This is a genomic window from Arthrobacter sp. NA-172, assembly GCF_043952055.1.
Taxonomy (GTDB): Bacteria; Actinomycetota; Actinomycetes; order Actinomycetales; family Micrococcaceae; genus Arthrobacter.
The window spans coordinates 228207-271872 of record NZ_JBINOT010000002.1 but is presented as its reverse complement, the minus strand read 5'-3'; the positions used below and the strand labels follow the sequence as shown (position 1 = coordinate 271872).

30 protein-coding genes and 7 pseudogenes (1 of these 37 running past the window's edge) are annotated in these 43666 nt (G+C 64.1%); 26 read left to right on the top strand and 11 right to left on the bottom strand.

Translation table 11 applies throughout. From position 1 onward, the window contains the following. From ACF0H6_RS13660 to ACF0H6_RS13640, 5 genes and pseudogenes are all read left to right on the top strand, one after another. Positions 1 to 473: pseudogene (locus tag ACF0H6_RS13660) on the top strand (PAC2 family protein); the annotation flags it as partial. A gap of 36 nt (positions 474 to 509) precedes the next feature. Continuing rightward, positions 510 to 1875 (top strand): annotated as a pseudogene (locus ACF0H6_RS13655) (nitrate/nitrite transporter). A 133-nt stretch (positions 1876 to 2008) separates the two neighbouring features. Next, entirely contained in the window at positions 2009 to 2317 is a 309-nt protein-coding gene (locus tag ACF0H6_RS13650; protein ID WP_395250163.1) for a DUF4192 family protein, read from the top strand. Continuing rightward, positions 2205 to 3323: a DUF4192 family protein gene (locus ACF0H6_RS13645; RefSeq protein WP_395250162.1), complete on the top strand. Its 1119-nt coding sequence runs from the start codon at positions 2205 to 2207 to the stop codon at positions 3321 to 3323. Before ACF0H6_RS13650 ends, ACF0H6_RS13645 begins: the two co-directional genes overlap by 113 nt. Positions 3324 to 3555: 232 nt before the next feature. Then, positions 3556 to 4852 (top strand): annotated as a pseudogene (locus tag ACF0H6_RS13640) (RNA polymerase sigma factor). An 87-nt stretch (positions 4853 to 4939) separates the two neighbouring features. Here the strand turns inward: ACF0H6_RS13640 and ACF0H6_RS13635 are convergent. Next, positions 4940 to 6353: pseudogene (locus ACF0H6_RS13635) on the bottom strand (PLP-dependent aminotransferase family protein). On the opposite strand from ACF0H6_RS13635, the gene ACF0H6_RS13630 reads away from it, so the two are divergent. Together ACF0H6_RS13630 and ACF0H6_RS13625 are read left to right on the top strand one after the other, a co-directional pair. Then, positions 6352 to 7293, top strand: a complete 942-nt coding sequence (locus tag ACF0H6_RS13630; RefSeq protein ID WP_395250161.1) for a DMT family transporter — start codon at positions 6352 to 6354, stop codon at positions 7291 to 7293. The pseudogene ACF0H6_RS13635 and the gene ACF0H6_RS13630 sit on opposite strands and share 2 nt — an antisense overlap. Positions 7294 to 7334: 41 nt before the next feature. After that, positions 7335 to 7979: an FMN-binding negative transcriptional regulator gene (locus tag ACF0H6_RS13625; RefSeq protein WP_395250160.1), complete on the top strand. Its 645-nt coding sequence runs from the start codon at positions 7335 to 7337 to the stop codon at positions 7977 to 7979. Positions 7980 to 8074: 95 nt separating this feature from the next. Here the strand turns inward: ACF0H6_RS13625 and ACF0H6_RS13620 are convergent, their stop codons facing one another. Beyond that, positions 8075 to 8296 carry a hypothetical protein gene (locus tag ACF0H6_RS13620; RefSeq protein ID WP_284752004.1) on the bottom strand — a complete coding sequence of 74 codons (222 nt, stop codon included), beginning with the start codon at positions 8294 to 8296 and terminating at the stop codon, positions 8075 to 8077. 221 nt (positions 8297 to 8517) lie between these two features. Between ACF0H6_RS13620 and ACF0H6_RS13615 the strand changes: the two genes are divergently transcribed. Next, on the top strand, positions 8518 to 10626 hold the full coding sequence (locus ACF0H6_RS13615; protein WP_395250159.1) for a type IIA DNA topoisomerase subunit B: 2109 nt from the start codon (positions 8518 to 8520) through the stop codon (positions 10624 to 10626). Between the two features lies 1 nt (position 10627). On the opposite strand, the gene ACF0H6_RS13610 is transcribed toward ACF0H6_RS13615, so the two are convergent. Continuing rightward, complete coding sequence (locus ACF0H6_RS13610; RefSeq protein WP_395250158.1) at positions 10628 to 11620, bottom strand: M56 family metallopeptidase; 993 nt, start codon at positions 11618 to 11620, stop codon at positions 10628 to 10630. Positions 11621 to 11626: 6 nt separating this feature from the next. Further along, positions 11627 to 12013 carry a BlaI/MecI/CopY family transcriptional regulator gene (locus tag ACF0H6_RS13605; protein ID WP_395250157.1) on the bottom strand — a complete coding sequence of 129 codons (387 nt, stop codon included), beginning with the start codon at positions 12011 to 12013 and terminating at the stop codon, positions 11627 to 11629. A gap of 272 nt (positions 12014 to 12285) precedes the next feature. On the opposite strand from ACF0H6_RS13605, the pseudogene ACF0H6_RS13600 reads away from it, so the two are divergent. The 4 genes and pseudogenes from ACF0H6_RS13600 to cydC all read left to right on the top strand — a co-directional run bounded on the left by ACF0H6_RS13600 (position 12286) and on the right by cydC (position 18514). Continuing rightward, positions 12286 to 13891: pseudogene (locus tag ACF0H6_RS13600) on the top strand (cytochrome ubiquinol oxidase subunit I). 19 nt (positions 13892 to 13910) lie between these two features. Then, positions 13911 to 15038 carry a cytochrome d ubiquinol oxidase subunit II gene (gene cydB / locus ACF0H6_RS13595; protein ID WP_395250156.1) on the top strand — a complete coding sequence of 376 codons (1128 nt, stop codon included), beginning with the start codon at positions 13911 to 13913 and terminating at the stop codon, positions 15036 to 15038. A gap of 3 nt (positions 15039 to 15041) precedes the next feature. Further along, a complete protein-coding gene (locus tag ACF0H6_RS13590) occupies positions 15042 to 16595 on the top strand; it encodes an ABC transporter transmembrane domain-containing protein (protein ID WP_395250155.1) in 1554 nt (517 codons plus the stop codon). Positions 16596 to 16762: 167 nt separating this feature from the next. Next, a complete protein-coding gene (gene cydC, locus ACF0H6_RS13585) occupies positions 16763 to 18514 on the top strand; it encodes a thiol reductant ABC exporter subunit CydC (RefSeq protein ID WP_395250178.1) in 1752 nt (583 codons plus the stop codon). A 10-nt stretch (positions 18515 to 18524) separates the two neighbouring features. Here cydC and ACF0H6_RS13580 read toward each other — a convergent pair whose 3' ends face one another. Both ACF0H6_RS13580 and ACF0H6_RS13575 read right to left on the bottom strand, forming a co-directional pair. Beyond that, positions 18525 to 19532: an NAD(P)H-dependent flavin oxidoreductase gene (locus ACF0H6_RS13580; RefSeq protein WP_395250154.1), complete on the bottom strand. Its 1008-nt coding sequence runs from the start codon at positions 19530 to 19532 to the stop codon at positions 18525 to 18527. 84 nt (positions 19533 to 19616) lie between these two features. Continuing rightward, entirely contained in the window at positions 19617 to 20135 is a 519-nt protein-coding gene (locus ACF0H6_RS13575; protein WP_395250153.1) for a DinB family protein, read from the bottom strand. 115 nt (positions 20136 to 20250) lie between these two features. On the opposite strand from ACF0H6_RS13575, the gene ACF0H6_RS13570 reads away from it, so the two are divergent. Next, the gene (locus ACF0H6_RS13570) at positions 20251 to 20631 is read left to right on the top strand and encodes a VOC family protein (protein ID WP_395250177.1); all 381 of its coding nucleotides are present in this window, start codon (positions 20251 to 20253) and stop codon (positions 20629 to 20631) included. 40 nt (positions 20632 to 20671) lie between these two features. Here the strand turns inward: ACF0H6_RS13570 and ACF0H6_RS13565 are convergent, their stop codons facing one another. Further along, on the bottom strand, positions 20672 to 23209 hold the full coding sequence (locus tag ACF0H6_RS13565) for a DNA topoisomerase (ATP-hydrolyzing) subunit A (RefSeq protein ID WP_395250152.1): 2538 nt from the start codon (positions 23207 to 23209) through the stop codon (positions 20672 to 20674). A gap of 55 nt (positions 23210 to 23264) precedes the next feature. On the opposite strand from ACF0H6_RS13565, the gene ACF0H6_RS13560 reads away from it, so the two are divergent. From ACF0H6_RS13560 to ACF0H6_RS13545, 4 genes are all read left to right on the top strand, one after another. Further along, positions 23265 to 25958 (top strand): GNAT family N-acetyltransferase, encoded by a 2694-nt coding sequence (locus tag ACF0H6_RS13560; protein ID WP_395250151.1) that lies wholly within the window; start codon positions 23265 to 23267, stop codon positions 25956 to 25958. Between the two features lie 69 nt (positions 25959 to 26027). Beyond that, a complete protein-coding gene (locus ACF0H6_RS13555; RefSeq protein ID WP_395250150.1) occupies positions 26028 to 26756 on the top strand; it encodes a DUF5998 family protein in 729 nt (242 codons plus the stop codon). Next, positions 26756 to 27982, top strand: a complete 1227-nt coding sequence (locus ACF0H6_RS13550; protein WP_395250149.1) for an alkaline phosphatase family protein — start codon at positions 26756 to 26758, stop codon at positions 27980 to 27982. The genes ACF0H6_RS13555 and ACF0H6_RS13550 overlap by 1 nt, the downstream gene beginning before the upstream one ends. Further along, a complete protein-coding gene (locus tag ACF0H6_RS13545; protein ID WP_395250148.1) occupies positions 27975 to 28703 on the top strand; it encodes a thymidine kinase in 729 nt (242 codons plus the stop codon). Before ACF0H6_RS13550 ends, ACF0H6_RS13545 begins: the two co-directional genes overlap by 8 nt. Positions 28704 to 28711: 8 nt before the next feature. On the opposite strand, the pseudogene sepH reads toward ACF0H6_RS13545, so the two are convergent. Then, positions 28712 to 30224: pseudogene (sepH, locus tag ACF0H6_RS13540) on the bottom strand (septation protein SepH). A gap of 283 nt (positions 30225 to 30507) precedes the next feature. Here sepH and ACF0H6_RS13535 point away from each other — a divergent pair. Then, positions 30508 to 30807: a DUF4193 domain-containing protein gene (locus ACF0H6_RS13535; protein ID WP_395250147.1), complete on the top strand. Its 300-nt coding sequence runs from the start codon at positions 30508 to 30510 to the stop codon at positions 30805 to 30807. A 56-nt stretch (positions 30808 to 30863) separates the two neighbouring features. On the opposite strand, the gene ACF0H6_RS13530 is transcribed toward ACF0H6_RS13535, so the two are convergent. Continuing rightward, the gene (locus ACF0H6_RS13530) at positions 30864 to 31349 is read right to left on the bottom strand and encodes a DUF3093 domain-containing protein (protein ID WP_395250146.1); all 486 of its coding nucleotides are present in this window, start codon (positions 31347 to 31349) and stop codon (positions 30864 to 30866) included. A 97-nt stretch (positions 31350 to 31446) separates the two neighbouring features. Here ACF0H6_RS13530 and dut point away from each other — a divergent pair, with 97 nt between their 5' ends. The 4 genes from dut (at position 31447) to ACF0H6_RS13510 (ending at position 33962) form a co-directional block, all read left to right on the top strand. Beyond that, on the top strand, positions 31447 to 31959 hold the full coding sequence (gene dut / locus ACF0H6_RS13525; protein WP_395250145.1) for a dUTP diphosphatase: 513 nt from the start codon (positions 31447 to 31449) through the stop codon (positions 31957 to 31959). Positions 31960 to 32078: 119 nt separating this feature from the next. Next, a complete protein-coding gene (locus ACF0H6_RS13520; protein WP_395250144.1) occupies positions 32079 to 32828 on the top strand; it encodes a DUF3710 domain-containing protein in 750 nt (249 codons plus the stop codon). Next, positions 32821 to 33174 (top strand): hypothetical protein, encoded by a 354-nt coding sequence (locus ACF0H6_RS13515; protein WP_395250143.1) that lies wholly within the window; start codon positions 32821 to 32823, stop codon positions 33172 to 33174. The genes ACF0H6_RS13520 and ACF0H6_RS13515 overlap by 8 nt, the downstream gene beginning before the upstream one ends. Beyond that, positions 33171 to 33962 carry a DUF3159 domain-containing protein gene (locus tag ACF0H6_RS13510; RefSeq protein WP_395250142.1) on the top strand — a complete coding sequence of 264 codons (792 nt, stop codon included), beginning with the start codon at positions 33171 to 33173 and terminating at the stop codon, positions 33960 to 33962. The genes ACF0H6_RS13515 and ACF0H6_RS13510 overlap by 4 nt, the downstream gene beginning before the upstream one ends. On the opposite strand, the gene ACF0H6_RS13505 is transcribed toward ACF0H6_RS13510, so the two are convergent. Together ACF0H6_RS13505 and ACF0H6_RS13500 are read right to left on the bottom strand one after the other, a co-directional pair. Further along, positions 33932 to 34663, bottom strand: a complete 732-nt coding sequence (locus tag ACF0H6_RS13505) for a potassium channel family protein (protein ID WP_395250141.1) — start codon at positions 34661 to 34663, stop codon at positions 33932 to 33934. The two genes, ACF0H6_RS13510 and ACF0H6_RS13505, sit on opposite strands and share 31 nt — an antisense overlap. Continuing rightward, positions 34660 to 35334, bottom strand: coding sequence for a potassium channel family protein (locus ACF0H6_RS13500; RefSeq protein ID WP_395250140.1), 675 nt, complete (start codon positions 35332 to 35334; stop codon positions 34660 to 34662). Before ACF0H6_RS13500 ends, ACF0H6_RS13505 begins: the two co-directional genes overlap by 4 nt. Positions 35335 to 35444: 110 nt before the next feature. Between ACF0H6_RS13500 and ACF0H6_RS13495 the strand changes: the two genes are divergently transcribed. From ACF0H6_RS13495 to dxs, 4 genes and pseudogenes are all read left to right on the top strand, one after another. Beyond that, positions 35445 to 37421 (top strand): APC family permease, encoded by a 1977-nt coding sequence (locus ACF0H6_RS13495; protein ID WP_395250139.1) that lies wholly within the window; start codon positions 35445 to 35447, stop codon positions 37419 to 37421. Then, positions 37418 to 38794, top strand: a complete 1377-nt coding sequence (locus tag ACF0H6_RS13490; protein WP_395250138.1) for a class I SAM-dependent RNA methyltransferase — start codon at positions 37418 to 37420, stop codon at positions 38792 to 38794. Before ACF0H6_RS13495 ends, ACF0H6_RS13490 begins: the two co-directional genes overlap by 4 nt. Positions 38795 to 38937: 143 nt before the next feature. Next, positions 38938 to 41768, top strand: a pseudogene (locus ACF0H6_RS13485) (aconitate hydratase). Between the two features lie 122 nt (positions 41769 to 41890). Continuing rightward, positions 41891 to 43666: the 5' portion of a 1-deoxy-D-xylulose-5-phosphate synthase gene (dxs, locus tag ACF0H6_RS13480; protein WP_395250137.1), read on the top strand. Its footprint extends 198 nt past the window's final position; 1776 of the gene's 1974 nt are visible here — the first part of the coding sequence; the start codon lies at positions 41891 to 41893; its stop codon lies beyond the right edge, outside the window.

Genomic DNA, 43666 nt, shown 5'->3' with positions numbered 1-43666 from the left:
CGGCGTCACAGTGCACGGCAATCGGCCGGAGCTCATCGAGGGGATCTCAACGTGGAAACCGGTGGTCGATGTTCCGTCCGCCATCGGCCACATCCTTGAGCTGCGGTTGATTGAGGCCGGGCGCAAAGTGGCCGGATACGTCATCCACGTGCCCCATTACCTCGCGGACGCCGAGTACCCGCCGGCGGCCGGTGGCAGGCCTTGAATATCTTGGTGCCGCCACGTCCCTCATGTCCCCCACGGACCGCCTCCGTGAGGCCGGCAGGGAAGTTGGCCGGCAGATCGCCGAACAGGTGGAGGCCTCCGAGGACGTCCAGCAGGTGGTTTCAACGCTGGAATCCCGCTATGACGACAAAGCCGAGGGAACCGTTCGCCGGTCCCTGCTCGCCGACGAGAACGACGAACTGCCCAATGCCGAGGACTTGGGCGCGGCAGTTGAGGCGTATCTCGCACGTAAAGATGCGCGCCCATAAGGGCAGCTTTAATGCGGCCCCGGGCATAATGGAAGGGTGAACGCACCCCGCGCCTGGCTCATTTGGACCATAGGGGTGCTTGCCTACCTGTGGGGCGGTGGCCCAGCGCACCTCTTTCAGTGTGTGTCCGGACTGGAAGCGACCGAACGGTTCCACGCCAGTGCGTCCGCCATCTCTTTCTTCACCGTGCTTCAGCTGCTCGGTCTACGCCGGCCTCCAGATACCCGTCGGCCTTCTTGTGGACCGCTTCGGCTCCCGCGCCATGATAGCCAGTGGTGCAGTCCTTATGGGGCTCGGCCAACTCCAGTTGGCGTATGCCGACACCGTTCCCGGCGGTGTGCTCGGCCGGGTACTGGTCGGCGCGGGCGATGCCATGACTTTCGTTTCCGTGATCCGGCTCGTACCGATCTGGTTCGCACCTGCCCGGGTTCCCCTTGTCACCCAAATGACGGGAATGTCGGGACAGCTTGGCCAACTCATCAGCGTGATTCCATTCGCGTTGATCCTTCATTCCGCGGGATGGAATACAGCATTCGCTGGCATTGAGTTCCCTGTCCGCGCTCGCGGTGGTGCTGGTCCTCGCGCTGCTCAGGGACGCTCCGCATGGCCATCCGCCCCGGGAAAGCGGCCAGGGACTGCGCGCCACAGGGGTCACGTTGGCGAGGGCCTGGCAGCAGCCGGGAACGCGCTTGGGGCTCTGGAGCCACTTCACCGTCCAGTTCAGCGGAAACGTGTTTGCCATGTCCTGGGGTTATCCGTTTCTGGTGTCGGCGCAAGGTCTCGATGCCGCCACCGTGTCCGCCCTGATGGGTCTTTTCGTGGTCACCAGCATTCTTGTGGGGCCGCTGTTCGGAACCTTTGTCGCCAGGCACCCCATGCGCCGTTCAGCCATGGTCCTGCTGATTACGGCTGCGACGGCGCTCGCCTGGGCCGCGGTTTTGCTGCTCCCAACCAGGGCGCCTTTGTGGTTGCTTGCCCTCCTGGTGGTTGCCCTGGCGGTCGGTGGTCCATGGAATCCATGATTGGCTTTGACTTCGCGCGGACGTTCAACCCATCCCACAGGATCGGCACGGCCACGGGCATCGTCAACGTGGGCGGCTTCCTTGCCGCGCTCATGACGATCTACTTAGTGGGGCTTATCCTCGATATTCTCCACACCAGCGGCTTCTCGGGCGGGGAACTGTATGGCCTGGCGCCGTTCCGCATCGCTTTGAGCGTGCAGTTCGTGTTTCTGCTGGTGGGTACGGTATTGATCCTCATGACCCGTCGCAAAGTGCGCCGCCAGATGGCGGCGCAGGGCGTTCACGTTCCGCCGCTCCTTGTATCGCTGGCAAATCAGCGCCGGGTCCGCGTGGAATTGCGTCGCGAACGGCTCGCGAAGCAGCGAAGCTCCACTCAGTAGCTCGCTTTAGCCGACGCTTCCAGCTACAAGTCTCCTTGCAGCGGTCTTCCTCCACAGGCAAGGAGCGCCACCTTTGTCCACATAGGGGAATTGGGGTCTGCCATGGCCGGTTATTGCTGCCGATGCTGGATTCATGACACCAGAGAACTCCGTGACCATTTCCCGCCCCGAGGACATCCTTGGCTTCATTCCCCATGCCTTGGGGCTGTGGCCCACAGAGAGCCTGGTGGCCATCACGATGCACGGCAAGACACTCGGCGCCACCCTGCGCGTAGACCTTCCGCCTGAGAGATCCGAGGACATGCTCGCCCTGTATTCAGGGAGGATCAGTGAATACCTGGAACGCGGACGACGGCGCCGACGGGGTGCTCTTGGCCTTATTCAGCGACGACGGCTGGGAGGACGGCGGCGTGGTGCGAAACAACCTGCCGTTGTTGACTGACCTGGAACTTGTCCTGGCCCGCCGCGGCCTGACGCTCCGCGATGCCTGGTTCATTGGTTCTGACTACTGGCGAAGCGCGTTCTGTACCGATGTGGACTGCTGCCCTATCCCCGGGCGCCCTGTGCACCAGATCCTCGATAGCAGGCTCAACGCGGAGATGGTCTTCAGGGGCAGCAGCGTCAGGGAATCACAGACTGTGCCGGCGCCGGGCCAGCCCGTTGTGGATCCGGATCCGGAGTTCACCGGGGCGGAAGACGCCGCGCTTGAGGGGATACTTCGGTGCTGGCGGAGCAAGAAAGCTTTCGAAGAGATGCTGGACGTGTGGATAAGGGTCCTCGACTCTGACCTTCCGAAAGAATTCGACGCTGAGGCTGCGGCCTTCCTCAGGGCGGCCTTGCGGGTTCCGGCTTGGCGCGATGCCGTGGTGGTCCTGGCGGCTGCCGGCAGGGACGTCGCCCGCGGTGGCGCACAGGCCTTCGGCTTCTTTTGCCTGGAGGGCGATGAAGAGGAAGTCCTGGTCATTCCGCCTGGGCTGCGTTCCTCGTCGCCAGCAACAGCGAAACCAGCAACAGTGAAACCAGCAACAGTGAAACCAGCAACGGCGAAGCGCGCGGCAGGGGAGTCACACGCCCCCTCCGGAACCCGCGAATCTCCGCCGACGGCGGCCACGGATTCCAACGCCTTGCGCTACGGGGACGTTTTGCTGGGCCTCTACCCTGAGAACCCCGATTGGGCTCGGTTGGCCACCTTGGATCAGGTTTTGGCGTTGCTCGCCGGGCAGGGTGGCGCCGAGGCGCGTGCAGCAGCGCTCACCATCTTGGGGTGGATTCGATGGTGCCAGGGGAGCGGCTCATTCGCTGACGAACTTCTTTCGCAGGCCGACGCAGAACTGCCGGGCTACCGGCTTGCGGAACTACTTACCGAGTTGGTCCGGCGTGGCACCGTTTGCGGCTGGGCGAAAAGCCGCTCCTCGGCGTGGCGCAAGTTCGGCGGGGCGGCGGCCTGAATCGCCCACTTGAAGTCAAAACCGTGAGACAATGGATGCCGAGACCCGGTTGGGTCCGCGTTTCAAGTGCCCGGAATGTTCCCTGAATCCAGGAACATTTAGGTGTCGTCGGGAGTTTTACCTAAAGACTCTGCGGTCGGCGATGGCACTTGATGTTGATCGTGGACTTGACAGGGTCATAGTGGTGTTGCCCCCATGGTGATTCCACAGACCGCCGCTAGAAAGGTTTTCTGTGACCCCGTCTTCCGCTGAGAAGGAACCCGCCGCCCAGGCCGAACTGTCCGCCGAAGAAAAGAAGGCGGCTACAGCTGCGAAGCGTGCGGCAACACGTGCCGCCAATGCTTCGACTGCAGGTGCAGAGAAGCCGGCACCCAAGAAGCGTGGGCCCAAGCCCGGCGCCAAAGCCGCTGCCGAAGCAGCCAACAAGTCCGCCGGCGCCGACGAGGACTCCGAAGAAGCCGAGGATTTTGACGCCGCCGCTCCCGACGAAACGGAGCTCACGGAAGAAACCGAAGAAGGCGAAGAAAGCAAGAAACCGGCGTCCACCGGGTCCGGCTTTGTCTACTCGGATGCTGATGATGACGACGCTCCTGTCCAGCAGGTCATGTCTGCAGGCGCCACGGCCGACCCCGTCAAGGATTACCTGAAGCAGATCGGCAAGGTCGCCCTGCTGAACGCTGAGCAGGAAGTGGATCTCGCCCTCCGCATTGAAGCCGGTCTCTTCGCCGAAGAGAAGATCAACGCCGATGACGGCTCCATGGACCCTAAGCTCAAGCGCGAGCTTGAGTTCATCATCCACGACGGCAAGCGTGCCAAGAACCACCTTCTCGAAGCCAACCTGCGCCTTGTCGTCTCCCTGGCCAAGCGCTACACCGGCCGTGGAATGCTGTTCCTGGACCTCATCCAGGAAGGCAGACCTGGGCCTGATCCGTGCTGTAGAGAAGTTCGACTACACCAAGGGCTTCAAGTTCTCCACGTACGCAACCTGGTGGATCCGCCAGGCCATCACCCGCGCCATGGCGGCCCAGGCCCGCACCATCCGCATCCCGGTTCACATGGTGGAAGTCATCAACAAGCTGGCCCGCGTTCAGCGCCAGATGCTGCAGGACCTGGGACGCGAACCCACGCCTGAAGAGCTGGCCCTCGAACTGGACATGACCCCTGAGAAGGTTGTTGAAGTCCAGAAGTACGGCCGCGAGCCCATCTCGCTGCACACCCCGCTTGGCGAGGACGGCGACTCCGAGTTCGGCGACCTCATCGAGGACTCTGAAGCTGTTGTTCCGGCGGATGCCGTGAGCTTCACGCTCCTCCAGGAGCAGTTGCACTCGGTTCTCGATACGCTCTCCGAGCGTGAGGCTGGCGTCGTCGCCATGCGCTTCGGCCTTACCGATGGCCAGCCGAAGACTTTAGACGAAATCGGCAAGGTCTATGGAGTCACCCGCGAACGCATCCGTCAGATCGAATCAAAGACGATGTCCAAGCTGCGCCACCCGTCGCGGTCGCAGGTTCTGCGGGACTACCTCGACTAAAGCAACGGGCGCCCTGCCCTCATCGGCGTTAGCGCTTCGCGAAATGGACCCCCGGATGATCCGGGGGTCCATTTTATTTAGCATCTTCTAGAGACTGTTGCGTTCAAGTGCCCGGCCGAGGACGCGGGCGCCCTCCGGGAAAGCGGCGGGGTTCGGTCCGGCGTAGTTGAGCCGGATGAACTGACCGGCCGGTTCGGCGGGGAACCACTCGGTACCGACGGCGATCATCACCCCGGCGCTCTCGCAGTCACGGGTCAATTTATCAAGGTCTGTCCCGTCGGGCAGACGCGCCCAGAGGTTCAGCCCACCTTTGGGGATGAGGCTGAGGTGGGCTTGCGGCGCGTGCTCGCGCAGGCTCGACACCAGGAAGATCGCGGCGGGATTGAAGCTGATGGCGGAGGCTGCGCAGATGCGTCTGCCATCCGGGCTGTGTGACGACGTCGAGTGCGGCAGCCTGGAGCAAGCCGCTCACGTACATCGACTCCGCCGCGCGATCAGCAAGGATACGTTCACGCGCCGGGCCGCGTGCGATGACCGCAGCAACGCGGATGGCGGGGGACACGCTCTTGGTCAGCGAGCGGAGGTAGACGACGTGGCCGGAGTCGTCCCGCGCAGCAATCGGCACAGGAGTCGTGGTGATGCCGAAGTCGTGGGCCCAATCGTCTTCAACGAGGAACGCACCGCTCTTGCGGACGACGTCGAGGACCTGCTCGCCACGGCGGGTGGGCCATTGGGCCCCCGTGGGGTTGGAATAGTTCGGCTGGGCGTAGAACAGGCGAGCGCCGGTCTCCTCGAAAGCCCTGGCTAACTCTTCCGGATCGGGCCCATCGGGTCCGCTGGGCACCGGGACAATGCGGACCCCGGCTTGGGTCGCAGCCAAGATGGCTCCCCAGTAACTCGGTGATTCCATGAGCAGTGGCTGTCCGTGGCCAACCAACGCAGTGAAGATGGAGCTGAGGCCACCTTGGCTTCCGGGCAGGACGATGACGTCGCTCGGTGTTGGCGGGGTGACTCCCGCCGGCGTCGCGGCACCGAGTTCGTGTGCGAACCAGGACTGCAGTTCGGGAAGTCCCGGCGCGGGTGGCCGGGACAGAGCTGCATCCCCCCGGGCCGCCCGGGTGAGTGCGGCGCGGACCAGACGCTCTGGCAGCAGTTCCCGGTCCGGGTAGCCCGAGTGGAATGCAATGGTGTTGTTGGCGGTATCGCGCATCGTAGTGGAAGCCGAACGGGGAGGCGTTTGCGGCGCACGCAGCGCCGCCGTCTGCCAGCCGTAGTCCGAAGGGCGGGCGGTCCGGATGACCCGCACAAAGGTCCCGACGCCGGGCCGGCTCTCGATCAGGCCTTGGGCAGTCAGAGCCTGCAGCGCCTTCTGCACAGTCACGGGACTGGCCTGGTACTGGGCAACCAGCGACCGCGTGGACGGCAGCCGGGATCCCGGTGCCGCCCCGGCGATCCATGCCTGGAGTTCCGTCACGATTCGGGAACTGCTATCGTTATTCATGAGATCCAATAGTAGCGCTACTGTATTGATTCGCCCAGTGATACCGCTCCGCGCGGCCTCCGGTCTGTGGTGGGGACTTGTGGGAGTAGCGGCATTCTCGTTCACTGTTCCCTTCACTCGAATGGCGGTCGGGGGCCTGTCGCCCCTGTTCATCGGGTCGGGCCGGGCAGTGGTCGCTGCGGTACTTGCCGCATGCGCGCTCGGGCTCACGCGGCAGCGCCTTCCCCGCGGCCGGGAATGGGCGCGCCTCGCAGTGATCGCCGGAGGGATTGTTGTCGGTTTTCCATTGCTCACCTCATTCGCGCTCACGACGGCGCCCGCCAACCACGGTGCCGTCGTCATCGCGCTCCTTCCTGCCGCCACGGCAACCGCCGCAGTACTTCGAGGTCGCGAACGGCCCCCGGTAGCGTTTTGGGTGGTCACTGCGGCAGGAGCCATTGCGGCGATCACTTTCGCGTTCGCGCAGTCCGGTGGCCCGGGGCAGCTGAACTGGTCAGATCTACTCCTGCTCGGTGCCGTGGCGGCCGCGGCAATCGGCTACGCAGAAGGCGGACTTCTCGCGCGGGAACTAGGTTCATGGCAAACCGTCTCGTGGGCGCTCGTCCTCGCATCGCCGCTCATGGTTGGCTTGTCAGCATTCTCAATGTCTCAACAGCCACCCTCCGCGACGCCGGTCCAGTGGGCAGCTTTCGCCTACCTTGGCATCGTCAGCATGTTCCTTGGCTTCTTCGCCTGGTACCGGGGCCTTGCCATCGGCCCCATGGCCAAGGTGAGCCAAGTCCAACTTATCCAGCCCGTCTTGAGTATCTGCTGGGCAGGGATCCTGCTTGGCGAAACCCTGGGCTTGACCACCGTCGCCGGCGGCCTCGCCGTCATCCTGTGCGCCGGCGTCGCCGTCCGTATCCGGCTTAATCCGCTCCCTGCGAAGCAGAATCCCTGACGGGCAAACTGAACGCGAAAACCCTAGGAAGAAAGAATCGCATGTACATCCCAACGCACTTTGCGGCCAGTCCCGACGCTCTCCAAGGCCTCCTCGTCCGGCCGACTGCCGCCAATCTGATCACCATGACCTCGCAAGGCTTGCTCGCTACCTTCCTGCCCTTTGTCTACGATCCTTCGATCGGTGAACACGGAGCGCTCCACGGACACCTTGCCCGGACCAACACACAATGGTCCGAGGCCGCCATCGGTGAATCCCTCGTCATCATCCAGGGTGCGGACGCCTACATCTCTCCCACGTGGTACCCATCGAAGGCCGAACACGGACGCGTCGTCCCGACGTGGAACTACTCCACCGCCCACGTCTACGGCAAGCTCGCCGTCCATGAAGACCCGGAGTGGCTCGGCGGGCACGTCAGGCGGCTGACGGATCTCCACGAAGCCCACTCCGGGCAGCCGTGGTCCGTGGACGATGCGCCGGAGCGCTATATCTCCGGCCAGCTACGCGCCATCGTCGGCGTCGAATTGCTGATCACCAGGATCGAAGCGAAAACCAAACTCAGCCAGAACCGACCCGACACGGACATCGACGGCGTGATTGCGGGCCTGGATGCCCAAGGGCGGTCAGAGATCGCCGCTGACGTGATGAGGGCCTGCTACGAAAGACCGCAAAGGAACCTTGGCTGAGCAGGGACACAACAAGGCCCCCTCCGCTTGGAGGGGGCCTGGCTGTCTCTATAAAGTTTTGTCAGCCTGGCGGCCCGTACGGCCTGCCGTGATGGCTAGTCGGCGAGGACGGGTTCCTTCTCCTGAAGGCGGGACGTCTCGTCATGCCAGTCCGAGGTCATCGGACGCAACGTGGCCTCGACTGCGCGTGCGTGGTGGCCGCAGAAAAGCAGCTCACCGCCGGAGGACTCAAGTACAACGCGGACATATGCCTGGGCCCCGCAACGATCGCACCGGTCGAGTGCATTGAGTGTGCGGTCTGCAACTGCAGTTGTCATGTTCGGCCTCCTTAGTAGTTCTGTGTATCCATATAACCAGCATTCGAAGCAAAACCATGGCAAGGATGGGTCACGTTCGCTGTCCGCGTATCACATGTACGTAACGTGAGGAAGTGGGGTCCAGCACTGTTGGGAGTGGCAGCGCTCGTCTTGGCTCCGGGGCGACTAGCCTAGAGGGAGCCTTAATTTGCCTCTGTTACACCCGAAGGAGCGCCCCGCCCGTGGCACCGAGTTCTGAATACAACGCCCGGCACCTTTCCGTTTTGGAAGGTCTGGAGGCCGTCCGAAAGCGTCCGGGCATGTACATCGGTTCCACCGACTCCCGCGGCCTCATGCACTGCCTGTGGGAAATCATCGACAACTCCGTGGACGAGGCGCTGGCCGGCTTTGGGCACGACATCCAAATCATTCTGCATGCGGACAATTCGGTCGAAATCCACGACGACGGCCGCGGCATCCCCGTGGACGTGGAGCCCAAGACCGGACTCACCGGCGTCGAGGTCGTTTTCACGAAGCTGCACGCCGGCGGAAAGTTCGGTGGCGGCTCCTATACGGCGTCCGGCGGTTTGCATGGCGTTGGCGCGTCCGTAGTGAATGCCCTCTCGGCCCGGCTCGACGTTCAGGTGGACCGCGGCAGCAAGACCTACCAGATGTCTTTCCGGCGGGGCGAACCCGGCCGGTTCAAGGACGTCGGTTCCAAGCCCAGCCCGACGTCGGTTTTTGAACCGTTCGTCGAAGGCTCGGTGCTCGACGTCGTCGGCAAAGCCAAGCGCGGAGTCACGGGTACCCGTATCCGTTACTGGGCAGACCGGCAGATCTTCACCCCGGACGCGAAGTTCTCCCTGGAGGATCTCGCGGCGCGTGCCCGCCAAACCTCGTTCCTGGTCCTTGGCCTCAAGCTCACGGTGCGCGACGATCGGCGGCTTCCCGGCACCCCCGGCGAGCACGGCCCGCACGAAGAGGTCTTCCACCACGACGGCGGCATTTCCGAGTTCGTCGATTTCCTCGCCGCGGATTCCGGCGTCACTGACATCTGGCGGCTCCACGGTGCAGGCAAGTTCAAGGAAACCGTTCCGGTCCTGGACGAGAACGGTCACAGCAAGATCGCCGAAGTGGAACGCGACTGCGAAGTGGATATCGCGCTGCGTTGGGGGATCGGCTACGAGACCACGATGCGCAGCTTCGTCAACATCATCTCCACACCCAAGGGCGGCACGCACCAGGCCGGCTTCGAGCAAGCACTCCTGAAGACCTTCCGCAAGGCCGTGGAGACGAACGCGCGCAAGCTTAAAGCGGGCAACGACAAGATCGACAAGGACGATGTCCTGGCCGGACTGACGGCAGTGCTGACGGTCCGCCTGGCAGAGCCGCAGTTCGAAGGGCAGACCAAAGAGATCCTCGGCACTTCGGCTGTCCGGGCGATTGTTGCCAAGGTGGTCGAGGAAGAGATCACTTCGCGCCTGAACTCGGCGAACCGCAACGACAAAGCCCAGTCCACCCTGCTGCTCGAGAAGATCGTCAGCGAGATGAAGTCCCGCATCTCCGCCCGCGTCCACAAGGAAACGCAGCGCCGGAAGAATGCACTGGAAACCTCGTCGATGCCCACCAAGCTGGCAGATTGCCGCACGGACGACGTCGGACGCTCTGAGCTGTTCATCGTGGAAGGTGACTCCGCCCTCGGCACGGCCAAGCTTGCGCGGTCCTCGGACTTCCAAGCCCTGCTGCCGATCCGCGGCAAGATCCTGAACGTGCAGAAGGCCTCGGTGGGGGACATGCTCTCCAACGCTGAGTGTGCGGCCCTCATCCAGGTGGTGGGTGCCGGTTCGGGCCGGAGCTTCGACATCGACGCCGCGCGTTACGGCAAAGTGATTCTGATGACCGATGCAGACGTCGACGGCGCCCATATCCGCACGCTCCTGCTCACCCTGTTCTTCAGGTACATGCGCCCGATGATCGATGAAGGCCGCGTGTACGCGGCAGTCCCACCGCTGCACCGGGTGGAGGTCATCAACCCCGGCCAGAAGGCCAACGAGATGATCTACACATATTCGGAGGCTGAACTGCACGTCCTGCTGGCCAGGCTCGCAAAGGAAGGCAAGCGCTACAAGGAACCGATCCAACGGTACAAGGGCCTGGGCGAAATGGACGCCGAGCAACTCGCCGAGACAACCATGGATCCGCGCCACCGCACGCTCCGCAAAGTGGGGATCGAGAACGCCAAGATGGCAGAGGACACCTTTGACCTGTTGATGGGTTCAGACGTCGCCCCCCGCAAGGACTTCATAATTGCGGGCGCCGCAGATCTGGACCGCGAACGGATTGACGCCTGATTCAACCCAGCAGGCCGGGCACAATCAGCAGGCCTGTGGGTACCGCGAGCAGCATGGCCGACGCCGCGAGGACCATGCCGCGCAGGGCTGACGGAAGCGGAGGCTTGGGTGAGAGCAGCCGGCTGACGCGCGACGCCGTCGTACGCGGTGAATCGGCACCGCCGGTTCCGCTCAACATGCTGTCGTCAGTGGAAGTGGCCCCGGTGCTTGGTCCGTGCGGAGAAAATTGCTCCACGGGACCGGCGGAACCGCTCGCCACAATCGCGATCGCCTTGATAAGGGTTTCTTTGCTCTCGGTCCGCAGCGCAACGTCATCCGCGAGCATCTCGATCAAGGAGTTGACCGCTACCTGGGCCAGCCGCGTGGTGGGGAACCAAGGCAGCGCCTGACGCCACGCGGCGAAGGCCCACAGAAGGAGGTCGTGGCGTTGCGAGAGATGCGCGTTCTCATGGATCAGGACGGCGCGGAGCTCAGCCGGCTCCAATGCTGCCATCAGGCCATCGGACAGAACGGTCACCGACCTCGCACCGCCGGGTAGGCAGTAGGCAACGGGGAAGTCGTGGTTGATGACCACCGTGCCCGGACCGTCGTCGGAGGGTGAGGCCAGAAGGGCGAGGAGTTCCCGGTGGCGGCGCCGCTGCCGTTCGATCTTGACGTAAGTCAGCAGCAGGGTGAACACCAAGTGGGCGCTCAAGAGTGCCGCGGCGGACAACGCAAACAGATGCCAGAAGCCCAGGGCTGTGGTGGGCTCGTTGTGGAGCACCATTCCAGTCAAGGACCGGAGCCCCGCAATGAGGTTGACGCCGATGGGCTCAAGGCCGTAGACGAGCATGGCCCCGATCATCGAAAGGCCACCGGCAAGCGCGATGGCTTGCCAGAGGACCATAGCCGTGAAGGGTGCGCGCGCGGGCCATTCGGCACGCGATAAAAGAACCGGCACTGGCCAGGCCAGCACCAAAGCAAGGACCGCCAGGAAATACGAGGTCCAGAACATGGGTGGTTAGTTTTTGCCGAGCAGCTTGCGCAGCGTGGCAGCTTCACTCTCGCTCACGGAACCGATGAACCGCGCCAGCACGGCTTCGCGGTCAGGGGCGGATCCAAGTGCCTCATGCATGAGGTCTGCGGTGTGGTCGGCACGGCTCGAAACGGCCTGATACCGGTGCGGACGGGTACCCCGTTCGCGCTCCACCAGGCCCTTCTTCTCCAAGCGGGACAAGACAGTCAGCACGGTGGTGACAGCGAGGTCCTTGCCTTGGTGTCCGGCAATGCCGTCTGCGGCAGCAGAGTCCTGTGCCAGCAGGTCACGAAGTGTATTGGCTGTCGCAGCCTCCTGGCCCGCCCAGAGCAGATCCATGACCGCCCGTTCCAGTTCGCCAAGACTTGCCATCAATGCATCCCTACTTTCCGCAATTCCCCGCCGCGATATGAGGCGAGGGAGTGCGACGATCCAACATTCCACCCTCAATCTATCGCTTTTCGGAGCGCGATTCTACATGAAGTAGAAAAAGCGGCCCCGCGTGTCCTTGCGACTGTGTGACGCCGCTGGAAGAGTGGTGACCACATCGCAGCGGTTTGTTCTACACTGTGTAGAAGAAGTATTTTCTACGCAATGTAGAAGATGGACGCCGCTTAGCGGACAGCCGGATAATAAGGACAGCCATGGACGCCTTGGAAATCGCACGCTGGCAATTTGGAATCACCACGGTCTACCACTTCATGATGGTGCCCCTCACCATTGGGCTGGGGCTTGTAGTGGCCGTGATCCAGGCTCTTTGGTACCGCACAGGCAAGGTTGAATACCTGCGGATGACCAAGTTCTGGGGCAAGCTCTTCCTCATCAACTTCATCATGGGCGTGGCCACCGGCATCGTGCAGGAATTCCAGTTCGGCATGGCGTGGAGCGAGTACAGCCGCTTCGTCGGCGACATCTTCGGCGCCCCGCTCGCACTCGAATCGCTTCTGGCGTTCTTCGTTGAATCGACCTTCCTGGGGCTCTGGATCTTCGGCTGGAAGCAGCTCAAGCGCGGTGTCCACCTGGCCTGCCTCTGGATCGCCGTGATCGGTTCGCTCTTTTCGGCCTACTTCATCATCGTGGCCAACTCCTGGATGCAGCACCCGGTCGGCGTGCAGATGGTCAACGGACGCCCCCAGATGACCGACGCCTGGGCGGTCTTCACCAACAACACTGCCCTGGTTGCCGTGCCGCACACGCTCTTCGGCGCCCTCGGTGTCGCGGGTGCCTTCCTTCTGGGTATCGCCTGGTACCACCTGTGGCGCCGCCGCCACGACGGCATCGACACCATCGGCCCTGACGGACGGGCCGTTCCCGGCGAAGCGAACATTCCCGGCCGGGACAAGACCGACTACAACGTCTGGATTCGCTCCTTGCGGATCGGCGCCGTCGTCGCCATGATCTCTTTCGCCGGCACGGCCGTCACAGGCGACCTCCAAGGCAAGCTCATGTTCGAACAGCAGCCCATGAAGATGGCAGCGGCGGAAGCAGCCTGCCACGACGGCACCGGATTCTCCGTACTGAGCGTCGGCAACCTGGGATCCAAGAACTGCAACGACATCAAAGCCGTGATCGAGGTGCCCGGCATCCTCTACCTTCCTGGCCAAGGGCGACTTCACCACCGAAGTGAAGGGGGTCAACAGCCTCCTGGACGAATACAAGGCAAAGTACGGCACCCATCTGCCGAACGACCCCCTCTACGGCGACCGCGCGGGCCAGGAAATCCAGTACGTGCCCGTGATGGAAGTGACGTATTGGGGCTTCCGGACGATGATCGGCTTCGGCGGACTCGCAGCCTTCGCCGCGCTGCTCGCCCTGTGGGCCACGCGCAAGGGCACCGTGCCGCAATCACGGTGGATCATGTGCCTTGCGGTCTTCGGCATCCTGGCTCCCTTCGGAGCCAACGCCGCCGGCTGGATCTTCACCGAAATGGGCCGGCAGCCGTTCGTCGTCGCACCCAATCCGGACGCGAGCGGCATCGACCAGGTGTTCATGTTCACGGCCGCGGCCGTCTCACCAGGCGTATCCGCTGCTGAACTCATTACCTCATTGGTGGTATTGGCCTCCATCTACGCGGTGCTTTTGGTGGTGGAAGTCCGGTTGCTGGTCAAATACGCCCGCGGCGGTGTGGCCTCAGCGATGCCGGAGCTCGCGGAAGCGCCTCACAAGAACAAGAAGGACGACGACGGCGGGACCCCGGGTGCACCGGGCCAGTCCGGCGATACTGACGACGTCCTGGCATTCGCCTACTAGGAAGCAAGGGATCTTTCGAATGGAACTGTTGCCAACCGTCTGGTTCGTGGCCATCGCCGTGCTGTGGACGGGCTACCTCTTCCTGGAGGGCTTCGACCTCGGCGTCGGAATGCTCATGAAGGTCCTCGCTCGGAACAACACCGATCGCCGCGTGCTCCTGAACACGATCGGCCCCGTGTGGGACGGAAACGAAGTGTGGCTGCTGACTGCGGCCGGTGCTACCTTCGCGGCTTTCCCGCTCTGGTACGCCTCCCTGTTCTCCGCTTTGTACCTCCCTCTCCTGATTGTCCTCGTGGCCTTGATCTTCCGTGCCGTCGCTTTCGAATACCGCGGCAAGGTGGACACTGCGCGTTGGCGGACCGTTTGGGACTGGGCCATTGCCGTGGGATCGTTCACGGCTGCCTTCGGCATCGGCGCGGCACTCGCGCTGACCACCACTGGATTGCCGCTTAACGCCAACGGAGACAGGCAGGGTGGCCCCTTCGCCTGGTTCAGCGGATACGCCGTGCTGGGCGGACTCGCCGTCGTGGCTTTTGCACTGGTGCACGCCCTGGCTTTCTTGGCCCTCAAGACCGACGGCGAGGTACGCCACCGGGCGCGCCGGTGGTTTGTGCGGCTCGCGCCAGTCGCGCTCCTGCCGCTGCTGGCATGGATGGTCGCCCTCCAACTCCTGAGCGGCAAGCCCTGGACTTGGCTCTTGGTGATCGTGGGAATCCTCGCCGCCTCGGCTGCGTGGGTCCTTGCCCGCAGGGGAGCCGAGGGCAAGGCCTTCGGAGCCCTGGGTGCGTTTTTGGTGTGCGCCACTGGATCCATCTTCGGCGCGGCCTTCCCCGTGGTGATTCCCTCCACCCTGGACCCCGCCTTCAACCTCACCATTTCCAATGCTTCGTCTTCCGACTACACCCTGGGGCTGATGAGCATCGTGGCTGCGTTCGGGCTGCCCCTCGTCATTGCCTACCAGGCCTGGACTTACTGGGTGTTCCGCCGTCGGGTCAGCGCGGCCCACATTCCGGCCGCACATGGTTTCCTGCCGGCCATCGCAGCCAAGGTGCTGGTTGGCAGTCCTACACCGGCCGGTCCGGTCTCCAAAGGCACAGTCACTAAAGGCCCGGCTGCTAAAGGCACGACAGACGGCGTCGGCGAGTAACGAATGAAGCCCCTGCTGCCTGCCGGACCGGCTACGCGATCCGCCCTGTATGTCCTTGGCCTGCTGTCCTCGCTGAAGGCACTGTCCCTGGTCTTGATTGCGCAAGCCATCGCGGGGATGCTGTCCGGACTTGCTGCGGGCGGCTTGGGGTGGCGGGAAACACTTCTCTGGGGTGCCGCCGGTGCGGTGCTTCGGTCCCTGACGGTCTGGGGCCAAGGAGTTGCGGCACGCCGGGCAGCCCTCGGCGTCAAGGAAGAGCTAAGGTCCAGGCTTTTGGGCCGTGCCTTGCGTTCCGGGGCCGCGGGACGAGTCGGCGAAGTCAACGACGGCGGGCTGGCGGTGCTCGCGACACGCGGACTCGATGCCCTCGACAATTACTACACGCAGTTCCTGCCGGCCTTGGTCAATTGCGCAGCCGTTCCACTGCTCCTCGGCGTGCGCATCCTCTTCGCAGACTGGATCACCGCCCTGGTTGTGGTCCTGACCGTGCCGCTGGTGCCGCTTTTCATGGTGCTGATCGGCCGCCACACCGAGGACCGGGTCCACGAAGCCCAATCCACGCTCAGGAGGCTCTCCGGTCACATCCTCGAGCTGGCCAAGGGACTTCCGGTACTCGTCGGTCTGGGCAGGGCCCGCGAACAGCGTGCGGCCCTGGAAGACCTCTCGGAGGAATACCGTTCGCGCACCATGGGAACCCTGCGGACTGCGTTCCTCTCTGCGCTCGCCTTGGAACTGATCGCCACCATTTCGGTAGCGGTGGTCGCCGTGTTCATCGGCGTTCGGCTCGTGGCTGGCGACATGGGCCTGGAGGCAGTCATGCTGGCCCTCATCCTCGCCCCGGACTGCTACCTTCCCCTGCGGGAGCTGGGTACTGCCCACCACGCCAGCGACGACGGCCGCGAAGCATTGACCGCAGCCAACGCGGTGCTGGAGTCGCCGGCGGGCCGCCCACTGAATGAAGCGTCCGGCACGGAGCCCCGGAGTGGCGCTGCCGCGGCCGGCGTCGTGGTCAAAGGATTGAAGGTGACGTATGCCGGAAGGGGCGTGGCCGCCGTCGGGCCTGTCGATTTCCATGCTCCCGCCCGGCGCATCACGGCCCTGTCCGGCCGGAGCGGTTCAGGCAAGAGCACCATCCTCGGCGTTCTGGCCGGCACGATCGGCGACGGTCCGCTGGCTTCCCTCGGCGGTTCGGTGACGGGTCTGGGAGCCGGTGCCGTGGCCTGGGTACCTCAGCATCCCGTCATGGTGGCCGATACGGTGCTGGACGAGATCCTCCTGTACCTGACCGGCCCCGAGGCAAAGCCGGAGGCGGACACAGCGACGGCGATGGCCTGCCTGCAGCTGGCCGCAGCCGAGCACCTTGCCGCCAAGCACGCCGCCGAGCTGAGCCTGGTGAATTGCGCCGGGTTGCCGTGGCCCGCGGTTTGGCGCGCCTCAAAGCCGGCGCCACTGTCCTTTTGCTGGATGAACCTACCGCCCACCTCGATGCCGCCTCCGCCGACGCCATCCGGGCCGCAATCGAAAGGTTGCGCGGGACTGCGACGGTCATTTTGGTAGCCCACGACGCGGCAACCCGCAGGCTTGCGGACCACGTAGTGGAGCTCGACGGCGGGACGCCAACGGAGCGGCCCAGCCCGGCTAGCGCCAACACTGCTGACGCCAACACTGCTGACGCCAACACTGCTACCGCCGCGAAGGTGCCTGCGCTCCAGCCTGTTACCGTGATGGACTCGCACACTAAATCCCGGGGAAACCTCTCCACCTTCAGAGCTTTGGCGCGCATCCTGGCACCCGTCCGTTTCAGATTTGCGGGTGCCGTTCTGATTGCCGCGCTCGCAGCCGTCTTTGCCGTGGCGTTGTCCGGGCTGTCCGGCTGGCTCATCATCCGGGCCAGCGAGCAACCGCCCATCCTGTACTTGCTGGGAGCAATCGTGGGCGTACGGTTCTTCGGCATTGGCCGGGCAGTGTTGCGGTACAGTGAGCGGCTCGTGGTCCACGACGCGGTCTTCGCCGCGATGACCAGGCTTCGGGGTGCGCTCTGGGCGGCGCTTAGCGAAAGGGCGCTGTCCTTGAGGCGGCTCCTGCAGGGCGGCAACGTGCTTGGCGCGGTGGTCGACGACGTCGATACTCTGCGGGACCTCTTGCCGCGCGTCATTCTGCCGCCCCTCTCGGCCCTTGCCGTCGCGGTGTCGGCGGCAATCACCTCAGCCATCCTGGTCCCTGCCGCGGTGCCGGCCGTTGTAGCCGCCGCGGTGGTTGGCCTCGTATTGGCCCCTCTTCTTGCCCTTGCGGCAGACCGAAACGCTGCACGCGCCGAGCAGCAACTGCGCTCACTCGTGCTGCGCGAGGTTGCCTCAGCCCTTGACGCCCGCGCCGATCTCAGCGCCAACGGCATTGCCGGACCTGTCCTGTCGGCCCTGACCCGGCGGGACAGCGCAGCCACTGCGGCGGCACAACGCTCGGCGTGGGCCGAGGGCATAGGCCAAGGATTGACGGTGCTCGCCTGTACGCTCGGCGCGTTGGCGGCCGGCCTTCTCGCGACGCCGTCTGTGCAGGCCGGGACCGTTGCGCCTGCTGTGCTCGCCGTCGTCGTTCTCGTTCAACTGGCCCTCGCGGAACCGTACGGAACTGTAGTTTCTGCCGTGCGGCAGGCTCCCGCCTTGACCGCGGTGGTGCGGCGGATCGCAGGGTCCGGGGCCTTCGATACCCCAGCGGATTCCGACGGCGGTGTGCTGGCCGGTGTACTGGCGCTGCCGGAGCGCCCCGACCGTTCCCCGGGGCTGCTGCTGGACGGCCTCGAAGCGTCATGGCCGGGCGCCCCGCCGCTGTTCAGCGGGCTCAGTGCAGAGGCGGCTCCCGGGCGTTGGCTCTCAGTGACGGGCCCGTCCGGCTCCGGCAAATCCACGCTGCTGTCGGTACTGCTTGGTTTCCTGCCGGCGTCGTCCGGTGCTGCATACGTCAGTGGAACCGCCGCCTGGTGTCCGCAGGAGGCGCACCTCTTCGACTCCACCATCCGCGGCAACCTGCTCCTCGCCCGTCCTGCAAGCCATAAGCCTTCCGAAGCGGACATGCAGCAGGCTTTGGGCGCCGTCGGGCTTTCCACTCTGGTGTCCGGTCTTCCCTCCGGCCTGGACAGCCGCATCGGCCCCTCCGGTTCGTTCCTCAGCGGCGGCGAACGCCAGCGGCTCGCGATGGCCCGCACGCTCTTGACCGGCGCGGAAGTCCTGCTCCTGGACGAGCCGACCGCCCACCTCGACGCCGAAGCAGCCCGCCTCATGATGGCGGAACTCCGCGGCGGCCTGAGGGACGTCACGGTCGTCCTGGTGACTCACAACCCGGCTGATATGAGCGCGGAAGACTCCCGGCTGGATCTCGGGACCTCCCAAAACAAACCAGCCCAAAACGGACCAGCCCAGGACAAACCAGCCCAGAACAAACCAACCCAGAACACGCCGGCGCTTGTGCCCGGCAGCTAGGGACAGGAAGCTAGGCGCCGAGCCGCGCGAAGATCGCATCCACCGATTCGACGATGTCCGTGATCAGCTTGCGCGCGTCGTCCTCCCGGATGAGTGGCGTCGATTGGCCGGCCCACAGCGACATGAGCCCCGGAATTCCCTGTGCCGCGGCAGCGGGACGGAACTTGCCGGTCAGCCAGTTTTGGATGGGAAAGGGTGCGTGGGCCCGAGGATCGGCGAGCTCCGCGATGATCCTGTTAGGGATACCGCGTGCCAAGCGGCCACTGAGGGCCCGGGTCAGGACCGTATGGGCGGCGTCGGGTCCGCGCAGGGCGGCAACATGCGCGGAACTGGCCGCAGACTGGCGGGTTGCGAGGAAGGCTGAACCAATTTGGACCGCATCCGCGCCCAGCGCCAGGGCGGCGGCTACTCCGCGGCCATCAGCGATTCCGCCCGCGGCTATGACCGGAACTGAGACCGCATCCACGACCTGCGGCACCAGTGCCATGGTTCCCACCAGGGAGTCCTGGGGATCCCGCAGGAAGGACACCCTGTGGCCGCCGGCCTCCATTCCTGTGGCAACGATCGCATCGACGCCGCCGGTATCCAAAGCCACGGCCTCGTCCACGGTGGTCGCTGTTCCCACCACCACAATGCCGTTCCGGTGGGCCTGCTCGATGACCGACTCGGATGGAACGCCGAACACAAAGCTCAGCACGGCCGGCCGGGCTTCAATGGCTGCTTGGATCTGCGCCGCTGGATCGGGCATATAAGCGTCCGGCTGGGTGGGCGGCTCTACTCCCACAAGCTCGAAATAGGGCCGGAGGACCTCCACGTAGTCTGCGAACTGCGCGGCATCCGTGCTCGGCGGTTCTTCGCCCTCGATGGGGAGCCATAGATTCAGGGCGAACGGTTTCCCACTGGCTTCCCTGAGCTCGAGGGCCGTGGTGGCAATTCGATCCGCCTCGTAGCCGTACAGCCCATAGGAACCCAGCCCGCCGGATTCGCTGACCGCGGCCGACAGCTCTACTGAGGACAAGCCGCCGAAGGGCCCCAGCGACGATCGGCAGGTCAATAGTGAACAGCCGCGTTGCCCGTGTGTCTTTCCACGTCATTGATGCGCCTAGCCGTCGACGTCGTGCAGGTGGTGAACCACGTCGTGCAGGAAGTACTGGGCAAACGTCAGCACCGTGAACGTGGAGCCGTTGCTTCGCACACCCGTACGCGGCCACTCATCTTCGTGGACAGCGGCGAAGGAGTTCGCGATTTGCCCGCCCTCGGCAGCTAACTGTGCAGCCACCTCGGCCGGGTCCGCGTTGGCGTAGTCGCCGTCGATCGCCGCTTTGTCCTGATCCCAATTGTCGAAGTGGGCATCCTCCTCGCACAGCATGAGGTTCAGGCGCTGGTCGAAGAGGCTGAAGACATCCCGGACATGGCAGGCGTACTCAAGGGGAGACCACGTGTGTTCGTTCGGGCGGGTCGCAGTGTCTTCGCGGCGCAGCACCGCACGCCAGCGCGGCAACATGTTCAGGACGGTTCCTGGGACCGTGGAAGGGGTCACTGTGGCGGCATCGAAGCCGCATTCGGGACAGGGAGCGGACAAGACCCAAGTCCAGTCTTTGCTATCGGGAATGATCGGCATGGCAGTAGTCTAGGGCCCGCGCTCAAGATCCGGTCCCACCGCTGAAAACCGGGGCTCCGGATGACCGATCAGGAGTAAAGTTAGGTGCTGGGGAAGCCTGGAAAGTGAAATGGCCATGCTTAAGGATCTAAACGTCGCCGGCGTGCTTCCTGCCAGCGATCTCGCCCGCGCCCGCGACTTCTACCGCGACAAACTCGGTCTCGAACCCGACAATCCAGACGCCTCGGACAATCTGACGTACAAGTGCGCCAACGGTACGGCCTTCGTGCTCTACGAAACGCCCAACGCCGGGACCGCCAAGAACACCCAGCTGGGTTGGCAAAGCACGGACTTGGACAAGGACATGGCCGATCTCAGGGAACGTGGAGTCGTTTTCGAAGAGTACGACTTCCCGGGCCTGAAAACCGAAAACGGCGTAGCCACCTTGCCGGATGGCGAAAGGGGAGCCTGGTTCCTCGATTCGGAAGGAAACATCCTCAACATCTCCACGATGTAGTCAGAACGCCCTAGGCTTAGTCCCCAAGGGCCGCTTCCGGTCAATTCTCCTCGGCGTTTCCTTCTTGCCACGCCATGCTCGCGCCAATCGTATCCACCGGCTGGGAGAGGGGAACGCCGGAACCGTCGCGGCGGCCGTGTTCGTGCGGAAGGGCACGGGCAACGCCGGCACTGGATGCTGCTTTCGCGGGGCCGTGACCGGCCCACCCGAGCAGCAGCGTGTCTTCACCCTTGAGGAAACGGTGGGCGCGCACGCCTCCCGTGGCCCGGCCTTTGGCCGGGTACTCTTCGAACGGCGTGATCTTCGCCGTGCCCGGAGCTGTCCCCGGCAGGGCACCGTTGCTACCGGCGATGGTCACGACGACGGCGGCAGGATCGTTTGCCCGTACCGTACCGAAGTGGATCACGTCGTCGCCCGCAGCAAGTTTGATGCCCGCCATACCGCCCGCGGTGCGGCCTTGAGGCCGGACGGCCGAGGCACTGAACCGCAAAAGTTGGGCGAGCCGGGTCACAAAGACGAGTTCGACGTCGTCGTCCTGGGCTGGTTCGACGCCCACCACGGTGTCCTTGTCCTTGAGCGCAATGACTTCCCAGTCTTCACGGTTGAGCGGGTAGTCCGGCTGGACGCGTTTGACGATGCCCTGGGCAGTCCCGATTGCCAGCACGGCGTCCAGAGGCACGAACGCCACCAGCGATTCGCCCTTGAGTAAGGTGATGAAGTCCTTCGCTGCCACGCCACCGGCAAGATTGGGCAGGCCGGACATGGGAGGCAGCGCCGGCATGTCCATCACCTGGACCCGGAGCATGCGCCCCTGCGAGGTGACGGCACCGATTTCGCCGCGCGCGGTGGTCTTGACTACGGAGCGGTAGACATCGTGCTTGCTCCGCGGACCTGACTCAGCCAACGGTTCCTGATTGGACGTCCGGGCGATCTGGCCCGAGCTGCTCAGGATTGCCCAGCAAGGATCATCGGGGATTTCGAGCGGGAGCGCGGCGGCCTTTCCCTTGCCTGCCGGCGCGGCTGCCGCAAGTGCAGCGGCCACGGTGGGGGAGACGGCCTCGGACTCGAGGAGTACAGTCCGCCGCGGAGTCCCATACTTCTCGGACACGTCGGCCAATTCCCCGGACACAAGCTCCCGCAGCAGCGAATCCGACGCCAGGATCGCCTCAAGCTCCGCGATTTCGCGGCGCAGCTCGTCCTGCTCTTTCTCGAGCTCGATGCGCGAGTACTTGGTCAGCTGGCGCAGGCGGAGTTCCAGGATGTAATTGGCCTGGATCTCGGACAGATCGTAGATGGACATCAGCCGTTCCCGGGCTGCGGATGCCTCGTCCGAGGAACGGATGATCTGGATGACCTCGTCGATATCCACGATGGCCACGAGCAAGCCCTCCACCAGGTGGAGGCGGTCCTTCTTCTTACCCAGGCGGAATGATGTGCGGCGCCGTACCACTGACAAGCGGTGGCCGACATATACCTGAAGCAGCTGGAGCAAGCCCAACGTCTGCGGCTGCCCGTCCACCAAGGTCACATTGTTGATGCCGAAGGAGTCTTCCATCGGCGTGAACCGGTAGAGCTGCTGCAGCACGGCGTTCGGGTTGAATCCGTTTTTGATTTCAATCACAAGCCGCAGACCGTGCTTGCGGTCGGTGAGGTCCATGACGTCGCTGATGCCGGTCAGCTTTTTGGCGTTGACGGCATCCTTGATCTTCTCGATGACCTTCTCCGGACCCACCATGTAGGGGAGTTCGGTCACCACCAGCCCGGTGCGGCGCGCAGTCAGTTGCTCGATCTCCACCTTGGCGCGGGTCTTGAAGGATCCGCGTCCCGTGGCGTAGGCGTCACGGATTCCATCCAAGCCGACGATCCTGCCGCCCGTGGGCAAGTCCGGGCCAGGAACGAAACGCATGACGTCTTCCAAGGTGGCGTCCGGCTGGGCGATGAGGTGCCGGGCGGCCGCGATGACCTCCACCAGGTTGTGCGGGGCCATGTTGGTGGCCATGCCCACCGCGATGCCCGTCGTGCCGTTGACCAACAGGTTGGGGAAAGCAGCGGGCAGCACATCCGGCTGCGTGAGTTGGTTGTCGTAGTTGGGGACGAAGTCCACCACGTCTTCGTCGAGGTGCTCGGTCATCGTCAGGGCAGCCGCGGCGAGCCTGGCTTCCGTGTAACGCGGTGCCGCCGGTCCGTCGTCGAGCGAGCCGAAGTTGCCATGCCCGTCAATCAGGGGCAATCGCAGCGAGAAGTCCTGCGCCATGCGCACCATGGCGTCATAGATGGCAGCGTCGCCGTGGGGGTGCAGCTTTCCCATGACCTCGCCCACCACGCGGGCACTCTTCACATGCCCGCGGTCCGGACGCAGTCCCATGTCGCTCATCATGTAGAGGATGCGGCGCTGAACGGGCTTCAAACCGTCGCGCGCATCCGGGAGCGCACGTGAATAGATCACCGAGTACGCGTACTCCAGGAAGGAGCCTTCCATCTCGGAAGTGACGTCGATATCGATGATGTTCTCTGTGAAGTCCCCGGCGTCTGCGGCCGTGGCTGCGTTTGCTCGGGAGGGACTTTGGCTGCGTGCCATGGAGTCGGTGGATCCTTAAACGTGTACTGCGGGAAGTCTTAGCTAGGCTAAGCCTATGGTGGATCAGCCCGGCGCCGGCGTATATCCGGAATATTGGGAGGCCGATGTCGTGCTTCGCGACGGCGGAACGGCCCATTTGAGACCCATCTCACCCGAAGATGCCGGCGCGCTCCAGGCCTTCCACACGGCGCAATCCGAGACGTCTATCTATCTGCGATTCTTCACTTTCAAATCGCGGCTTTCCAGCAAGGAACTGCGGCGTTTCACCGAAGTGGATCACACGGACCGGGTGGCATTCGTCATCACGATCGGCGGCGAGATCGTCGGCGTCGGACGCTACGACCGGCTCGATGACCCCACAGAGGCCGAGGTGGCCTTCAACATCTCCGATGTCCAGCAAGGCCGGGGCATCGGGTCCATCCTCCTTGAGCACCTGGCAGCGGCTGCCCGCGAGAACGGCATCCGCCGCTTCACTGCCGAGGTCCTGCCCGAGAACCGCAAAATGCTCCGGGTCTTCGCCGACGCCGGCTACGAGCTCGTGCGCAAATTCGATGACGGCGTGGTCAACGTCGAATTCAACATCGACCCCACCGAAAAATCCCTCGCGGTCATGGAATCGCGCGAACACCGCGCGGAGGCCCGCAGCGTGCGGGACCTCTTGGCGCCGTCGTCGATCGCGGTGGTGGGAGCCAGCCGAAAGTGGGGGACAATCGGCTACCAACTGCTGGAGCACATTCTTGAAGGTCGGTTCTCCGGCGCGGTCTACGCAGTCAATCCCGAGGCTTTCGAGCTGGCCGGGATGAAGTCATTTGCCCGGATTGCCGACGTCCCCGGGCCGGTCCAGCTCGCCATCATCGCGGTGCCCTACGAAGAAGTGCCGAACGTCGTGGACGAGTGCGGAGCCGCCGGCGTCAAAGGCCTCGTGGTCGCCACCGCCGGCTATGCCGACGACGGCGAGCGGGGCTTGGCGAGGCAGCGCGCCCTGGTACGCCGGGCCAGGTCCTACGGGATGCGTGTGATCGGCCCCGAGTCGCTGGGGATCGTGAACACGAATCCGGAGGTTTCGCTCAATGCCTCCATGGCCCCGAGCCTGCCGCAGCGCGGCGGCCTGGGACTGTTTTCGCAATCCGCGGCCATCGGTGTTTCGGTCTACGCCGCCGCCGTCCGCCGCGGACTGGGGATTTCCTCGTTCCTTTCGGCCGGAAACCGCGCCGATGTTTCCGGCAACGATGTCATGCAGTTTTGGGAAGACGACCCCGATACCGCCGCCGTCGGACTCTATTTGGAGTCGATCGGCAACCCGCGCAAGTTCTCCCGTCTGGCCCGCCGCTTGTCCCGCAGCAAACCGGTCATCGTTGCCAAATCCGATGTGACCGGGCTTCGCCTTCCGCCAGGGCACGTGGTCAGGACGACGCTGGCTCCGGCAGCGGCCTTGGACGCCATGATGCGCCAGGCCGGGGTCATCGCCGTCGAAACCATCGAGCAACTGATGGATGTGGCCCAGATCGTTTCCAGCCAGCCGTTACCCAAGGGGCCCGCGCTCGCGGTCTACAGCAATTCCGCGGCCTTCGGAAAGGTCGTGGCGGACAACGCCGCGCCGCAAGGACTCGTGGTCGACAGGATTGTGACGGACGTCGATCTGGATTCCGGGATGTCCGTCGCCCTTGAAGCGCTGCGACGCAGCCTCCGCCTGAATCTTGCGGACGACTCCGTGCACGCAGTGGTGGCGGCCATGGTGCCCTCCCTCAGCCTCACCATGGAAGCGATCGCCGGAGTCCTCGCCGACTGCGCTGCCGAGGCAGGCAAACCCGTCGTCGCGGCTTTTGCCGGGATTCTTGACAACTCCGTGCAACTCGACGGGTTGCTGTCTCCGGCCGGAGAGTCGGGGCCGTCCGTTCCCTGCTACTCCAGTGCTGGCAGCGCAGTGGCAGCTTTGGCCGCCGTGGTCCGCTACGCGAAATGGCTGGACCGGGACCAGGGCATGTTCGTGGAGCCCGACGGTTGCGATCGGGAAGGCACCCGGGCGCACCTGGAACGGCTCTTGTCTTCCGTCCCGGGGGAGCAATTGGTCCGGCTCGACGACGGCGAAGGGGCAGCACTGCTGTCCCGCTACGGCATTCCGGTGGTGCCGTCAGCCGTGTTCGAGCACGACGACGACGCGGTTGCCGCCGCCGAACGGCTCGGCTGGCCCGTGGTCCTCAAGACCACCGATCCGGCCCTCAGGCACCGGCTGGACCTGGGGGGCGTACGACTGGACATCGAAGACGCGGATTCCCTGCGACGCAATATCACGCAGATGCGCCGAGCGCTTGAACCCTATGGCTCACCTGCCATGGAGGTCCAGGCGATGGCTCCGGTGGGGCAGGCCTGCACCTTCCGGGCGATCGAGGATCCGCTCCTGGGTCCGGTGGTGTCCTTTGGTTTGGCGGGCGACGCCGTGAACCTGCTGGACGATTGGGCGCACCGCGTCCCGCCGCTGTCCGCGGCCGACCTTCACGACTTCATCCGGGCACCGCGGGCTTCGCTGAAACTGTTCGGCTACCAAGGGCTGCCGGCAGTGGACGTGGCGGCCCTTGAGGACCTCGGCGCCCGGCTGGTCCGGCTCAAGGATGAACACCCCGAGATCGCCTTGGTGGAGTTCAATCCCGTCCTGGCCGGGACGCGCGGCGTAAAAATCCTGGCGGCCGAGGTATGGATCGGGAATGCGGCCCGGCGCACTGACAGCGCCCGCCGTGCCATGCTCAGCTGAAGGCCCCCAGCTGAGTGCACGGGAACCGGACAGTTATGAAGTCCCCAGCCGATCTGTGAAAATGGGAGCATGAGCTCGAAGTCCCCGACGCCTCCGTCCGGTCCGGCTAGCACCGGGCACCATGCAGCGCACAACCACAGCTCGCAGGGGCAGAGCCTGGACCAGGCGCTTCAGCGGGCCGGTTTCTACCCCGTGCTGGTTGCCGACGTGGTGGCCGATGCGCTGGACGGGCGGGACTGCCTTGCCCACTTGGTGCATTTGGAAACGCATTTCGACCGCGCCGAGGTGCGGCGCCACATCACGGTTCTTGTCCTCACCGAGGACATGCTGGTGATCACCCATGTGGACGACCAGCAACTTGACGAAGCCGGCGAGCAGATCGTCGCCCAGATTTCCACCGAGTCCGTCCCCGTGGCACAGATCCGTTCCGTTGTCCTGAGCTACATGTATGCGCAGCCGCAGAATTACACGCCGAGCGATCCCGTCAGGGAACTGACCCTGTCCATCGCCTGGTCCGGCGGCCAGCGCCTGGATGTGGGACCCGCCAGCTGCGGAGATCCGCAATGCGAAGCCGACCACGGGTACACCGGCACCATTTCACAGGAAGACATCGTGCTGCGTATCAGCTCGGAGGCCGACGGCCCCAGGGCAGTGCAGGACGCAAAGATCTTTGCCCGCGCCCTCCGTGCCGTCAATACAGGCAATGCCGGGCCTTCAGCACACTCCGGCTCCATTTCCGCACCGCGACTCCGCCCGGGCGTCTTCGGCAACCGGCTGAGCCGCGGACACCAGCGCTGATGGTCACTTCGGACGCCACCCAGGAAACCGCATCCGTCGCCAGCGCAGCCTGTGAGCTTCCCACCGCGCCGCTGTATGGCAGCAAGTCGATTGCTGAAGTCTTCACCAGCGCGGCCGCGAGCATGGGCCTGCCCGGGTTCGAGAACACGCTGCATTTGCCCGCCTCCCAGCGCGTGTGCGTCGTACTCGCAGATGGCCTGGGCCGCAACCTGCTCAAGCAGAAGGCTGCCCATACTCCGTTCCTGCGATCCGTGGCGCAATCGGGGCAGGGACCAGTCCCGGCCTGGCTTGATTCGGCCTTTCCTTCCACCACTGCATCCTCCTTGGCCAGCCTCGGTACCGGCCGGACTCCCGGCGAACATGGCATGGTGGGCTATGACGTCCTGGATCCCGCCCAGGACAAAGTGGTCAACCTGCTCGGCAATTGGGACGCCGGGGTGGACCCCCTGAGCTGGCAACCGTTCCCGACCATCTTCGAACGCGTGGCCGCCGATGCCGACGTCGTCACCGTGAGCCTGCCCCAGTTCGGCGCGTCACCGATGACCCGCGCGGCGCTCCGGGGAAGCCGTTTCGTGGGCGGCAGCTCGCTGCATGCCCGAACGGCAGCTGCCGGCGAAGCCATGGCCGCCGGAACCCGTTCGCTCATGTACTTCTACGTCAACGAGCTGGACAAAGCCGGGCACCGCTACGGCTCCCAGTCAGATCGCTGGGAACACCAGCTCGAAGAAATCGATTCAACCGTCAAGAGGCTCTCTGCCTCCCTTCCTTCGGGCACCACCATCCTGCTCACGGGCGACCACGGAATGGTTGACGTCCCTGAGTCGCAACGCCTCGACTACTCCGCCGATGCGGCGCTCATTGTCGGTGTCCGGCACACCGCCGGCGAACCACGCATGGTCCACTTGTACCTTGAACCCGACGCCGGAGAGATGCACCGCGAGGCGTTGCTGAATGCCTGGCGCACCCGCTTCGGCGAGCGGATCTGGGCCTTCACCCGCGAGCAAGCGCTTGCTGCGGGCCTCTTTGGAGCCTTGCGCCCGGAGGTTTCCCCGCGGATCGGCGATGTCATGATCGCAGCGCGCGACACTTTGGCCCTCTACGACGTCCGCCGGGTCCGTCCCACAGCGATGGAAGTCGTGGGGCAGCACGGGTCACTGACCAAGGCAGAACGGGAAGTGCCGTTGCTCTGCTTCCAAGCGGGAGGACCCCAAGGCCGCCGTGGCTGAACTCATTTTCTTTTCCGGAACCATGGACTGCGGCAAGTCCACTCTCGCTTTGCAGATGGATCACAACCACCGTGCCCGTGGGCGCGGCGGAGTCCGCTTCAGCTGCAACGATCGCGCGGGAGGCTCGGTCATCTCCAGCCGGCTCGGGCTCCAGACGGATGCGGTGGAAGTCATCGCCACCACTGATTTCTGGGATGAGGTAGTACGACGCCGGACCACTGGCCTGCGGGTGGACTACCTGATCTGCGACGAAGCCCAGTTCTACTCGCCTGAGCAAGTGGAACAGTTGGCACGCGTGGTCGATGAAATGGGCGTCGACGTGTTCGCCTTCGGGATCAGTTCGGATTTCCGCACCCGGCTGTTCCCGGGATCCCAGCGTTTCGTGGAACTCGCGGACAGGGTGCAGGTCCTGCAGGTCGAGGCGCTTTGTTGGTGCGGCCGCCGCGCAACACACAATGCCCGGACCGTGGACGGCATCATGGTGGTCGAAGGCGAGCAAGTCGTTGTGGGCGATGTCGCCATGGATGCTGGCCTTGAAGACGGAGGCGATGCGGATGGCAAGGGGCAAGCCGACATGCTGCTCCCCGCGGTCGGATACGAGACACTATGCCGTCGGCACTACATGCGCCGGGTCACGGCACACGGGGCCAACCTCATGGCGAGCCGGGACCAGTTGCTGCCGTTCGACGTCGACGCTTGCCTCTGGCACGGCGCCAACTGACGGCCTGGTTAGTCTCCGCGCGTACCGAAGACTATTTCATCCCAGCTGGGAATGCTGGAGCGCTTAGGCCGTGACGGCTGGCGCTCGGCTGGTGCGGCGTCGGCCGAATCGTCGCCGCGGGACTGGTTGCCGGACTCGCTCTCCGTCCGCTGGGCCGGGGAAGGAGTGGCCTTGTACCAAGATTCCTTGAGTGAATCCTTCAGTTCCGCGCGGGTGGACTTGGGTTCTTCGCGTTCCCGCCGAGGGGCTCCGCCAAGCAATTCGTCCAGGCCTGCCCGCGGTGATGATGCTCCGTGGGACTGTGTTTCCGGAGACGCTGCTTCCTGGGACTGTGCTTCCCGAGACGCTGCTTCCTGGGACTGCGCCTCTTGGGACCGCGCTTCGTTCCTGGTCCGGTTTGGCGGCCTCGTCAGTCCGGCCCCGCAAAAGGGTCACAGGGCGCATGGGACCTGGAATCAAGGTGATTTCCCGCGTATCCGTGCTGACGCCGTCGTGCAGGTGGAGGGAGTCGTTCTCCCGGTCCTCATGCTGCGGTGCCAGGCTCAGGCGCGACAGCATGGCCGCACGCGCGTCGCGACGGCTCCGGGCTGGATCGGCTTCTGCTTGATCGTCCTTGTCTGCGTCGCTTGATTCGTTGTCCGAGGCTCCGTCTTCGACGTCCCCGGGCCGGGGATGGGCAGCCGGAACTCCGCTGCTCAAAAGCAACGCCAAGGCGTCGTCGCCGTCTTCATCGAGGCCCAGCCGCTGCCCACGGCGCGAGCGCAGCATGTCCAGAAGCCCATCGGCTTCCTTGGTGGCAGCGGCGGCGGCCGCACGCGCTGCGGTGCCGGCGTCGGCCTCAAAGTCGAAAGGTCTGTCAGAGACGGCCGCAAGGCGCCGGGCGGGAACCGGCCCGTCGAGGGGCTCCAGTTCGCTCAGCTGCTGGGCCCAGCGGTTGGCATTCTGGAGGGACTTCCGGGCGGGATTGAATGTCCACATTGCGGGCGGTTCCTCGCCGATGCTTTCCAAGCTTCCCGGCTTGGTTTCGAAGCGCGCGACCACCGTCCAGGCGCCGTCGGTCCGGCGCCAGGAATCCCACTTCACGGCGGCGGAATCGATGCCGTGGGCTGTGAGCCGGTGTGCCACCATCTCGCCGAGGCTGGCAGGACCATCGCCGAACGCGGCTCGGTAGGCGTCGTGGCCAGGTGCCGGGGCGGCAACCTCCACTTTGCGGGCTTGTTGGGCGACGTACTCGCGTTCAGCCAGCACCGGACCCTCGTAGCGTTGCACGTTGGCGAGCGGCAATCCCGAAAGCTCTGATACTTCCGCGGCCGTGGCGCCGCTACGGATACGCGACTGAATGTCGCGCGGGGACATGGCAATAGGCGTGATGGAAGCGCGGGCGGCCACCTGGGCCGGTGTCCGGCTCGCGGCAACGCGCAGCGCCTCGTCAATCGGAAGCTGGAACATCTCGCCGCCGGTACCGCTCAACAGAAGATGTCCGCCGTCGTCGTGGACGCCAACCAGCCGTAGATCCCGCATAAAATCCTCCACCATGGCCTATCTGACATTCGAAACTCTGCCACCCGGTGGATGCATTTCCTACTAGGACAAAGGGCGCGCCGCGATATTCCGCGATTTTCCGCCCTGTCCGTGCAGAACGATCCCCGCTGGCTATGGACATTCGTTTCGGCCGGGAGGACAATCTGCCCGGTATCGGGCACAAAATTGCTGCCCGCTGCGTTACATCCTTAGACCGGAGCAGGTTCCGGGCCACAGGATCGGGACTCCTGGATGAGGCACAAGGGATAGCGAAGAAGGGACCATGGCAACGGACTACGATGCTCCTCGGAAGACGGAAGAAGACGCCAGCGAGGACTCGATCGAGGAACTCAAGTCGCGTCGCACCGAGAAGCAGTCCTCAGCGGTTGACGTTGATGAGACCGATCTGGCGGATGCTTACGAACTCCCGGGCGCGGACTTGTCGGGCGAAGAACTGCTGGTCCGGGTTCTCCCTGCGCAGGCAGACGAATTTACCTGCTTCAACTGTTTCCTCGTCAAGCACCGCTCCCAGATCGCACGGGAGAAGGATGGGCACCTTTACTGCAAGGAATGCGAAAACTAGGGGTGCTTCCCCTTGTGGTACTACGTCTTGGTACTACTTCGCTACAAGATCCCGCTCTACTTGGAGAGGGCTGCCAGCAGTTCGTCGGGACGGCGGGTCGATGTCAGCCAGTACGGCGTGCGGTCGGCCGGGTCCGTGATTTCAATACGCACTACGGGATCGACCCACCCACGCAGGCACAGGAACGCCAAGCCGTTGAGCCTTACACCACGCTCTGCCGTGGCCTCGTCCTTACGGTATGCCGTGACTGCACCGACATAATCGCGCTGGATGCTCGCGCGGCCCACCTGAACGGTGTCGCGGTCCACGACGATCGCAGGCGTTGACCACACCAGCATGATGGTCATGATCGCAAAAAGAACAAGTGCCGCGATGATGCCGGCGGTGATGCTGATAGGCGCAAACATCAGGATGCCCGCGGCGGATAAGCCGACCACGACGATCCAGATCCAGGCCGAGGGCCAGAGCTTTTCCGTAAACAGGACGCCCGATCCACTCGGGGAATGGTTCGGCGTGGGTACGGATTCAGTCGATTCAGGCATAGAACCAGCTTATCGGGACTGCGACCACAGGAATGAACGCCGACGGGCTCCATGGCGGCAGCCAGGGAGCATCTTACGGACGATAGAATATGTGACTGTGAGCCACGAGACAGCAGTAGCAAACCCAGCAGACACCTCCGCCGAATACGGTGCCCCGACTCTTCAGGTCCAACTGAAAATGCTCGACGCCGGTTTGGAAGCCCCGTCCTACGCCCACCCCGGCGATGCGGGAGCGGACTTGCGCGCCCGCGCGGACGTGTCACTGGCCCCGGGGGAGCGGAAGCTCGTTCCCACTGGGGTTTCGATCGCGCTGCCCAATGGCTTTGTCGCACTGATCCACCCGCGATCGGGGCTGGCCACCAAGCACGGACTCACGGTGGTCAACGCTCCGGGGACGGTTGATGCCGGCTACCGAGGTGAAATTTCCGTGACGCTTTTGAATACGGACCAAAACCACGCAATCGAACTCAAGCGCGGCGATAGAATTGCTCAAATGGTGATCCAGCGCGTCGAGTATGCGCAGTTCGTTGCCGTGGAAGAGTTGTCCGACACAGCTCGCGGGACCGGCGGTTTTGGATCTACCGGAGGCTTCGCGCCGGCCGTCAGCTAGCAACAACCCCTCGACGATCGCCCAATCGACGCCGCACGGAGTCGATTGCCATACTGCCCGCGAGTTGACGGACAGTATGCGGTTTACTGGGGATAGACCACTACTAAGGAGACAACCCGATGCTTTTTGGGCGCGGAAAGAAGTCCAAGGCCGAACCGACGGAAGACAGCCCTACTGACCAAGCCGATGCTGCGACGTCGCAGCGGGATGCCGGCGTGGTAGCCAGCGGAACCGTCAAGGGCGACTTCCGTCTGTCCAAGGGGCCGCTCGATGCCAGCGAAATCGATAGCCAGGACGGCTATGTGGACCTCGGCGCCTTGCTGATCGAGCCCGTGGAAGGCCTTCAGCTGCGCCTCGAGGTTGAGGAAGCAACCCAGCGGGTCGTGGCAGTGACCATGGACTTGGATGGCTCGAGCCTTCAGCTCCAGGCATTTGCCGCCCCCCGCTCCGAGGGGCTCTGGGACGAGATCCGCGAACAGATCGGCGAGTCCGTGTCCAGCCAGGGAGGCGAGGTCGAGGAAATCAGCGGCACCTTCGGCATGGAACTCGTCGCCAAGCTTCCCACCGACTCCGCCGACGGCGGACAGAGTTTCCGCGCGGCCAGGTTCATGGGCGTGGACGGGCCCCGCTGGTTCCTCCGGGGCGTCATCGGTGGCGAGGCAGCTTTGGACAGGGGCGCTGCCGAGGGCCTGGAAAACCTCTTCCGCAAAGTGGTGGTCATTCGTGGAGACAACCCCATGCCGCCCCGCGAACTCCTCCAGTTGAGGCTGCCCAAGGACGCAGCGGCCACCGACCACCACGGCGCCCACGCTGAAGCTCCGGAACTTCAGCAGCCCGAGCGCGGCCCGGAAATCACCCAGATTGGCTGACAAAGAGGTCCGCTCCGCTGCCTCCCACGGCAGCCCTGCACCCAGGCCCCTCACTGATCTCCCCGCGCGGGGCAGGGTCAACTGCACAGGTTTCATCGAATCGGTGACCTATCAACCCGCCAATGCGCAAGTCCACTTCTCGGCGATCGTCGTGGACCGGATCGCGCAGAGGGGCGAACCCGGTCCATTGGCCCGTTTGCGAGTCATCTGGTTGGGACGCCGAAAGGTACCTGGCATCGAACCTGGGACTGTCCTGCGGCTCGAGGGCATGGTCACGCCCCGTGACGGGATGCCCACCATGTTCAATCCGCGCTATGAAATCCTCTCCCGGCAGGAGCACCAATGACAGTCGCCAACGGATCCGATCCGCAGAAAAAGACTGCGCAGGAAGAGCCCGCTCCGGAAACAAAGTCCCGCGAGGAAACCCAGGGGCCGAGCATTGCGGACATTGCAGCGGGCTACGCTGAAAAGGCCGGACTCCACCGAAACAGCCACGGGCATGTGGACATCCTCAAGTCGGCCGGGGGTGTCCAGGGGATAGCGGAGAGCATCCTTCCGGGCCTCGTGTTCCTGATCGCCTTCATGGTGACACGCGACCTTTCCGCCTCCCTGATCGCATCTCTCGCGGCAGCCGCCGTCTTTACCGCGGTCCGGTTGGTCCAACGCCGTCCGTTGACCCAGGCGCTTGCCGGGATCGCCGGTGTCGCAATCTCCGCATGGCTCGCCAACACCACGGGCAAAGCCGAGGACTTCTACGTCTTGGGCTTCTTCACGAACGCCGCCTACATCGTTGGTTTGGTGCTTTCCATCGTGCTCAAGTGGCCGATTGCCGGCTTGCTCTTCGGGTTTGTGCGCAACGAAGGCTTTGAATGGCGCAAGAACCCCGGGCGCTTGAGGGCATACACCATCGGCACCTGGGTGGTCATAGCCGTTTTGACGCTACGGCTGGTGGTCCAGGTTCCCCTGTACTTCATGGGGGAGCCCGGCTTGGCCGCGCTCGCTACCATGCGGCTGATCATGGGCGCGCCGCTGTACATCCTGGGTCTCTGGATTGCCTGGCTCCTGACCCGGCCGGCGCCGGGCCAGAAGCCGAACCGCGACGTTCAGCCGTCGAAACCGTCGTCGTCGGACTGATCCGAAAACTCTTCCTCGACTTCGACTGAACCGTGGTCCGCGGCCGACGGGGAGAGCAGCGCCCTCAGCCCGTCTTCGGCCGCGATGGTGGTGACGAAGAACAACTCGTCGCCGCCGTCGATCACGTCGTCGCGGCTCGGAGTGATAGGTGCATGATCCCGGAGGATCGCAACCAGGGTGGCATCTTCGGGCCATTCAATGCCGCCCACGGTGCTGCCGATGATGTGCGAGTCATGCGGGACGGTGAATTCCACCAGCGAGGACACGCCGGTCTGCAACGTCAGCAGGCGCACCAAGTCACCGATTTCCACGGCTTCTTCCACGAGAGCCGTCATGAGCTGCGGGGTGTTGACCGCGACGTCGACGCCCCAGGAATCGTTGAACATCCAGTCGTTCTTGGGGTTGTTCACGCGGCCCACAGTACGCCCGACACCGAATTCGGTCTTCGCCAGCAAGGACACGACGAGGTTGACTTTGTCGTCGCCCGTCGCGGACACGACGACGTCGGTGTCCTCCAGTTTCGCCTCTTGCAGCGTGCTCAATTCGCACGCATCGCCAACCAGCCAGCGGGCTCCGCGAAGGCCGCTGCGCCCGATGACCTCAGGCTTGAGGTCGATCAACATGATCTCGTGTTTGTGGGCGAGCAATTCACGCGCGATCGATGAACCGACGCTGCCGGCGCCGACAATAACGACTTTCACTCAGACTCCTTGGCGGGTGCGCTGGCGAGGACGCGGGCTACCTCGGCGCCGCGGTCCAGGTTCAACATGGCGTGCACGGTGTCACCCTCCTGGTACGAGGTTCCGGTGTGGGGCAAGAGGCCCTCTCCGAAACGGGTGAGGAAAGCAATGCGGATTCCGGCTGCCGCTTCGATGGCGGTCAGCGAGTGTCCGATCCAGCCTTCGTTGAGGTCGACTTCGGACAATACGAGTCGGCCCGAAGGCTCGCGGTAGTCGCCCGCCAAGTGTTGCTCGGGCAGGATGCGGCGCAGGACCTGGTCCGCGCTCCAGCGCACGGCGGCCACGGTGGGGATGCCCAGGCGCTGATAGATTTCGGCGCGGCCGGGATCGTAGATGCGGGCGACGACATGCGCAATATGGAAAGTTTCACGGGCCACGCGGGTGGCAAGGATATTGGAGTTGTCACCGCTTGAGACGGCAGCGAAAGCATACGCTTCTTCGCAGCCGGCCTGTTTGAGGGTGTCCCGGTCAAAGCCAACGCCGGTAACTTTCCGGCCGGTGAATCCGCTGCGCAGGCGGCGGAAGGCACGATCGTCCTGGTCGATGATTGCCACTGAATGGCCGGCGTCTTCCAAGGTGTGCGCCAACGTTGCGCCCACTCGTCCGCAACCCATGATCACAAAGTGAGCCACGGTCTCTCCTTCACTCTTATGCTTGCCGCTCGGTAAGACTCTACCGGGGTAAGTCCCTGAAGCCAGTCCGCCGTCATGACATCGCGTTCGATTCAGAGTAGCTTTGCGGAGTGCTGACAATTCTCAACGCCGCGAAGCGGGTGTTGGTGGGGCGGCCTTTCCGGAATGACCGGTTGGCCCATACCCTGCTTCCCAAGCGCATTGCGCTGCCGATTTTCGCTTCCGATGCCCTGTCCTCGGTGGCGTACGCTCCCGATGAAATCCTGCTGACCCTGGCGCTTGCAGGTGTCAGCGCCGTGGCTATTTCACCTCTAGTGGGCCTCGCCGTCATGGTGGTGTTGCTCACGGTGGTCGCCTCCTACCGGCAGAACGTCCACGCTTATCCCTCTGGTGGCGGCGACTACGAAATCGCCAACGTCAACCTCGGGAAGTTCGCGGGCCTGACGGTCGCGGCGGCGTTGTTGGTGGACTACGTCCTCACGGTTGCCGTGTCCATGTCGTCGGCAGCGGCGTACCTGACAACTGCCATCCCCTCCCTGCACGGGCAGCAGGCGCTCATCGCCACGGTGGGTGTCGTCATCTTGGCCTTGGTAAACCTGCGCGGCATCAAGGAAGCCGGCAATGTTTTTGCCGTTCCCACGTATATCTTCATGTTCTCCATCCTTGGCATGACGGCGGTTGGCATTTTCCAGGCCGTCACCGGCCATCTTGGCGAGGCCCCCTCGGCAGGATTCACCATCGTTCCGCAAGAAGGATTCGATCAAGGGATGGTGGGCTTGGCCGGAGCCTTCCTTTTGCTGCGCGCATTTTCCTCCGGGGCCGCCGCACTGACCGGTGTCGAGGCCATCAGCAACGGCGTGCCGAACTTCAAGAAGCCCAAGAGCAAGAATGCCGCCACCACGCTGCTGCTGCTCGGAGTCATCGCCTCGGCCATGCTCGCGGGCATCATCTACCTGGCCAACGCCACCAAGGTCCACATCGTGCTGGATCCGGCCAAGGAATTCCTCCTCAATGGCCAGCCGCTGCCCGGTGACTACATCCAGAACCCGGCCATCAGCCAGATTGCGCAGACCATCTTCGGGGCCGGGTCCATCCCGTTCTATGTGGTCGTGGCCGCCACGGGCGTCATCCTCGTCTTCGCTTCCAACACCGCTTTCAACGGTTTCCCGGTCCTGGGTTCCATCCTGGCCCAGGACGGATACCTGCCGCGCCAGCTGCGCACCCGCGGGGACCGCTTGGCTTTCAGCAACGGCGTCCTGGCGCTGGCGGCCGGGGCCTTGGTCCTCATCATTTCCTTCAACGCGGATGTCACAAAGCTCATCCAGCTCTACATCGTGGGCGTATTCATTTCCTTCACCATGAGCCAGCTCGGCATGGTGCGGCACTGGGGCAGGGAGCTCAAACTTGCACAGGACAAAGCAGTCCGCCGCAGGATGGTGAAGTCCCGCACCATCAACATGGTTGGCTTTGGAATGACGGCGCTCGTGCTGACCATCGTGCTGATCACCAAGTTCCAACAAGGCGCCTGGATAGCACTCCTGGCAATGTTCATCCTGTTCCTCATCATGTGGAGCATCCGCGCCCACTACGACAATGTGGCAAAGGAACTCGCTGTTGACGAGGACTCGTCCCCGCGTGCGCTGCCCACGAGGGTCCACGCAGTATTGCTGGTTTCCCACGTCCGCAAGCCGGTGTTGCGGGCACTCGCGTACGCGCGGGCATCGAGGCCTTCGCACCTGGACGCCATCATCGTCGACATCGACCACGAGGAAACCGCCCACACTGTGGAGGCGTGGGACAAGCTGGACATCCCTGTCCCGCTGACCGTGCTGGCGAGCCCCTACCGGGAAACGGTCACGCCCATCCTGGACTACATCAAGAACATGCGGCGCGATTCCCCCCGCGACCTGATCGTCGTTTACATCCCGGAATACGTCGTCGGAAAGTGGTGGGAACAGCTCGTCCACAACCAGACCGCATTGCGAATCAAGGCGCGGCTTCACTTTGAAGCAGGTGTCATGGTTGCCAGCGTTCCATGGCAATTGAAGTCCTCCGAAGAAGCAAAGGCACTGCAGGATACCAAATGACCCACCCCACCAACACCGATTCCAGCACGCCCACGGCCCAGGACGGAGCTGCCACGGAACTGGTGGTGGACGTAGGCCCCATCGCCCACGGCGGGCATTTTGTCGCCCGGCACGAAGGCCGGGTCATATTTGTCCGGCACGGCATCCCGGGCGAGAAGGTCCGTGTCCGCCTGACCGATTCGGGAGAATCCTCGCGTTTCTGGCGCGCCGACGTCGTCGATGTCCTGGAAGCGTCGGAGGACCGGACCCGCCACTTCTGGGCACTGGCTGATTCATTGGCGGCGTGGCGGAAGGGCGGTCCACCCGTCGGCGGCGCCGAACTGGGGCACATCACCCTGGAACGGCAACGCCTCCTCAAGTCCGAAGTGCTCGCCGAACAGCTCAAACGGCTCGCCGGCGTCGAACTGAACGTCGACGTGGAACTTGCGTCTGCGAGCGAGCCGGCCGACGGCGGTTCCGGACTCGGCTGGCGCACCCGGGCAAGCTTTGGGGTCACCCCCGGTGGCCGGCTGGGGATGCACGCCCACCGCTCCGACGTCGTCATTCCTGTTCACGAGATGCCCTTGGCGCTACCCGGCATCAACGAGCTGCGGCTTTGGGACATCGATTTGCATGGAATCTCAAGGGTCGAGGTGGCTGCGCCTGCGAATGGATCGCGTCCGCTGGTCCTGCTTGCCCCGGAAGAAGGCACGGATGCCCGCCGCCTCAACCGGATCCTGGGCCAGCTTCCGCATGAGGTGTCTGTGGCGAGTTTCGACCCGGCGGGCGGAGAAGTGCTGCAGCTGCGTGGCCGGACATGGGTCCAGGAATCTGCGGCCGGCCACGAATACCGCGTGACGGGGGAGGGTTTCTGGCAGATCCACAAGGACGCTCCGGACACTCTGGTAGGGGCGGTCACGAGCTTCCTGCACGACGGCGGCTACCTCCTTCCGGGATCAGCCGTGGCTGATCTTTACGCGGGAGCCGGATTGTTTACGGCGCCCTTGGCGGACATGGCGGGGGTCACCGGTTCGGTGCTGTCGGTAGAAGGATCGCCGGGAACCAGCCGGGACGCCCGCAAGAATCTGCACGGAGAGCCGCAGGTCGAGATCGTCCAGGGGAGGGTGGAGCGGGTTCTGCGGCAGCGGCCCCGTAGCTTCGATTCCCTGGTGATCGACCCGCCGCGAGCCGGTGCGGGCAAGGCGGTGGTCAACCAGCTCATCGAGTCCGGGCCCCGGGCGATCGCCTATGTGTCGTGCGATCCGGCCTCGTTCGCGCGTGATCTGGGCTACTTCCAGAACAGGGGTTGGCGGCTTGAATCCCTCCGGGCGTTTGACTTGTATCCGCACACACACCATCTCGAGACTGTCGCCCTGCTGGTGCCGGCAGCATAGCCGCCACTACGATGGTGGAGAAGTCTCAGGTCGCGCTTTACTTCTCCACCGGCCGGCAGCGTCATGCTCAGATTAGGTTTGCCTAACTAGCTAGCGGTCAACCGCGCGACAAAGATGAAAGTTGTTGCGAGAGGAGTCCTGCCATGAGCACTGTGGACAGCTTCGGTTCCAAAGGCGTACTGAATGTAGCCGGCACCGATTATGAAATTTTCCGGTTGAACTCCGTTGAGGGCGCTGACAGCCTTCCGTTCAGCCTTCAAAGTATTGCTTGAAAACCTTCTGCGGACGGAAGATGGCGCCAATATCACGGCCGACCACGTCCGTGCCCTGGCCGGTTGGGATCCAAACGCCCAGCCAGACACCGAGATCCAGTTCACCCCGGCCCGAGTCATCATGCAGGACTTCACCGGTGTTCCTTGTGTGGTCGACCTGGCCACCATGCGCGAGGCCATCAAGGAACTCGGTGGCGATCCCAAGCGAGTCAACCCGCTGGCTCCGGCCGAGATGGTCATCGACCACTCCGTGCAGATCGACGTCTTCGGCAACTCCGGCGCCCTCGAGCGGAACATGGAGATCGAATACCAGCGCAACGGTGAGCGTTACCAGTTCCTGCGTTGGGGACAGACTGCCTTTGACGACTTCAAGGTGGTTCCCCCGGGAACCGGCATCGTCCACCAGGTCAACATCGAATACCTGGCACGTACGGTCATGACGCGCGAAGTTGACGGAGTGGTTCGGGCCTACCCTGACACCTGCGTCGGCACCGACTCCCACACCACCATGGTCAATGGCCTGGGCGTGCTGGGCTGGGGCGTAGGCGGCATCGAAGCCGAGGCTGCCATGCTCGGCCAGCCCGTCTCCATGCTGATCCCGCGCGTTGTCGGCTTCAAGCTCACGGGTTCCATCCCTGCGGGCGCCACCGCCACGGACGTCGTCCTGACCATCACGGAGCAGTTGCGCAACCACGGTGTGGTCGGCAAGTTCGTGGAGTTCTACGGTGAAGGCGTTGCAGCTGTGCCGCTGGCCAACCGCGCCACCATCGGCAACATGAGCCCGGAGTTCGGCTCCACGGCAGCCATGTTCCCGATCGACGACGTCACACTCGAGTACTTGCGCCTTACCGGCCGCTCCGAGCAGAACGTCGCCCTCGTCGAGGCCTACGCGAAGGAACAGGGCCTCTGGCACGATCCCTCGCATGAGATCAAGTTCTCCGAGTACCTCGAGCTCGACCTGTCCACGGTTGTTCCCTCCATCTCCGGCCCGAAGCGTCCCCAGGACCGGATCATCCTCACGGAGTCCAAGGCCCAGTTCCGCGAGGACCTGCGCAACTACGTGAAGGAGGACCTGGCCGACGGAAGCCCTGGACGAAGCGATCGACGAGAGCTTCCCGGCCTCCGATTCGCCGTCGTTCACCGCCACCGCGACGCACCTGTCCGAAGTGGCGCCGCACACCCACGGCCCGAAGTCCAACGGACGTCCGTCGAACAAGGTGAGCGTCACAACAGCTGACGGCCGCGAATTCGAACTGGACCACGGTGCCGTCTCGATCGCTTCGATCACATCCTGCACCAACACGTCCAACCCGTCAGTGATGCTTGCTGCCGCACTGCTCGCCCGCAACGCAGTGGACAAGGGCCTCGCCTCCAAGCCCTGGGTCAAGACGTCGGTCGCTCCCGGCTCCAAGGTTGTCACCGACTACTACGAGAAGTCCGGCCTGACTCCTTACCTGGAGAAGCTCGGCTTCTACATCGTGGGTTACGGCTGCGCCACCTGCATTGGCAACTCCGGCCCCCTCGACGCCGAAATCTCCGAGGCCATCCAGGCCAACGACCTTTCCGTCAGCGCTGTGTTGTCCGGTAACCGCAACTTTGAAGGCCGCATCAACCCGGACGTCAAGATGAACTACCTGGCCTCCCCGCCGCTGGTCATCGCCTACGCCCTGGCCGGAACCATGGACTTCGACTTCGACGCCGATGCCCTGGGCCAGGACCAGGACGGCAACGATGTGTTCTTGAAGGACATCTGGCCGAACCCGGTCGAGGTCCAGAAGGTCATCGATTCCTCGATCGACAAGGAAATGTTCGCCCGCGGCTACGAGGGCGTCTTCGACGGCGACGACCGCTGGAAGGCACTCGACACCCCGGCAGGCGACACCTTCGCCTGGGATGACAAGTCCACCTACGTGCGGAAGCCCCCATACTTCGAAGGCATGAAGGCGCAGCCGGATCCGGTAACGGACATCGCAGGCGCGCGCGTCCTGCTGAAGCTCGGCGATTCCGTCACCACCGACCACATCTCCCCGGCCGGTTCGTTCAAGTCGGACACCCCGGCCGGCCAGTACCTCCTGGCCAACGGCGTGGAGCGCAAGGACTTCAACTCCTACGGCTCACGCCGTGGCAACCACGAGGTCATGATCCGCGGCACCTTCGCGAACATCCGCATCAAGAACCAGTTGCTTGCTGACTTCAACGATGGCGCGGGCGTGGAGGGTGGCTTTACCCGCGACTTCACCCAGGCCGACGGCCCGCAGGCCTACGTCTACGACGCCGCGCAGAACTACCAGGCTGCCGGCACTCCGCTGGTGGTCCTGGCTGGCAAGGAATACGGTTCTGGTTCTTCGCGTGACTGGGCTGCCAAGGGCACCGCGCTGCTGGGCGTCAAGGCTGTCGTTGCCGAAAGCTACGAGCGCATCCACCGCTCCAACCTCATCGGCATGGGCGTCCTCCCGCTGCAGTACCCGGCCGGCGAATCCGCCGCGTCCTTGGGACTTGTGGGCACGGAAACGTTCTCTGTCGAGGGCGTTACCGAGCTGAACAACGGCACCACGCCGCGGACCCTCAAGGTCACCGCGACGGCTGAGGACGGCAGCACCAAGTCCTTCGACGCCGTGCTGCGCATCGATACCCCGGGCGAAGCGGACTACTACCGCAACGGCGGCATCCTGCAGTACGTTCTGCGCCAGATCTCCGCGTAGAACCGCCTTAGCTACAGCCCCGGCTGGTCATTGACCGGCCGGGGCTGTTGCTGTTCCGGCGGCTCGGCGACACCCAAGGCGTTAGAGTTGTATAGCACGTCAATCACCCTAAGGAGGGGCTGTTGGGACTTTTGGAGACAATCCGGAATCCGCAGGACCTGAGTAAGCTCACCAACCAGCAATTGGAGCAGCTTGCCGGCGAGATCAGGACTTTCCTCATCACCAACGTCTCTCAAACGGGTGGACACCTTGGACCAAACCTTGGCGTGGTTGAACTCACCATGGCCATCCACAAGGTCTTCGATTCACCGCGGGACAGCATCGTTTTCGACACGGGCCATCAGTCCTACGTCCACAAGCTGCTGACCGGGCGTCAGGACTTCAGCACCCTGAGGCAGCAAGGCGGCATGTCCGGATACCCCGATCGGGGCGAGTCCGAACACGACATCGTGGAAAGCTCCCATGCTTCCTCTTCCTTGTCCTGGGCGGACGGTATCTCCAGGGCCCGGCAGCTGACGGGCGAAGCCGACCGTTGCGTCGTCGCCGTCGTGGGTGACGGTGCCCTGACCGGTGGCATGGCCTGGGAAGCGATCAATAACATTGCCGCGGACAAGCGCCGCCGCGTGGTGATTGTGGTGAACGACAACGGACGGTCCTACGCGCCCACCGTCGGCGGCCTGGCCGACTATTTGGCGTCACTGCGCCCTACGATCGATTCCTTCCGCGCGGCGCCCGCCTACGAGGTTGCGCTGGATTGGTGGAAGAAGAGGCTGCAGAACGGCGGCCCGATCGGGCAGTTCACCTATAAGAGCCTGCATGCCATGAAAAAGGGCATCAAGGACTGGTGGGCTCCGCAGGGCATGTTCGAGGACCTCGGCATGAAATACATCGGCCCTGTTGACGGCCACAACATGCGTGCCCTTGAACACGCGCTCACTACAGCGCGGAACTATGGCGGTCCGGTGATCGTCCATGCCATGACCGAAAAGGGGCATGGCTACGCGCCTGCCCTGGCCAATGAAGCAGACCAATTCCACGCCGTCGGAATCATCGATCCAGAGACCGGAGCACCCACCGAGGCTGGCGGAGCCCGTTCATGGACGTCCGTCTTCGCGGAGGAAATCGCGGATATTGCCGACGAACGCGAAGACATCGTGGGGATCACCGGGGCCATGCTGATTCCGGTAGGACTGCATAAGTTCGCGGAACGGCACCCGCAAAGGGTGATCGACGTCGGCATTGCCGAGCAACACGCGCTCACCTCTGCCGCCGGCATGGCGTTCGGGGGATTGCATCCGGTAGTCGCCGTCTACGCCACCTTCCTGAACCGCGCCTTCGATCAGCTCCTCATGGACGTGGCCCTGCACAAGGCCGGCGTGACGGTTGTCCTGGACCGTGCCGGCGTGACCGGCCCGGACGGCCCCAGCCACCACGGCATGTGGGACATGGCCATGGTGCAGATCGTTCCGGGGCTTCATCTCGCGGCTCCGCGTGACGCCAGCCGCTTGCGCGAAGAGCTCCGCGAGGCTGTCGCCATCTCCGACGCGCCCAGCGTGGTGCGTTTCTCCAAAGGGAGCGTCGGAAGTGAGATCGAAGCGATCGAACGGCTTTCCGACGGCGTCGACGTCCTCGCGCGGCGGCCGCAAGGCTCCACCGAAAACGACGTCCTGATTGTCAGCGTCGGCGCCATGTCCGAGCTTGCCCTCGACGTCGCGTCCCGGCTGGGTTCCCAAGGCATCAGCTCCACAGTGGTGGATCCGCGCTGGGTCCTGCCGGTGCGCAAGTCCATCATTGCCCTCGCCGCCAGGCATCGGCTGGTTATCTGCATCGAAGACGGCGTCCGCGCCGGTGGCGTCGGATCCCGGATCCGCCAGGAGATGCGGGCTGCCGGTGTGGAT

Excerpts from the sequence above, each read along its gene's own strand:
- ACF0H6_RS13625 (WP_395250160.1), top strand. The coding sequence starts at position 7,335 with ATGTACATCCCAACGCACTTTGCGGCCAGTCCCGACGCTCTCCAAGGC.
- ACF0H6_RS13605 (WP_395250157.1), bottom strand. The coding sequence starts at position 12,013 with ATGGCAAGTCTTGGCGAACTGGAACGGGCGGTCATGGATCTGCTCTGG.
- ACF0H6_RS13610 (WP_395250158.1), bottom strand. The coding sequence starts at position 11,620 with ATGTTCTGGACCTCGTATTTCCTGGCGGTCCTTGCTTTGGTGCTGGCC.
- ACF0H6_RS13620 (WP_284752004.1), bottom strand. The coding sequence starts at position 8,296 with ATGACAACTGCAGTTGCAGACCGCACACTCAATGCACTCGACCGGTGC.
- ACF0H6_RS13510 (WP_395250142.1), top strand. The coding sequence starts at position 33,171 with ATGACAGTCGCCAACGGATCCGATCCGCAGAAAAAGACTGCGCAGGAA.
- ACF0H6_RS13650 (WP_395250163.1), top strand. The coding sequence starts at position 2,009 with ATGACACCAGAGAACTCCGTGACCATTTCCCGCCCCGAGGACATCCTT.
- ACF0H6_RS13490 (WP_395250138.1), top strand. The coding sequence starts at position 37,418 with ATGACCCACCCCACCAACACCGATTCCAGCACGCCCACGGCCCAGGAC.
- ACF0H6_RS13520 (WP_395250144.1), top strand. The coding sequence starts at position 32,079 with ATGCTTTTTGGGCGCGGAAAGAAGTCCAAGGCCGAACCGACGGAAGAC.
- cydC (WP_395250178.1), top strand. The coding sequence starts at position 16,763 with ATGGACTCGCACACTAAATCCCGGGGAAACCTCTCCACCTTCAGAGCT.
- ACF0H6_RS13570 (WP_395250177.1), top strand. The coding sequence starts at position 20,251 with ATGCTTAAGGATCTAAACGTCGCCGGCGTGCTTCCTGCCAGCGATCTC.
- ACF0H6_RS13575 (WP_395250153.1), bottom strand. The coding sequence starts at position 20,135 with ATGCCGATCATTCCCGATAGCAAAGACTGGACTTGGGTCTTGTCCGCT.
- ACF0H6_RS13550 (WP_395250149.1), top strand. The coding sequence starts at position 26,756 with ATGGTCACTTCGGACGCCACCCAGGAAACCGCATCCGTCGCCAGCGCA.
- ACF0H6_RS13560 (WP_395250151.1), top strand. The coding sequence starts at position 23,265 with ATGGTGGATCAGCCCGGCGCCGGCGTATATCCGGAATATTGGGAGGCC.
- ACF0H6_RS13590 (WP_395250155.1), top strand. The coding sequence starts at position 15,042 with ATGAAGCCCCTGCTGCCTGCCGGACCGGCTACGCGATCCGCCCTGTAT.
- cydB (WP_395250156.1), top strand. The coding sequence starts at position 13,911 with ATGGAACTGTTGCCAACCGTCTGGTTCGTGGCCATCGCCGTGCTGTGG.
- ACF0H6_RS13565 (WP_395250152.1), bottom strand. The coding sequence starts at position 23,209 with ATGGCACGCAGCCAAAGTCCCTCCCGAGCAAACGCAGCCACGGCCGCA.
- ACF0H6_RS13555 (WP_395250150.1), top strand. The coding sequence starts at position 26,028 with ATGAGCTCGAAGTCCCCGACGCCTCCGTCCGGTCCGGCTAGCACCGGG.
- ACF0H6_RS13630 (WP_395250161.1), top strand. The coding sequence starts at position 6,352 with ATGAGATCCAATAGTAGCGCTACTGTATTGATTCGCCCAGTGATACCG.
- ACF0H6_RS13535 (WP_395250147.1), top strand. The coding sequence starts at position 30,508 with ATGGCAACGGACTACGATGCTCCTCGGAAGACGGAAGAAGACGCCAGC.
- ACF0H6_RS13530 (WP_395250146.1), bottom strand. The coding sequence starts at position 31,349 with ATGCCTGAATCGACTGAATCCGTACCCACGCCGAACCATTCCCCGAGT.